Origin of the sequence: Anabaena azotica FACHB-119, from assembly GCF_014697625.1 — a bacterium.
GTDB classification, from domain to species: Bacteria; Cyanobacteriota; Cyanobacteriia; order Cyanobacteriales; family Nostocaceae; genus Trichormus; species Trichormus azoticus_A.
In genome coordinates this window covers 57,672-115,342 of record NZ_JACJSG010000012.1, presented here as the reverse complement: position 1 = coordinate 115,342, position 57,671 = coordinate 57,672, and the positions used below count along the sequence as shown (strand labels likewise).

The following is a 57,671-nucleotide window of genomic DNA, read 5'->3' as shown; positions in this document are numbered from 1 at the left end:
TTACCATCGGGTTATAAGGTCGCTTCGATTGCTCATCCAAAATAATCGCATTAAAAGCGTCCCCTGTTGGTTCTACACCAACCCTGGTTAACACATAATCTCGTCCGTGGTCTTCCAAAGCCAGTCCGTAAGCAAAAACTTTAGAAATTGACTGAATAGTAAAAAGTTGTTGATAATCTCCTACCTGATAAACCTGACCGTCTACCGTAACGATGGAAATACTAAATAGATCCGGGTCAACTTTGGCTAGTTCTGGTATGTAGTTTGCTACTATCCCTTCCTTTAATGACTTGTATTTAGAATGCAAATCATTAATCACCGTTAACAGGGGGGAGGGTAGTATTTCCAAATCTCCTTGATTTACTTTATTGGTCATCAGCTAATAGCTTGCTCTCGAAAATTGAATTTTATTAAGTAATTTGGGGTTTTTCAACAACTGTTATTTTTTATACATTTGTTGGTCGGGTTACTCAAACTAACCCCTTATTCCCCATTATCTCACTATGCAATTCTGTTTTTAAATTAAAACAAAATAGCTACAAAACTAGGAAGTTTTTTTTACTTAGCTTTACTGCCTTTGGTTGTCACCCATATCACGTTTTTTTACAAATTTAAAAGTAGGAATACATATCCATGTATCATAAAAAATCAATGGTAGTAAATACTCACTTGTATATTTTTCCAAAATTTTCGCCTCTGTAACCATTGACATATCTTGGTTATAGGCTAATATGAAGTAAGTATAAAATAAATTAATGACATCAAGTTAGATAGAAAATAATGTAGTATAAGAAATTACTATTTTTTTATTAAAAATATTAATAAGCATTAAAAAATACATCAAATATTAGAAGTATTACTTAAAATTTAGATGAATTAAAAGGTGATTTCCTATCAGGAAATTATGAAGTTTTATAAAAAAAATCCTAGTAGATCGAAAAAAACGCTACATAGGCAAAATCCGCGTTTGAACAAGGTTTCACCCTTGTTCACAGAAACAAAATTTGTTTAAAGGGTCGATCTCTACGCTAAAACCCTGATCCCCAACTCCAGAAGTTCGTGTTAGTCTGTTGCAGTTACAAACCAAGAAAGTGAAAGCGGAACGAGTTTGCATTTTTAGGAGTTGCCACTAAAAAGTGAACCAAACTCTTAGGAGTCGCCACTACAAAGTGAATCAAACTCTGATGAGTTAAAAAACTGCTGTTCTACAGTCGCTTTAAAATCGGACGCATGAATCAAAGACATTTGTGGACTATTGTCGCCCTCTCTGTAACTGTTCTGGGTACGCCCGCAGTCGGTCGGACTCAAACTACTAAAACCACAGCACCAGATGCACAAATTTTAGCTAGTGATGTAGTCAAGGTAGGAGAGTTTCAATCAAGAGAAGGCAAAACAACCTCGGATGCTGTGATCACAAGCATTCATCCTCACAACATTGGAGGTCGTAGGGCGGCAACCCTATTTATCCGCCAAATTCCAGTTCTCACATTTTTGAGTTCTAAGCCAGTTGCCAGTGCAGAAACTAAAATCGGTGCAATTGGAAGTGCTGAGGGTACGGAGTTGTACAAATCGAATACAGAAAACTCAGTTCAAGTGGCGAGTATCGGGAATTTAGCGGATGCCAGAAACCAGAACCGTTCATTGAATGATGATCCAGTTAAGAAAGCTAGTTTAGTAGCAGCAAGAATCAACCAGCTAATTAGGGATAACGTTAAAGCTGACAAAATTACCGTCAGTTGGAAAGGACAAGACCCCTCCGCAGTTGCCTCCCAATCTCAAAAGAGAAATTCTTCCAGTCAACAACAATCAGACCGCTACACCATCAAAGTCAACAATCAAGAATTGGTGGAAATCAATCAAAATACCAGACTAGCAGACTCCACCAATAATCTGGCTAACGATGCGTTGCAAGCTACCAACCGTCTACGCAGACTTATAGGCAATGCTTCGCCTCTGACAGAAGTTGCTAATTTACCGAGGCGATCGCCAAAGTCATCAAACCCCATAGCAAATATACCACAGCAAATTGCTAGCACTATCAAACTTACCTTCCAAGGCATAGCTTCCTTCTACGGTCATGGAGATGGCTTCGCTGGTAAACCCACAGCCACAGGTGAGAGATATAATCCCAATGGGCTGACAGCTGCCCACCGTAGTCTACCTTTTGGTACAAGAGTTCGTGTTACCAACACCCGCAATGGTCGTTCGGTGGTAGTGCGAATCAACGACCGAGGGCCATTTATTCGGGGTAGGGTGATTGATTTATCCACAGGTGCAGCCAGGATGCTAGGCATGATTGGCAGTGGTATTGCACCAGTAAGGATTGAAGTTTTGGGAAGATAGGGACTAGGGACTGAGGACTGGGGACTAGGGAATAAAATCAGAACTCAGACAAAAGTAATAAGAATAAGAAAAGAATATATCCAATCCCCAATCCCCAATCCCCAATCCCCAATCCATATTCCACAGAAAGAGCAAAGGTTTCTCCTTTTCCCCTTTGCCCAACCCCCAATTCCTCTAGTTCATTCATCTCTTGCCCCTAATTCAGATATAAACTAACGGGGAAGAGGCTCAATAAAGAACTAGGGGTATTTTTTTGTGCGCCTGTTGACAACAGTTGCGGCTTTACGCTGCTATTTAATTAAACGTCGCTGGGAAAGTCAGGTAACAGTATTAGAAGAACAGATACTTGATGGCATGACCAGTTGGTATCAAACGGCTATTGGTCTGGTTCCCACAATGGGTAATTTGCATCAAGGGCATTTAAGCTTGATTGAACGGGCGCGGCAAGAAAACTCGACTGTGATTGTGAGTATTTTTATCAATCCTCTGCAATTTGGCCCTAATGAGGATTATGGACGTTATCCCCGCACTTTAGAACAAGACCGACAATTGTGCGAACAAGCTGGAGTTGATGCAATTTTTGCACCTTCTCCGGACGAATTGGGAATACCGCAGAAAAATATACAAGAGTCTCAGGTTACACAAGTGATCCCTCCATCTGCTATGATATCTGGCTTGTGTGGTCGTTCTCGGTTAGGTCACTTTCAGGGTGTAGCGACGATTGTGACCAAGCTTTTAAACTTGGTACAACCTGATCGAGCCTATTTCGGTCAGAAAGATGGTCAGCAGTTGGCGGTGATTAAACGGCTGGTTGCTGATTTAAATTTGCCTGTAGAAATTGTTGCTTGTGCGACTGTGCGAGAAGCTTCTGGTTTGGCCTGTAGTTCTCGTAACCAGTATTTAACTGCCCAGGAAAAACAGCAAGCAGCTGTATTGTATCGCGGTTTGTTGCAAGCTGAGGCTGCTTTTAAGGCTGGTGTTCGCGATCGCAGTAGGTTGCTAGAAGTGGTACAGCAGGAATTAGCACAGGTTAGTAGTGTTTTAGTTGAATATATTGAATTAGTTGATCCGACTACGTTAATGCCATTAAATAAAATTCAGGAGGAAGGAATGCTCGCGATCGCAGCTCGTCTTGGTGCTACCCGTTTGATTGATAATACCATCATGAGCGATCGCCAACCTATCATCGCTATTGATGGGCCTGCCGGTGCGGGAAAATCCACCGTCGCCCGTCAAGTGGCAACTCAGCTAGGTCTAGTTTATTTAGATACGGGAGCTATGTACCGTGCTGTCACTTGGTTAGTGCTACAACAGGGTATTGCCATTGACGATGATTGTGCGATCGCTGAATTAGCCAACAAGTGCAAAATAGAATTGACTCCTAGCCAAGATATCAAATTCCCGGTGCGGGTGTGGATTAATGATACTGATGTTACCCAGGCTATTCGCTCAATTGAGGTGACTTCTCAAGTATCGGCGATCGCGGCTCAAGCTGCTGTACGTCAAGCACTAGTCAAACAACAGCAAAACTGGGGTAAACGCGGTGGACTAGTAGCCGAAGGTAGAGATATTGGTACTCATGTATTTCCTGACGCTGAAGTGAAAATCTTTTTAACTGCTTCAGTAGGTGAACGCGCTCGTCGCCGCCAGCAGGACTTTAAAACCCAAGGTCAACCAGAGGTAAGCCTAGAACAACTGGAAAAAGACATCGCTGAACGTGATTGGAAAGATAGCACTCGTAAAGTTTCCCCCCTGAAGAAAGCCGTAGATGCTATTGAACTGCAAACAGATGGACTCAGCATCTCAGAAGTTACCTCAAAAATTGTTGACTACTATCAACAACGCTTGTCTCAATGGTAATTACCGCACATGGTCGTTAATAGGGGCGGGTTTATAGATATTCTCATCTATGATTGGTATCTTCATAAACCCGCCCCTACTAATCAATGGCTGTCTCTCCTGAAATGTCATGCAAAAAACTTTACAATCAGCTATATTTAGAACATAAGAAACGTATTGAATATTTTAGATTCTTTGATATAAAATTCATCTACCTTTAGATATATTTTTGTTTATGAAATCCTACTATTAAAGGCATAAGTTAAGAAAATTAGGAGATAGCTGAATAAGTTCAATGCGTAAGTCCGATGAATAAAACGATGAACTTAAATATTTAAAAACTCGGATACCAAATATACTTTCCCCCTTTATTGATATAGCCCATCTTGTCACCAATCGATACACTCGCAATGCCTTGAGAAAAACCTCCAACACGATCAAACTGTGGAGTGATGACAAGCTTTCCAGCTTTATTAATATAGCCCCACTTCTTACCAATTCTTACCGCCGCAAGTTCATCTATAAAAATTCCTGCTTCATCAAATTGAGGTTTAATTACAATTTGTCCTAATGTGTTAATATACTCCCACTTGTTGCCAATACGTACAACTGCCCATTCATCAAAAAAATTCTCAACACTATCAAATTGTGCTGGAATTACTAGCTTTCCATTTTTGTTAATAAAGCCAAACTTATAGCTAATTGCTAAACCATCCTTGTAGGCAGAAGGGACTCCAACAGATGTCAAACCATTGAGGAAAAATGGGCTAGTAAAAATAAATTCTTTATCTGAGATAATTAGCTTCCCTGTTTTGTCGATAAATCCATACTGACTGTTAATTCTTACAAGCGCCAGTTCCTCGGAAAAATCAAAAGCTTCTTCAAACTGAGGATTTATTACCATTTTTCCGGTCTTGTCTATATAGCCCCAAAAACCAATAGTAGTTTGAACCCGTGCTAGCCCTTTTGAGAAACTGTTAGCATAATCAAATTGCGGAGGAATAACTATCTTACCACTTGCGTTAATATAGCCCCACTTTCCACCAATTGATACAGCAGCTAGTCCTTCAAAGAAGTTTTTAAGTTCATCAAATTGTGGTCTGATAACAAGCTTTCCATTATGGTCTATAGCTCCCCACTTACTTTGAACTTTTACCCGTGAAATCCCTTCAAAAAAAGGATTGGCATCATCAAATTGTGGGCTAAAAATTAGCTTTCCCTCAGTATTAATAAAACCCCACTTGCCTTTAATTCTAACAGCAGCTAGTTCTTGTTCATCAAAGTCTTCAGCAAAACTAAATTGGGGTTGAATTACAACCTTACCAGCCTCATTAATATATCCCATCTTGCCATTTTGAGAGACAAGAAGTAACCTTTGTGCTTGTTGTTTTGGTTTTAGCGATGCACTGGATGACATAACTGCCTCTTGGGAACTGCTTGAGCCAATGGTGGGTGTTTGGCAGCTACTGGTTATCAAACTCAAAATAGTAAAAATTATACAGAAGCTACTAGCTTGCTTCATCAGACTCATCCGCAAATAAAAAATGCTTACTGTAACAGGGTTTGAAAAAGTTGAATACAACAGGCGATCGCAGCACGGTCTAAGGCTAGACCCTGGCGGATGGAGAAATTGAAGATGGCGGGGTTACTCAAGGAAAACCCAGGCTTAGATTTTCTCATGGAGTGCTGGAACGATGACCCCGCCTTGCAGATTGTAATTACGAGGTTGGTCAGGAAGTGTCCGCAGTGGGGTTATGTCGTTGTGGATGGGGAGTTGGTGAAGTGGGAGAGAGGGTAATGCAGTGCGGCAATACGAAAGCGTTCGTCGCAGACGTTGGCGCAGCCATCGCTGCCTGAGTCTGTAGATAAATCAGTACAACCGAGTCATCAAGAGATTCAGGAGGTATTGCAGCAGTTACTCGAAATTCCCTGTACTCCTCAGTTCCGGTTAAACGGGGAGATTCAACGCACTGTTCGGCGGTACTGGGTGGAATGGCACTAAGAAAAGCTCTAAGCTATGTATAATAAGGGCTACAGCTTTAATGCCTACTTCCGCAGTTATGGCATCGGTAGCGGCGATGGCGTAACCGCCCGCCTAGAGGGCGATCGCAGATGGGGAAACGATGTAGGTTGCCCAAAAATTCCTGTTGGTAGAAAAAGCTTATTCGTCCGTGAAATACTTTGATGAGAACGAGCAAGCACACACGATAACTACTATGACATTATGAGTACAAATCCTCAAGGATAAATGAGCGTCAGGGTTTGGGGCTAACTTTTAAAGAATTACTGCCAGAATCAGCAATTAACCAAGCAATATCTAAGTTAAAAATCAAATACAAAAAGCGATTATTTGACCCAGTAGTAACCTTATGGGCATTTTTTTATCTTTACAAGGTACTCGCCATCATTTACTAAATTTTATTCCCAAATTAGAGCCTGCTAACTCTAAAAAATGTTACAGTTTTTTTTAGTTGCTTTGCCTACACCTTGGACTAAGCAATTGTGAAAATATAAAAAAAGTAAATTCATAAAATAATTTAATGAGAGTTGTAAATGTTACCTTCTGGGCTTACTTATCTTCCTAACTATATTTCACAACAAGAACATGATTATTTAATATCTGTTATTGATCAGCAACCTTGGTTAAGTGATTTAAAACGAAGAGTGCAACACTATGGCTATCGCTATAACTACACAAAACGGTCAGTAGATTTAAGTATGTATATAGGAGAATTACCTGATTGGGGTCAAAAACTAGGACAACGACTTCTCAATGATAAATGGTTCACAAACATACCTGATCAACTCATTGTCAATGAATACCAACCAGGACAAGGCATTTCAGCACATATTGATTGTGTACCTTGCTTTGGTTCTACAATTACCTCTTTAAGCCTTGGCTCAAGTTGTGTGATGGATTTTATTAATTCTCAAACTGGTGAAGTCGTTTCTCTTCTACTGGAACCCTGTAGCTTATTAATAATGTCTAATGAGTCTCGTTATAAATGGCAACATGGCATTAAGCCCCGTAAAAGCGATATTTATAAGGGAGAAAAGCGAGTGCGAAAACGTAGAGTTTCACTAACTTTTCGGATAATGATATTGAACTAATATAGCATTCACGTATCTTGTTAAGTAGATTTTTCTATAAGCCGTCCATTAGTATTAACAAAGTGTTCTAATAATTCCAAAAAGTTATTGCAATAGTAATGATAGGGTTCAGAGTCAAAGCAACGGTAAACTCCCCATATACGTTTTCCTGTGGCTTCAAAACCAAAGCCAAGACCTTGCATTTTATCAGGACGAGGATTATTCAAGTCTCGAACAAGAGCAATTGAACAAAAGGTAAGAACTCCGTCTGAAGAAATAGCTTCCCCAGGATCATACAAAAGATGTGTTGAAATTTCGTTAGAGATACCAAAAACATCTAGGGATAGAAGATCTGTCTGTTGCGAATAACTCAATCCTCCATAACATTCCAAAAATTCGGTGTAATAAGTATCTTTTTGAATAAAAGGATAAAGCTTATACACTTCTTCAAGAATAGGTTGCAATGTAATGTTAGCTGCAATAGGATGTTTTGGCCCATAGTCTGTGTAAAGCTCCCCCATTGTCCTTAAGCAATCAATCAAAGAATGAATATTATGTTGTTTCATGATTAAATGCTCCTAACTTGACTTCGTGAAAGTCAGCGTGACACCTTTTTGTGTTCCCTTTGCAGATTTATCCTCATGAGTTTCTCTATGCTCATAACCAGGAAACTTATCTGCATCGAAATCCATAGCGTTTTCCCATTTTAATCCAGCTTCTTTAGCAGAAGCCTCTAAATGAAATCTAGAAAGCCAATATTGTTTAGATGTAACAAAAATTTTTCCCCCTTTGCTGAGGGCCTTAGATGCGCTTTGCATGAACTTCGCAAGCATTTCTCGATTTCGTGCAGATGCTGTAGGTCTGTCTCCTTCAACAAAGGGATAATTGAAAACAATAAATTGAAATTCAGGAGGAGGGCCTCCTATATTTGGATCGATATTCTGAGCATCTACCCCGTGGAAAATTTGAGCACCTTGAGACTCTACAGTTTGCATATTTCCTTTAGCTGCTTGATATTTCTTTTTTATTTCATCTCCAGATTCATATGAAGTCGCTACAATTCCTTGACCACCAATGTTTTGAGCTAAAGATTTAGCGAAGCTGAAGTTAGCTTCACCTAATAGCAGAATTTTTTGCCCTGTACCACGAGTAAGGTTTTCAAGAGAGAATGTTCCGACTGTCTCATAGGGATTAATTTGAACTCCGATCTCAATTAGTTTTTCCTTTTTACTTAGAAGAACCTTTTGAACGCCTGTCTGGCTTGCTATAACTTTTCCAAGTTGGTCAAGGCTTGTGGTATTCTCCACAACACTTTGTTGAATTCCCGGTAGAGTAAGCTGTCCAACAGATTTATTATATTTTGCGTCCTTATGCTCGGTAAGAATTTTTTTTGTTTCCTGTTTAGGATTTCCCTTACCATCATGAAGCTCAACATTATTTGGAGTACTGGCAAGCTGTTGGGCTAAATTGGATGATACTTTCTGTAAAGAAAAAGGTTTTGGTATGACAAGAGATTTGGGAACATCGACCTCAGCAAACTGGGATTCCTTATCCTTATCCTTCCCAAACCCAAACTTATCCCTAACCTTATTATCAAATTTGTCAAATTTATCCTTAACAGATTGTTTCTTGCCTTCAACCCAATTCTTACCAGCCTCCTTCTTATCCTCAACCCATTGCTTACCAGCTTTATATTTTTCCTTCGCTGAGTCTTTAACGGTGTGGAATTTCTTACCAGCCTTACTATTGTTAAACTTGTTACCAATTTTCTTAAAAGCCTTCGCACCCTTGTCAATGATCCAATCAACAGCCTTTTCGACTGGACGGCGCAGTTTTTGGAAAATAGCCTGAACTCTGCCTGCAATACCACCCAAGCCCAAAAGACTTGCTAGGAAACTAATGACAACAGGCAGTGACTTCGCTAACGCACTCTCAATTGCCTTGGCAGCAGCACCGATAGAACCAGAAGCGATCGCCACAATTGCATCAAGTATTGTACTAATTAAATCAGCAATCTGCTGGGCGCGTTCCATGAAAAAGCTGATAATTTGATAAATTGCTTTGGCAGCTTTGACAAATGCGGAAGCGGGAGTCAACAGACTCAGCACCCACTCTATACCTGCAAAAACCACTCTTTCAATGACAAAATTCTTAAGCGGTTCGATTACCAAAGTATTAAGGTCGCCCATTTGGTCTTTAAGATACTGCCAAATACCACCTACTCCTTGGCTGACTAAGATTTTGAATATATCAAAACTTTGTTCAAGATGACTGACCTTTTTCTCGCCTAATCGCTTGACAGCCTGCGCCCGGATTATCTCATAAGTAAATCCTAAAACCTGAGTTACCAAGCTAAAAATACCTTTGGAGTCAAAATTCTCAGGCATTTGAATCCCAGCCCCAGCCAAAGTACCAGTCAGCCAGCCGATTAAACCTTGCTGGAGGTACTTAGCAATGTTCTTCATAAAGCCCTGGAAGCCTTGCTTGAGTGCCTGAATCAAATTCCCCAAGAAACCAATCGGGTCTTGAAGGATTTTGTCAACTGCACCAGCGACTCGTCCCAGAACCTCCATCAGCATTTTTGCTAGGTCAGTGATAGTCTTAACCACTCCGGCAACAGCATCCGCAGCCTTTTGAATTAATCCGCCATTTGCTGCTTTCAACTCATCAATACGGGCATCAACGGCTTGGAGATTTTCTTGATATTTCTGGGTTAGGGTTTCAATTAGTTCATCTTGTTTATTGTTGACACTTTGTTCTAAGTCATCAAATTTCCCTTGTATATCTGTTGCTGCTTCTTGACCTACTGCTTTTAAGTTTTGTGGCAGTTGATTAACATAGGTTTGAATTTCCTGTTTACCAGTGGCAATTTCGGCTTTAGCTTGCGTGAGTCCTTTACCAATAATGCTCACAACTTGGTCTATTACGCCATCCATCTTTTGGATGTAAAACTGACGACCTTCTTGATAAAAAGCGTTGACTTCCGAGGGCAGACCGAGAAATTGGTCGGCTACCCATTGACCTTTTCCGGTAATCCCACCATAACGCTGATCTTTATAAGCTTTCATGCGTTGGTCAACGTAATCCTCGAAAGCTTTCTTCGCCTCGACTGCACCAGCATCAAATGTTTGCATGACTTGAGCATCCAAGTCAGAAAGCGCTTTATCTACCTGAATTTTAGTTTTTTCATAAATCTTGTTAATATCACCAGCGATTTTCGCTCGTGTCTGCTCATCCTTCCCCTTAGCTCCTACCTGTTTATCTGTTACTTGATTGAATGTCTGAGTGCGGATACTGTGCATCCCTTGTAGATGGTTTTGGGCTGTAGCTTCCGCAGTAGCTTGAGCATTAGTTAGTATGCCTTGTTCTTGCTGACGATATTTTTGGGGTGATTCTACAGCATTTGTTTGCGCTTCTTGTTTGGCTGCTAGTGCTTGTTGGAACTGAGGTTCGTTAGATTTTGTTAACTGTTCCTCAGTAATTTTGGCTTTAGCCAATTGCTGGTCGAGCTTTTTACTGTCATTTTGCAGTGGTGTTTCCACTTCACCTCGACCTTTCGATTTAGGTGTGGCTTTATTTGCACCAATTTTTGAAGGTGCTACCCCTGGTTGAGATGCGGAGAGTGGGGTTACTTGTTTTGGTTCAATACCACTGGTATCTGGTGCTTGTTTTGTTTTCTGCTCTAGTTGACCTTGAGAATTTTGTTTTTCTTGTTTGACCTGAGCGCTCAAATCGTTCTTAACTGAGCCTAGTTGATTATTATTTTTAAACTCGTCTGCTTCTTTGAGATTTTTAGGAGCCGTGTCAGCGATGCGCTGCATCAGTTTGGCTTTAAAGGCTGACGTATCAAATGTTGGAGTTGGGGTTTGTCCCATTTCTTCTACTTGATTGGCTTGTGCCTTGCTTGGGACTTCATTGGCTGGAGATTCGGCTGCCGCTTGCGCTTGGACAGCTTTAGTATGCGCTGGTGCGTGTTGTTTGTGTTCAAGGGCAACTTGTTTAGCTGTGTTGACTACTGCCACAAATTCTGGGTCAGCTTTAGCAGAAGCTGGAGATTTTTCACTATCGCCTGTTTCGGTTTGTGATAATTCACCTGTAGCGCCATCTGCGTTTATTGGCAACCCTGCACTTTTCTGAGGGGAAGCGATCGCTTGTGTAGAAGAATTAGCATTAACTGATTGTACCTGCTTTAGTTGATTATCCTGAGCCTGTTTGTTTTTCCCTGACTGATTTTGAAAAGTGTTTGCGACTACATCATCTTTTTTGGTCGGGGGTGGATCTGTTGTCCCATTACCTATATCTGTTGGTGGTGCAGACGGAGTTTGATGCTTTTGTGTTGTAGTCTGCTTCTGTTTTTCTCTATCTTCTGTATCTGTTTTTACTTCTGCTGTGTCTGTATTATTTGTTGTGTCTGCCTGCTCTGCGTTTTGTGAACTTTCCCGCGTTTGAAGGGCTTGCCCAGACTCGGCAGTTTCTTTTGTGTGGATTTTGTTTTCTTTCGGTGCTGAGTGTAGAACTTTAGGTTGTACTACACCCCCACTCTGCTGAACAACGTGCGTCAACTCATGGGCTAACAATTCCTTGCCTACATTACTCCCAGGCGAGTATTCACCCTGACGGAAGAAAATATCCTGCTCCGTGGTAAACGCACGAGCTTGTATTGATTTATTTAATTTATCTGAAGTAGCATCAGTATGTATACGGACACCCCCGAAATCAGCCCCAAACGCCTGTTCCATCGGTTCTCTGATGCTGTCTGCCAAAGGCTGTCCACCACCCCTTGCCCTTTGTATCCCCGCTTCCACATCGACTGATGCCGCCATACCACCGTCAGCTACTCTCTGCACCATCGGCTTCATCTGTAATTCTTCATCAACGGACAATTCCTGACGCTGAATATTGTCTACTGACTTGGTTTGCAATTGTTCTTCTTCAGTTTCAACCTCTCGTTGAACTTGCTGATTTGATTGCTGATGAATCCGTTGCACTACCTGACGTGCAGTATCGTCTGCTTCTTGCTCATACTTGTCCCCTGGTTGCCCGATGGTCAGCTTGGCTTGTACTGGGGATGATGAATCGGGTCTTCTAATGGCAATGCGCTCAATGTTATTCCCATACTTAGCTGCATTATTGCATCTTGCCAGCAATAATTCGTGCATCTTGGCTTGCAGCAGTGTTAGGCGTTCTTGTCCTTCGGGTGTAATAGTGCCATGCTTGGCCTGTATCTCCAGCCTTGTCGCTTCCATCTTTTGTTCGGCAAAGGCGGCATCTTCCATTTGCCTCTGTATGCTGATGTTTTGCACTTGGATACCAAACGGTCTAGACGCAAATTGTGATGGTGCTTGAGGTGTTTGGGAATTACTGAAGGTGGAGCTTGGTTGAGAATGAGCTTTTTGCAAAGGCATATTTCACCCTGTCTTTGTCACTGTTCGATTCTACTTAACAGCACAATTGTTAAACCCCGTATAAATACTTAGTTTCCCCTGCTCAAGAGTTGCGGGAAGCAAATGTTCGATGTACAGTCTTTTAACACAGTACCAAAGAACAATCCACCTCACTGATAATTGATCAAAGCTTACTCAATTGCAGCAATGTCAACCTTCTCAATCTCCAACCCAGGCGGAAATCAATTAAAATTTTGTGACCGATTGGAAGATACTATCGGTACAAAATGCTGTCAAATCAATCACAAGAATAGTATCAACTACTTGGCGTAAAAGATAGCCTTTTAGTCAAGTGGTTAATAATCTGTAAACTGCTGCTTACTCTGCTATTTGCTTGTACTTAGTTGCTCAAGTTGATACGAGTATTCTTTGTAGCCGGAAAGACACTGCTGCAATGTGCGGTGGACTATGGCTTGTATTTTTGCGATCGCTCCAGGGTTGGCAACATCTGCTAACGATCGCCTACTTCTGACTTGACCACTTTTTAGCCAGTAGAGCATTTGCAATCTTTCCTTGCTGCTTCCTTGTGTCGCATATTTAACTGCTTTTCCAATTCTTCTTCGCTTTCTTGAATCTCGACTTACAATCTCCGACCCATCACGTTTCTACCAAATGCTCCCTTGCTGATAATTTAGCGTAGCTTCATACAGAAATGGTATGAATTTAAGAAACTAAACATTGGTTAATCCATCACTGGAAAAACAAATACCTATACTGTTCATCAATAAGCTTCATCTCAACAGTTTCTTGTTAACCCTTACATAAAAAGTATTAGCTGTTTTTATTTATAATCTTTAATTAGCTAGATTTTGACTTATGAAAAAAAACTATTTTGTCTGAATCTTCACTTTGGTAGTAGAATGACGATGTTAAGTTTTATATCCCAGCAAGACAGATATAAAACTACCTAGCACAAACCTGTAATTCCCAGGCTGCTCAATAGCCTTTGCATGGAAACTGGTAAAGAGAGGACTTCACAAAATGGCATTTGTACAGGAACCACTACCCTACGATTTTAATGCTCTAGAGCCATATGGCATGAAAGGTGAGACTTTCGAGTATCACTATGGCAAACATCACAAAGCCTACGTAGATAACTTGAACAAGCTAGTCGATGGTACAGAACTGGCTGATAAATCCTTAGAAGAAGTCATCAAAACCTCCTTTAGAGATTCCTCCAAAGCGGGGATTTTCAACAACGCTGCTCAAGTGTGGAACCACACCTTCTTCTGGAACTCTCTCAAACCATCAGGCGGTGGCGCACCTACAGGTGAACTCGCAGACAAGATTAACCAAGACTTTGGTAGCTTTGACAAATTCAAAGAAGAATTTTCCAACGCTGCTGCTACTCAATTTGGTAGCGGCTGGGCTTGGCTAATTGATGATGGTGGTACACTCAAAGTCATTAAAACCCCAAACGCCGAAAATCCTTTGGCTTACGGACAAAAAGCACTTCTAACTCTGGATGTGTGGGAACACGCCTATTACATCGACTTCAAAAACGCTCGTCCAGCCTTTATCAAGAATTACCTAGATCAATTGGTTAACTGGGATTTTGCTGCTGGAAATTACGCTAAAGCTTAATTATCGGTGAGATGATGGCTTTTGCTGAATCTCTAAAGCAAAATAATTGATTGATTTTCCAACAAAACAAGCAGCCACGATTAAGTCGTGGCTGTTTTGCTCTTTATTTAGGTGCGTGGGGGGATGAGGGGGATGAGCGAGCATAACTATGGACTGTTGACTATGGACTAATGACTAATAAAAAATTACCTCACCTATCATCAGAAAAATAGGTAGAAACCCCGTCCTAAAAGGACGGCTTTACAGGGAATGTGGTAAAATGTGAAGCATGGAAAAAGTCTACCGCTACCGTTTTTACCCTTCCTCCGAGCAAGAACAAATATTGCGCCGGACAATTGGTTGCGTGCGGTTGGTTTTTAACCGAGCGTTGGCAGCGAGAACGGAAGCTTGGTACGAGAGGCAGGAGCGAGTAGATTACGCCCAAACCTCGACTATGTTGACGCAGTGGAAAAAACTTGAAGACCTCAAGTTTTTGAATGAGGTAAGCTGTGTGCCACTGCAGCAAGGATTGAGGCATCTGCAAACCGCGTTTACCAACTTCTTTGCGGGTAGGAGTAGATACCCCAACTTTAAAAAGAAACGTAGTGGAGGTAGCGCAGAGTTTACCAAGTCTGCTTTTCGGTGGAAGGATGGACAGGTCTACTTGGCGAAGTCTTCCGAACAATTGGCTATTAAATGGTCTAGACAACTTCCAACCGGATGTGAACCTAACACTATCACAGTTAGGCTTGAGCCTTCTGGACGCTGGTTTGTCAGTTTGAGAATTAATGATCCAACTGACGAAACTTTGCCGCCCATTGATAGTGCTGTTGGACTGGATGTTGGGGTGAGTAGCCTTGTTACCCTAAGTACGAGTGAAAAGATTGCTAACCCCAAAGCGTTTGATAAACACTATCAAAAGTTGAGAAAAGCGCAAAAGTCTTTGAGTTGTAAACAGAAAGCCTCTCGAAATCGAGATAAAGCGAGACTCAAAGTAGCTCAAATTCAAGCTAAAATTTCCGATTCCCGACTAGACCATTTGCACAAACTGACCACTCGACTGATTCGTGAAAACCAAACGATAGTAGTTGAGGACTTGGCAGTTAAGAACATGGTCAAAAATCCCAAACTTGCCCGTGCCATAAGTGATGCTGCATGGGGCGAATTAGTGAGGCAACTGGAGTATAAAGCCAAGTGGTACGGTCGAACCTTGGTCAAGATTGACCGTTGGTTTCCCAGTTCTAAACGCTGTAGTAACTGCGGTCACATTGTTGAAAAATTGCCGTTGAATGTCAGGGAGTGGGATTGTCCCAACTGCGGGACGCACCACGACAGGGATATCAACGCAGCTAAGAATATTTTGGCGGTGGGACACACCGTTACCGTCTGTGGAGCGAACATAAGACCTGATAGACATTTTGCTAAAGGGCAGTTGCGAAAAACCAGCAATGGAAAGAAACAGAAACCTAAATCGTGAGGTTTAGGTTTCACTGCACTTTTAGGGCGGTGAGGATGTCAAAAGAAGTAGTTGAACAATCATCATAAAAAATACATGGATAGCAAAGAATTAGCACAATACATGGAATCAACCAATAGCATCGCCAAGCCGTGGCTACTGGTGCAACTACGCTTGAAAAAATTACAGGAAAATCGAGATATCATTCCAGAGGATGTCTATGCTAGGGAATTAGCTGATATTCACGAAGATTTGATGAATTTAGGCGAATGGTGGCGTGGTATTGAAGATGAGGTTTTTTAATTTTGAAGTCTTAGAAACAGCATTTTGATTTTTGCCGTTTTGTAATAGTAATCTGTCGTGTCACAGTTGCAATATTCATGTGTTTGTAGTGAGCGCCCCACAAGGGGGAAGTCAAAAGTCAAAAGTCAAAAGTCAAAAGTATTAAACCCCCTCGCCACGAATAAAACAAACACATTTTTCTTGTTTAGCTAAAAGCCTTGCTATATAAAGGTTATAAAATGTGTTAGTTAGGAGTGCTTTAGTTCCTCTATATTTGAAGCTCTAAAGCACTCACTACAAACCAAATAAATTGTGAAGATTATAAAATTTATGTTTTTTTTGCTACAAATATAAATGTTGCTTTATGGCTTAATAATTGGCTATTTCCTGATAAAAGTTATTATTTACCTAAATATTTGCTTAAGTAATAAAACAGAAATATAGCAATATTTGTTACTACTCCTTATGAATGTGATTGAAAATACTCATGACCAGAACCATTGAGATTTGCTAACGTAGTCTTAACATATTGCAAAATTTCAATTGATTTACTAGAGGAATTAACTATTAGCACTAATCGTAAGTGCTAGTTATGTCTCTTTTATAGGTATGGTGTGCTGGTCTGTCAGAATTCGAGTATTTTTATTTAGAGGGGGTTATGGTTATCAATTTTGCCCGGACATCTGCTTCCACCGAACTATTAAAGCAAGTATTTCAGACAATTGATGCTCAAAGTTGTCCGAAGTTATTTAATTTTCATATGCACACAGTTTATTCGGATGGCAAATTACAGCCTAATGTGTTGTTAGAGCAGGCGATCGCTATCGGACTACAGGGCTTTGCTATCACTGACCATCATACGATAGGGGGGTATGAAGCAGGACTTGCTTGGTTAGAAAATTGGAGATGGAATAATCCTGGTGTAGCAACTCCTCATCTATGGAGTGGTGTAGAAATTAACGCCAACCTGTTAGATATAGAAGTGCATATTTTGGCTTATGCGTTCCAAACAGAACATTCTCGGATCAAACCCTATCTGCAAAGAAAGCCGGCTACAGATAGAGAATATCAAGCGGGTAATGTAATTGATGCTATTCATGCAGCTGGAGGAATAGCAGTATTAGCACACCCTGCACGTTATCGGCGATCGCACTTTGATTTAATTCCGGCTGCTGTAGAATACGGGATTGATGGTGTAGAGACATTCTACGCCTACAACAACCCCAACCCTTGGAAGCCAAGCGTAATTGAATCAGAACAAGTACAAAACCTAGCCCAAGAGTACGGACTTTACAATACTTGCGGTACTGATACCCACGGCTTAAACCTACTCCAACGCTTGTAAAATTGCTTTTAACCTGTGCATAACTCCTGGTTTACCAACCAGGGGATATTCTTGTGAGGAAGTAGTGAGGATGTGCTTTGACTGCGCGGTAATCGAGCGTTCGCGGAGCGTCTCGTAGAGAAGTCGAGATTCACCAACTGGGTGATATAACTTGCTTCTCGTAGGGTGGGAGCAGGGAAGCAGGGGAGAAAAACTAATGACTAATGACTAATGACTAATAACTGATATTAAAGATTTAGTTAAATGTGTATAGATGATAACTTTTGAGAATATTCGTCATCCGTCTTAGGGCAGAATAGATGTGGCAATTCTGCTTTTCATTGCTGAACTTGAGTAATTGGCAATGAAAAACAGTAAGAATACCTGAAAGGCAAGCAAAAAATGATATTCTGTAGCCACAGCCTGGAAGATACTAGGGACTTGAGCCTGCAATTAGACTCTAAGTTAGAAGAATTACCTGGGTGGGATGTTGAGGTGGAAATAGATGTTCCGGGTAATAAATTAATTAGTCTTTTTGAAAGTGAACCTTTATTACCTGGAATTATTTTGACTGATAAACGGCAGTTTGTCGGGATGATTTCCAGACAGAAATTTTTTGAATTTATGAGTCGCCCCTACAGTTTTGGGTTGTTTTCGATGCGACCTATTCAAAGCCTTTATAGTTTTCTTCAGCCAGAAGTGTTTATATATGCTGCAAATATGCTGATTACAGAAGCAACTCAGGCAGCATTGCAGCGATCGCCTCAATATGTCTATGAACCTATTTTATTCAAAAGCGCATCAGGAAAATATAAAATAGTTGATTTTCATCAGTTACTTCTAGCTAACTCCCAAATTCATGCTCTAACTTTAACAAGACTACAGCAGGTAGAAAAAAAATCTCGCATAGCTGAAGCTGGATTTCGTGATCTGCAAAATAACTATACCCAACTATTGCAAAATGAAAAAATGGCGGCGTTAGGTCAGCTAGTTGCAGGTATTGCACATGAAGTTAACAATCCCATCAACTTTATTGCTGGTAATCTCTTCCATGCTATCGACTACAGCCAGCAATTGCTACAGCTGATTAATTTATATCAGCATCACTATCCCCATCCAGTAGCAGAGATTAAAACTGCGATCGCCGAAAGTGAACTAGACTTTATTAGCAGCGATTTACCTACATTACTCAATTCTATGCAGAGTGGTTGCGATCGCATTACCCAAATTGTTCGCTCCTTGCGGAATTTCTCTCGTTTAGATGAGTCTGAGAGAAAACCCGTTGATATTCATGAAGGGATTGATAGTACTTTGGTAATTTTACAAAGTCGGCTCAAGAACCAAAAAACTCAGCACAATATTAGTGTTATTAAAGAATATGGCAACCTGCCTCTAGTTAATTGCTACGCTGGGTTGCTTAATCAAGTATTTATGAATCTCCTCAGTAATGCTATTGATGCTTTGGAAGATTCAACATTCCATAATGAAACAAATAGAAATCCGCAAATTACCATTCGGACGAAAGTTACAGATGATCAGCAAGTAATCATTGGTATTGCTGATAATGGAATGGGGATTCCAGAAGATGTAAAAAGGCGAATGTTTGACCCATTCTTTACCACTAAACCTGTAGGTAAAGGTACTGGATTAGGGTTGTCTATCTGCTATCAGATTATTACAGAAAAACACCGTGGGCAAATTAATTGTATCTCTACTTTAGGGCAAGGATCTGAGTTTATTATTAACATCCCCCTTTGAAGCTAAAACAGAACTTACGCAACTGGCATTTGGGGTAGGGTGCGTCAGTAAATATTAAGTAGGGTGTGTTACGGCTATGTAAGGATTTGAGCGTTGGCGAAACGAGGAATTAGCCGTAACGCACCAGCAAATACGGTGCGTTAAGCGCTGCTTTAACGCACTACTGGCGTGTCTAGGCTAAAATGTGGCAATAGATTGGGAAAAAATCGAACGCAGATAAACGCAGATGAACGCAGATGAACAAGATGATAGATTTTTAGCTATTGCACTAAATTAGCTGAAACAGTCCACTACTGGACTGTCTAGACTAAATTTGTGCATTAGCAAACTCTTGTGGGATGGGCATCTTGCCCGTCCAGTGCAGGCAAGATGCCTACACCACAAGAAAATTTTTTGCAACCTTTTAGCCTAGACAGTCCACTACAGTTAGTTTGACTATAACTGGCGATCGCTTTGTCGATTCACTATAGTAAAGGAATGTTAAATATTTACTGTGGCATCTTGACAATCTCCAGCTTATATTTATTTAACAGCGTAAATCCTCGTAAATAGCCGTAGGATAGGGAAATACCGATAAAACAAAGGTAAATTTGTTGTTAAAAAACAAAACAGGGATTGCAACATAGAAGGATTCTGTCTTAATCTGGAAAAGCAACGAGCTAGTTTCTTGAACTGGCTTCACAGCCTTGGCGCTGTAACGATAACATCTCTAGCACAACACCTGTAGCCTAAAACGATGAAAGCATCTGCTAAGTTCGACTTTGAGGACGAGAAATTTAATGCACCCCCTTCTCAAGTCATCCCTTGGTGTCAGATGATTAATCCTCGGTATGGCACAGATGGGATTCAACACCACGGTTTAGCAATTAAGTTAGATAACGCTCAAGCTGTTGGTTTCCAGCCTGATGACAATTGGCAACAGGTGGAACATGAGTTTAGCTCTGGTATAGAAACAGTATTTATTACCTCTACTCCCCGAATAGTGATAGTGCGGCGGGGGCCTTTGTCTGTTAAAGATAGGGAAACGGGTATTAAATTAGGAACGCTGAAAGAAAATTATGATGCGTTTCTGGCAGACAAACTCAAATTTAAAACCTTTACACGTTACTTGGTTTTCTTAGTAGGTGAAAACAAAAAGTTTTTACATGAATCACCCCTACAATTAACCCTCAATGGTGCAGCCGGGGCGAGTTTTAGTAAAACATACTGTGAATATCAACAAGGCAGGGTGACAAGTGGATTTGTGGCGGAACTGGAAAGAGCTTACGCTTTATACCGCAAGCAACCAATAACGCCAAAAGGCCCATTATTTCATGCTCATGGCATTTTCTGCCCAATGATTGAATGCGAAGAAAGAGGAATCGAACCAAATACAGTTTTAGTAGCTTCAACTGTAGATTTTGAACATCCCAATGTGGGTAATTTGACAAGCTATTTAATCGCTTCTGATGCACCAGAATCAGCAATTATTTGTAAAGCTTTTGAAGATTACAAAGAGTTTGGCAAGGAACCAGTAAGAACAGAAACACCGAAAATGGCAATGGCTGGGGTTTCTAGTTCTTACATTTATCCTGATGAGGATGATTTTAGTTATCCGCCTTATTAAATCAGTTATCAGTTATCAGTTAACAACATAATCTGATAACTGTTCACTAATTCAGTTTGCCTTCTGTCTGTTTAATATTCTCTAATTTGCAAACCTGCTTTGACTAAATCAAAATTTTCGGGAAAATGAGTGTTGCGATCGCAATCAGCTTTTTCTAATTTCGTCCCTTGTAGGTTAGCTTGGCGGAGATTTGCGGACATTAATAAAGCGCCTCGCAAATCGGCATCTTGCAAGTCAGCCTGACTAAGATCGGCAAAGCTTAAGTCAGTTCCTCGAAGATTTGCACCTTTGAGGTTAGCTGTACTTAAATCAGCATAGCTGAGATCAGCGCCCTTGAGGTTCGCATCTTGTAAATTAGCATCACCCAATTCGGCACGGCTAAAATCACGCCTTCCCGCATTGTACATCTCGATGAGTTTAGCTACTGTGCTAACTGGCTGTTGATAATTGACTTCAGACATAAAACAGCCTCACAGATTTTCTTTTTGGTATACGGTTTTGTTAAAACACATAAGTTCATCATAGAACAGATGTAAAATACTGGCAGATACAACATCCGTCTTGATTGTCTTTCGTATTGGTAATTATTTGCAAGTATTGTTACTTATATAATAAGATTTTTATAAAAAATTAATACATAATATGTATATAAGGAGATGGCGTATTAAATCAGACTAAAACAACTGACCAACGCAGCTAATCAAATGATTCCTAACTATCAGCCTCGATTAAATAACAAATATAAACTATTGTTGATAGGTTTGATAATCATTGCCCTAATAATTTTGACGCGACAATTTAATATTCAGGCACTCTTACAAACATTAATTTTGTGGGTGCAAGGTCTTGGCGCTTTAGGGCCTATTGTTTACATAATTATTTACAACCTAGCAACCTTGTTATTTATTCCAGGTTCTCTACTCACCCTGAAAGGTGGTTGCTTATTTGGTGTATTCTGGGGTTCAGCTTATGTGTTGATAGCGGCTATCGTAGGCGCTACATTAGCTTTTTTGATTGGGCGCTATCTATCCCGAAATTGGGTGTTGCAGCAAATAGAAAAATATCCAAAATTTAAAGCTATTGATCAAGCTGTAGCTAAGGAAGGATGGAAAATTGTGCTGTTGACTCGGCTTTCTCCTGTATTTCCTTTCAACTTGTTAAATTATGCTTTTGGTGTGACGCAAATATCTTTAAAAGATTATATGTTAGGTTCTTTGGGAATTGTGCCGGGAACTATCATGTATGTTTATATCGGTTCTCTGGCGGGAAATTTAGCTCTGACTAACACCAATCATCAACCAGTCACGCCAGAAACGCAAATGTGGCAATGGATAATGCAGGGATTGGGATTAATAGCAACTGTGGGTGTGACTGTGTATATCACCAAAATTGCTCAAAAGGCTTTAAATCAAAGTGTGGAAAATAGAAGGTGATGAAAAATAAGTTTTTTGGATTATTTAGTTTAACATTCGTGCTAGCGATTGCCTTCCTCATCAACCCCGCACCAGCATCAGCCAATTCCCTTGCTGTTAACCCCCAAGATGTTTTACGTGATGCGCTGCAATGGATTGATGGATTGGGCAGCGTGGGAGCGATCGCTTTTATGGCACTATATATTATTGCGACAGTTGCCTTTTTACCAGGGTCAATCCTCACTTTAGGGGCTGGTGTTGTCTTTGGTGTAGTTTGGGGTTCTGTTTACGTTTTTGTCGGTGCAACTGTTGGCGCTACATCTGCATTTTTGGTAGGACGGTATTTAGCTAGAAGTTGGGTAGCTGAAAAAATTGCTGACAACAAAAAATTTGCAGCTATAGATCAAGCCGTTAGTAGAGAAGGCTTAAAAATTGTTTTATTAACAAGACTGTCGCCGATATTTCCTTTCAATCTATTAAATTACGCCTTGGGAATTACCGGAGTTTCCCTAAGAGATTATATTCTTGGTTCTGTGGGCATGATTCCCGGAACCATCATGTACGTTTATATCGGTTCTTTAGCTGGAAATCTAGCAATGGTTGGTACAGCACAACCAAGCAACCCCACCCTACAATGGGCAATTCGCATTCTTGGTTTTATCGCTACTGTGGCTGTAACAGTGTATGTTACTCGTATTGCTCAGAAAGCTTTAGAAGAAGTATTGTAAGTATAATTAACCGCCGATAAACGCCGATAAAAAGAATTTTTTATCGAAACATTTTAGTAGGCCGATGCACTGCCCACCAAAGCCATGATATGGTGGGCAGTGCATCGGCCTACAGATACTACACCCCTACACCCATTCAAATACTTAACACTCGATTTCTACCAGCAGCCTTGGCTTGGTTGAGAACCGCATCAGCAGCTTGGTAAAGTGCTTCTAATGTTTTGCCATTTTGAGGATATGCGACAACTGCGGCACTGAAGGTAGCGTGAAAAGTCTGATTATTAGTATCGATAAATTCGATTTCTCGGAATTTTTTCAGTACTTCTACTAACCGCCTGACTGCTTCCGGTTTGGTCATACCCGCCATACCTATGACAAACTCTGTACCTCCCCAGCGCCCGACTACATCCTGGCTATGAAAGGTCTGTCTTAACAGTTCTCCCAATCTGGATAAGACGCGATCGCCTTCTAAATGACCATAGGTATAATTAATTTGCTTCAAATCATCCAGTTCTACAATAGCAAAGCTCAGAGGCTGTTTGTGAGCATCACTCCACTCAATAGACTTATTTAATTCCTGGGTAGATTTGCGGCGATTTGCTACAAATGTTAATGTATCAATTTCTGCTAGACTTCTTAACCAACCTGTGCGTTCTAGGCGGTTGAGAATCCGCGCTAATAGTTCTGGTTCGATAATTGGCTTATTGATATAATCATCAGCACCTGCGGCAAATATTTGATGTCTAGTGGCGGTATCGTTGTGAGTAGTGAGAAATAAGATTGGTATACTAGTCCACTGGGGTTCTTTTCGAGTAATTTGGCATAATTCTATACCACTAGTTTCTGGCATTTCCATATCTATAATTAACAGTTCTGGTTCTGCTAGTTGCATGACCTCTAAAAACCGTCGGGGATTATCCAGGGTATAAACCTTAATTCCCCAAGGACTAAGTAAAGCTTGGAGTGCAGTTAATATTTGCGGGTCATCGTCTACAATCATCACCCTTGCTTCTGTGGCACGAGATTGTTGTAGTATTTGGTTGACCGTTTCTAGGACTTGAGATGGAGTTACAGGTTTTTGTAAAATACCTCTGCCACCTAAATGAGCAACTTTCACTCGGTCGAGTAAACTGTCTTGGGCAGTAAAGACAACAACAGGTACAGGAGGAGTACAGTTACTTAATTCTGCTAATAAATTTAGGGAATTATCAGGATTATTAGCGGTGGAAAGGTCGATTAGGACAAAATTTGGCCGATTTTTTGCTATCAATTGTTGAGATGCGATCGCATCTGGCGCAGTTTCCACCCTCAACCCCTGATTTTGGCTTTCCTTGACTAATTCTTGAACAAATTTCTGGTCTTGATCAATAATTAACAATAGTGGGCGATCGTCTGCTTGTGGTTCAACTGGTAATAATTCTGATTTAGACCCAGATTTCAAATTTTGTAGTTCTTGGCGTAATGCTCCCACCACTTGCCCTAAATGCTTCTTAGCAGCAGGTTTTAGCGTCTTACCATTATCTAACAACGATTCAATTTCTTGAGCTAGGCGCGAACCCTCATCAGAACCAAACATTCCCAAAGAGCCAGCTAACTTGTGAGCTTCTAGCTTGGCTTTTGACCGTAATTCCTCATTAGCTTTATTTTGTAGCAGCTTAGTAGAAGCTTGCTCAATTACCGCTACTCGTTCCTCTATTTTCTCTACCACTTCCCCCCAAACTCTTGTCACCCCAGTTTCCACTCGATTAGCTACAGAACCATCAGGGGCAACTTTTTCTGTAATTGATTCCTCTTTCTCGACTACCTGCGCTGGCTTGAGGCGATACCCAATCCCATAAACCGTATCAATTGGGTCTTCTTTCACTCCTGATGCTTTCAGCTTTTGCCGCAATCCTTTAATGTGGGATCTAACGGTATCTTCCGTAGGCGGTTCTTCAAATGACCACAAATGGTCTATTAAAGCACTACAGCTAAAAATCCGGTGACTGTTACGCAAAAACAGTTCTAGCAAGCCGTATTCTTTAGGCGTTAAATGCAAGAGTTTTCCGTCACAAGTGACTTCGCAAGTGCTGGGGTCAAGTTGTAGGTTATTCCACTCCAACAGAGGCGGTAAAGCTGAACCACCCCGACGCAATAAAGCGCGAATTCTTGCTAATAACTCTTGAAAATCAAAAGGTTTAGCTACATAATCATCTGCCCCTGCATCCAAACCTGTTACTTTGGTAGTGCTGGTGTCTTGGGAAGTTAACAGGAGAATGGGTGTTTGATCACCACCAGCGCGTAACCGACGACAGAAGCTAATTCCATCCAGCTTAGGCAGGATTAAATCTAGCAAAATCAAGTCGTATGTATATAACTCCGCTAAATCCCAGCCTTCTTGTCCATCCTTGGCGAAATCAACAGTATAATGCTGACTTGTTAATGATTTAACAAGCAATTCGCCCATCAGTTCGTCATCTTCTACCAATAAGATTCTCATGGCGGCAGATAACCGCAATCAATATTTATTAATTGCGAAAAATAAACTAATGAATATTTAAGCTTTTGTAAATTTACAGTCTAAGACTAGCGTATCTTAAAGCAGTCAATCTGCGTAACTTGTAAATATAAACATTTAACCGATTCTGATAACCAGTGCTAATATTTCACCATTTGTAATATTTGTTACAAATTAAATTTATTATCCAAATCATTCAAGGTGGACATTAAACTATCACTAAACGTAATTTAATAGTCAGATTCTTAAACTGAAAGGGGAAGGGGGAAAGGGGAAGGGGGAAAGGGGAAGGGGGAAAGGGGAAGGGGGAAAGGGTAAAAGGGAAAGACTGTCACCTCTGCACCTCTGCTCCCCTGCTCCCCTGCTCCCCTACTCCTCTGCACCCCTACTCCTCTGCTCCCCTGCACCTCTGCTCCCCTGCTCCCCCCAGTGCCTAACTATGCAAGCCAACTCTTCTAGCTCACCTCAGACTACTTCTGCTAATCGCAATTCCCAATCAAGTAGATTATTAATACCACGTTCCCAACGTCGGGGGTTTTTTGTGCAATTTACCTTGATGACTATCATGGGTTGGGTTGTGGGTGGTGTTGCGAGCATTGCTTTAGAAAAAATTATCTGGGACAACTGGACATATGCCATTGCCTCTGCGCCACAAACATGGGCTTTTTGGGTGAAATTTGGGAGTAATGTTTTGTTTGCTGTAGTTTTTGCTGCCGATCAAGCTCTAATTATCCGTCGCTATGTTTCGGGACGCTTATGGCTGCTTGCTACCAGCATCGGTTGGTTAATTGCTTACTATGTGGCTGCTGCTTGGAACAGTTATCTTTCATCTATTGCCACATCTCTTAATGAAAATTTAACTGTAGAGTTGACCTACATTTTGAGTTTTTTGTCAACGTTTGCCTACATTTTTTCGGGAATTTGGTTGGGATTATTTCAATGGCTAGTTCTACGGCGCTATATAACTAAATGCTGGTGGTGGTGTTTTTTCCCTTCGGTGTCTTTCCTCTGTATCAGCTTGTTAGTTTGGCTGCTTTCTTTAGGACAAAATTTATTCCCCGAAGCTTACCGAACTCCTGTATTGTATTGGAGCCAACAGGGATTTACGGCTATTATTCTAGGAATTATCCCGGCAATTGGCTTATGTAGTTTAAAAAGAAACTTACAGCGCAAAGCTGGAATTAGCTCCCCCTAAGTGGCTATTGGCTTAATCTAGGATTCAGGTTGCATAGACAATGAACAAGGATAAAATCTCACAAAACCAAATCACACCGCCCGTTGCAGAACAACAGCCTCAAGTTTTAGAATTGCATGGCGATCGCCGCGTGGATAATTACTTTTGGATGCGTGATCTAGATAACCCAAAAGTAGTTGAATATTTGGAGGCAGAAAATTTATATACAAAAGCGATGATGCAGCATACGGAAGAGTTGCAAAGCAAGCTCTACGATGAAATGCTATCGCGCATTAAAGAAACTGATTTATCAGTACCTTACCGTAAAGATAATTATTATTATTATTCTCGCACAGAAGCCGGAAAAGCCTATCGCATTTATTGCCGCAAACAAGGTGATTTAGATGCAAGCGAAGAAATACTTTTAGATGAAAATGAATTAGCCGCAGGACATGATTTTTTTGAATTAGGTACATTGGCTATTAGTCCTAATCATCAAATCCTAGCTTATTCTTATGATACTAGTGGTTCTGAGCAATATACACTTTTATTTCTGGACTTAAATACTTATGAGTTATATCCAGAAAGCATTGCTGAAACTTCTTATTCCTTTTGTTGGTGTAATGATAATAAAACTTGTTTCTATACCAAAATTGATGAAGCAAATCGTCCTTATCAACTGTATAAACACAGTTTAGGAACATCACCAGAAAAAGATGAATTAGTTTACCATGAAGCTGATAATGCTTATGCTTTAGCTGTAGGGAAAACTCGCAGTCAAGCATATATATTGATGAGTCTGCAAAGCAGTATCACTACAGAATTTCACTATTTAGATGCTAACAATCCTCATAGTGATTTTCAGATAATTTATCCACGGGAATCAGGAATAGAATATGATGTTGAGCATCATAGTGATGACTTTTATATAGTCACTAATCAAGAGGCTACTAACTTTAAGTTGGTGAAAACTCCCATAGCTGCACCATCTAAGGAAAACTGGCAAACTGTCATACCCCACCGTGAAGATGTGCTGTTATCAGGAGTCAGTTTGTTTACTAATCACTTAGTCATCTATGAAAGAAAGGATGGCTTAGAAACTGCCAGAGTGCGAGACTTATCTACAGGTAGTGAAAGTAATATTATCTTCCCGGAACCGACTTATCAATTTTCTGAAGGGAGTAACCCAGAATTTAATACTAATATCCTGCGGTTTAACTACAATTCTTTAATTACACCGCCCTCAGTTTTTGATTATGATATGGATACCCATGAGCGGGAGTTGAAAAAACAGACTGAGGTTTTGGGAAACTACGATCAAAATCAATATCAAAGTGAGTGGTTACTAGCTACTGCTGAAGATGGGACACAAATTCCCATATCAATTGTTTACAAAAGGGGGATTGAGAAAGATGGAAGAAATCCTTTACTTTTGACAGGGTATGGAGCCTATGGAGTATCTTATCCAGCATCATTTTCATCAGCTAGATTAGCATTATTAGATAGGGGAATAGTCTGTGCGATCGCCCATATTCGCGGCGGGGAAGAAATGGGGCGTAAATGGTATGAAGATGGCAAATTTTTACAGAAAAAAAATACCTTTACAGATTTTATCGCCAGTGCCGAGTATTTAATTAAAGAAGGTTGGACAGCAAGCGATCGCCTAGCTATTACTGGCGGTAGTGCTGGCGGTTTATTGATGGGTGCGGTGATCAACCTGCGTCCTGAATTATTTAAGGTGGTAGTTGCAGATGTCCCATTTGTGGATGTGGTGACAACAATTTTGGATACATCTTTACCCCTATCAGCAATGGAATGGGAAGAATGGGGCAATCCTAATGATAAAGTATATTATGACTATATGAAATCCTACTCACCCTATGATAACGTCGAGGCGAAAGATTATCCCCACTTGTTAATTACTGCTGGCTTAAATGATTCTCGTGTTAAATATTGGGAACCCGCTAAATGGACAGCAAAATTGCGACAACTGAAAACAGATAATAATATTTTGTTGCTAAAAACCAATATGGACGCAGGACACAGTGGCGCATCTGGACGTTATGAAAGCCTACGCGAACTCGCTTTTGAGTATGCTTTTATTTTGGATCGTTTGGGTTTAGTCTAGTTGACAGTTATCAGTTATCAGTTGTCAGTTATCAGTTATCAGTTGACAGTTGACAGTTGTCAGTTGTCAGTTGATAGTTGACTATTGACTATTGACTATTGACTAATGACCAAAAGAATGGGATACAAGCCTCGTCCTTTGAGGACGGCTTTTCTTGATTCCTAATGTACTCCTTCAAGATATCTAAAGGCGCACCCCCTATGGACACAGCAAAATAACTGGGACTCCATAAAGCTTATTTGTGGGGTTTTTTGTATCCAGCCTGTCCATAGCGACGACTGGAAACGCCTTTCAATGCGTTAACGATTTGAGAGATAGACAATTTAGGCGGATATTCAATAAGTGCATGAACATGGTTATCCTCACCGTTAAATTCAATTATTTCAAAATCCATCTTTTTAGCTACCTCCCTAAAAGTTTTTTCAACGAGTTCAATGCTCTCCTTTGTAAATACAGACCTGCGGTATTTGGTAACGCAGACCAAATGAATTTTTAAATCTGTAACGCTATGTATTTCTCTACGAAACTGGCTTGTCACTTCTTGTAGAGCAATGTACAATACTCCTACAGACCAAATATACATTGTCCATGAAAGCTAGATATCAATTCCGTTTTTACCCAACAGACCAACAGCAACAGCTTTTAGCTCAGTTGTTTGGCTGTGTGCGCGTAGTTTGGAATGATGCACTGGCTATTTGCAAACAGTCTCTTGAACTGCCAAGTAACAACGACTTACAAAAGTTGGTGATTACGCAAGCTAAAAAGACTGAGGAGCGTTCATGGTTGTCTAATGTCTCCAATATCCCTTTGCAGCAGTCTGTAGCTGATTTAGGGGTTGCTTACAAAAATTTTTTTGATTCACTCAAGGGTAAAAGAAAAGGTACGGCAGTCGCTACAACGGGGGGAACCCCCGCAACGCGCTGCCTCAAAAAAGTAGGTACACCTAAGTTTAAAAAGAAGATAGGGAGGCAATCAGCGCGATTCAGAATTGGTGGATTCTCAATCAAAGGAGATGAGGTATATTTAGCCAAAATTGGTAATGTTAAGCCTATTTGGTCAAGGTATCTGTCATCTGCACCAAGTAGCGTAACCGTTATTAAAGACTGTGCAAATCGCTATTTTCTCAGTTTTGTTGTAGAGATAGAACCTATTCAATCCGATGCCAAAAACCAAAGCATTGGTATTGATTTAGGTATTAAAACTTTCGCGGTGATGAGCAACGGCGACAAAGCATTTAGCGCTGATTATTCAAAGAAAGACCGCAAAATTCGCCAACTACAACGCAAGTTAGCGAGACAGCAAAAAGGTTCAAAACGTCGTGAACGTACCCGGATAAGAATCGCCAAGCAACACAATCAAATCGCAGATACCCGTAAAGATTTCCTGCACAAACTATCTACCAAAATAGTTAGCGAGAACCAAACTATTGTTTTGGAAGATTTGAATGTGTCAGGGATGGTTAAAAATCGCAAGTTAGCAAGAGTGATTAGCCTGCAAGGTTGGCGAGAATTTCGGGTATTTTGTGAGGCTAAATCTGAGAAACTTAACCGAGATTTCAGAGTAGTTAACAGATGGGAACCCACAAGCCAAACTTGTTCTTGCTGTGGGTATCGATGGGGCAAGATTGATCTGTCTGTTCGCTCAGTTCTTTGCCTGAATTGTGGTGCGGAACACGATAGAGACGAGAACGCATCCCGAAATATAGAAATGGTCGGCATGGGGCATCGGCACGACCTTAAACGGACGGAGAGCGACCGTAAGACTACTTCGGTAGCAAGTTGCTGTGAACTGTCAAGAATCACCGACGTTCTACGTCGGTGAGTATGTCAAGTGCAGAAATAACTGCTTGCTCTAACGTTATCAAAACTAAACGCGCTTGTTCTAAAAATACTTTTCCCGCCGCAGTTAAGCGCAATGGTCGCTTATTACGCTCAAACAGTTGCAGTCTTAATTCTGCTTCTAATGCTTGAATTTGTTGGCTTAGAGGTGGTTGAGCAATATTTAGGCGTTCTGCTGCACGACTAAAATTGAGTTCTTCTGCTACAGCAATAAAGTATCGTAAATGTCGAATTTCAATCATCCTAGTCTAACTATACTTTTTACATATAATTCTATTAACTAAATCTGTATTGCACATAGCAACAATATTAGCTATTGTGCTAATACGCTATTAATTTAATAGCATAAATTCTGATTTTTTACGGGATATGGAAAACACATTTACAAACCTCTACCTGACACCGAGAGAGGCTTTAACACCAATTCTCTATGAAGTTGCAACGAGTAAATAATGTAGAGACGTTGCAGGCAACGTCTCTACATTGCTTGAAAATTCAGCATAAATAATCTAGTCAAAAGAATATATGCTACAAAAAAATCTCAACTCAGGAGTCATCTATGAAGAAAGTTAATCGTGTTGCTATTGTTGGCGGAACTCATGGAAATGAATTTACAGGCGCATTCATTGTCAAAAAGTTTGAGCAGTTTCCTAATTTAATTAAAAGAAGCAGCTATGAAACTTTAACTATATTAGGTAATCCTAAAGCTTTTTATGTAGGTAGACGCTACATTGAGAAAGATTTAAACCGATGCTTTTTACAAGAAAACTTGCAAAATGTTACTCTTGCTAGTTATGAAGATATCCGAGCGAAAGAGATAACTAAAATTTTAAAAGAAGATAGCCAAACAAAAGTAGATGTAATTATCGATTTGCACAGTACAACTGCCAATATGGGCTTGAGTATTATTTTAGGTAATCAGCATCCATTTTTATTAAAATTAGCTGCCTATTTAAGTGCAGTTAATCCTTTAGTAAATGTCTGTTATACTACACCAGAAAAAGGCAGTAACTTTCTTCGCTCTCTGAATGAATTGGGTTTTGTCATTGAGGTAGGTGCTGTAGCTCAAGGCGTGTTGAATGCCGACTTATTTCAAAAAACTGAGCAACTAATTCACACAATTTTAGATTATTTAGAAAAACATAATCAAGGTGATATACCCGAAACTAATTACCCATTAACTCTATATAAATCGATAGGTACTGTAGATTATCCCAGAAACGAAAACGGTGAGATTCAGGCAATGATTCACCCTGATATTCAATTTCGAGATTATCAGCCACTAAATCCTGGTGATCCGTTATTTCTAACATTAGATGGTAAAGCGATCGCCTACAAAGGCGCATCCACAGTTTACCCAATTTTCATTAACGAAGCCGCCTATTACGAAAAAGGAATTGCCATGCTATTCACCGAAAAGCAAATCATCACAGATGTAGGGGTGTAGGGGTTTAAGGGTGTAGGGGTGTAGGGGTGTAGGGGTTTAGGGGTTTAGGGATAATTGAAAGAATCATTCTTTCACTTCTGCCTTCTGCCTTCTGCCTCCTGCCTTCTGCCTTCTGCCTCCTGCCTTCTGCCTTCTGCCTTCTGCCTCCTGCCTTCTGCCTTCTGCCTCCTGCCTCCTGCCTCCTGCCTCCTGCCTCCTGCCTCCTGCCTCCTGCCTCCTGCCTCTTGCCTTTATGGAAGCGCCTTCCGCAATAACTGAGGAATCAAAGAAGGACGTTCAGCTACAGGAACTTCTGCGGCTTCAAAAGCGGTAATTTTGCTTTGGGCTGTGCCAAAATTAGGGGGACGACCAACAACAGTGGCTAAAGTCCCCGTTTGTCGCCAAGTTTTTCCAGGTGGCGCTTCCCTCCCAGCGATATAGGCTATCACGGGTTTATCAATTGCTTCCGCAATGTACCGCGCGGCTGCTTCTTCACTACCTCCTCCTGGTTGTCCCACCAAAACGATCGCCTCAGTGGTATCATCCTCATCAAGAATTTGCAGCCATTGCAAAAATGATGAACCAACGATCGCATCACTGCCAATACTTACACTAATCGATTGTCCCAAACCAGCTTGAGTTAATTCTCTCGCCACTTCATAAGTCAGGGTACTGCTACGGCTGACAATTCCTACTACACCAGGTGTATAAAATTCACTGGGCTGAGTACCCAAGAGAATTTTACCAGGGACGATAATCCCCGGACTGTTGGGGCCGACTACCAGAGTTTCGCAGGCTTCCGCCTTGCGGAGTAATTCCACCATATCTAAAGGCGGCACACCAGCAGAAATAATGATAATCTGACTGATGTGAGAGGCGATCGCTTCTAAGGCTGCATCCAGTACTTGGTAGGGGTGTACACAAATAATCGTCGTGTCAATATTGCCAAATTGCCCTACCACTTCCTCCACCAAATCAAACACTGGCAAATCGTAAAGTTCCTGTCCCCCGCATCCAGGCTGAACACCAGCAACTAAATTTGTACCATAAGCTTTCATCTGGGCAATATGACTTGCGGAAATAAATTCACCGAAGCCTTGAATTATCACTTTACTATCTGGGGTTAAGTTCATAGGGGGGACTGGGGACTGGGGACTGGGGAAGCGGAGGAGCAGAGGAGCAGAGGAGAAAATGATTACTCAAGACTCCCACTTTCTTTTCCCCTCTTGGGAGGGGTTAGGGGTGGGTTACTCCCCATTTAGCTTTAAGAAACTTTTTTCTGAACTGGTGATTTAGTTAAACGGACTGCGGCGGCTACGGCTTCGTCTAAGTCTTCTAGTAATATCAAGCCATCTTCATGAGTTTTTAGGGCAGTTAAAATATCCCTAGCTGCATTCAGTTCGGAACCGGCTAGACGGACGACTAAGTGCGGTGAGTGATGATGGCTGCGTTTGCTACCGTTGGACTTGGTGAGTAAGGGCTGATCACCTTTATTTTGGATGATAAATTGGGCGATCGCTTGTGCTGCTTCTTCTGGTTGGGGAACACTACCTAGTAAATTAATTAATATTACCTGAGTATTATTTTCAACTAAAGTATTGAGTCCTTTGATTAGGCGATCGTAAAATTTGGTTGGTGCAGCATCGGTAATTGTGGCGTGGCGTAAGTTGAGAGAAATTCCCGGTTTACCGCCGCTACTCACCACTAAATCATAGGTTGCCATGATGGAACCAGTACCATTACCTAAAATGCCGATTTTACCTTGCTTATCTAAACTATTCAATTCACCCAAACGCCCATTAGTTTTGTTTCTGTAGTCATGACGGTTGACTGTTTTTGTTGCCATTGCGGCTATTTCTGGATGTCTACCAATAGAACGTTCGTTGACTCTGACTTTACCATTGAGCGCCATCACTTCACCCGCCTGGTTGACACCCAAGGGATTAATTTCTACTAAGTCCAGGTCTTTCTGTACAAATAACTGGTACATTTTTTCTAATACCGTGCTGACAGACTGCATCAGTGTACCTTGCAGACCCATTTTTAAAGCTAGTCTGCGGGCATAGAAAGGGGAAAATTCTTGTTCAACAACCACATACTGCATTTTTTGATCAGCTAATTCTAAATCAATATTTGCTTCTGTGGAACCTAACAGCACCGGACGACATACAGCAGTATCTAAAACTACAGCTAAATAAAATTCTTGCTGGGCATCATACTTAGATTCTGCTAGTAAAACTTCTGGTAACTGACCCCAGATTGAGAGATTAAAGATATTTTGAGCAGCTGCGATCGCATCAATAGTAGTTTCTACCATTCTCACCCCGCCAGCCTTCTCCCGTTCCCCCGCATGGACTTGAGATTTCAGCACAATCGGATAGTGAATTTTCAGGCGTTTTAAATCTGTAGGATGGTCAATTCTTTGCGATGGCAATACAGGAATGCCTATTTCTCCAAACCATTCTTTAACTTGATACTCTAATAAATCCATTGTTAATGCACCTTTTATTTACACTTCCTAATAATTTTTATGGTGCTATTTCCCATTTTTTAAACGCACCCTGATTACATAATTAACCTTTAACTCGCTAACAAAATCGATTTTTTACCTATCAATTTTATCGAATTTCCTCTATAGAGCAAATTAATTTCTCCAAATCTCATCTGAAGTTTCTGTTTTTTGGAAATAATTCATCCTATCAGTAAATATACAGTAGAGGCTAGAGGTAGGAACGTGTTTTTCAACTCTAAAAGTAGATTGCTTTAAGCCTAGCGCTACCCAACAAAGCCTCGCCAACCTTGGTTTGAGGAACGAAACCCAACCTACATCAAGGTCTAATTTGGGCTAGGAAAACCAGCCCAGCCTGCCATCTCTCACCTCTAGCCCCTTTTCTCCACAGCCAAAAAATCTATTATTCCCATTTATTAAATTGTAATTTCTACTACAAACGAAATTATAAAATTTAATTACAAGATTCTGAACCACCAATACTAATAATCATTTTGGATTATTTTTCTTTTGGTGAAAACTCAGAAGTTGTGTTAAAAAGTTGGTCTATCAGATTTTACGGTTATGGTTGGTTACACTGTGCATCTGTATTCAACGAACGAACAACTTCCTTTTTCTCCCACGGTTACAAAACATCATATAGAAGACCAGCAGGAACGGTCTATGACAGTAGCAGTCCAGCAGGAAGACTTACAGCTATTAAGCCGAACTTTGCAAGAACAATTTCTCGCCGAAGTTCCCTCTGGCGAGTTTTTCCAGATTAAGTGCGCTGTCAATAAGGATGAGCTAATGATATTGGCTCAACATCCAGTTGGTGTCAAAGCTGATACACAACAGATTTTTGCAGTCCTTGAGGAAGCACTGCAATCATTACCACCTTATCGTGACCAGACAGTCCAATGTTTTCTGCGAATGGCGGGTGAAAAACTGCCTTATGCTAAACGTTCCCTGATGATGAAGGGACATGGACTGTGGGAAAACCCGGTCATTAATGATGAAAAACAGGAAGATGTGCCACATAAAGCAACATCTTCTTCCGCATTGGTATTTCCGCCAAATGATTTACCTCCAACTGATGCGGTTGCAGATGAAGAGGAAGTATTTGATCCCTTGGCGGGGACACCAGATTTATTAACAACTCCGCCTCAGCGTCCAGTGAAACCAATTCTCTTAGGCGCTTTGATAGGAATTACTCTATTGGGTGGTGCTGGTGGTTACTTAATCACTCGTCCTTGTGTGATGTCTATGTGTCAGGAGTTGGAAGCGGCGCAACAACTCAACAGTCAGTTTCCACAATTAATTAGTCGTGCTGGATCAGAAAATGAACTGACAACAGTACAACAACAGCTAGAAACAACCAGTGCAGCATTAGCCGCAATTCCTGGTTGGTCATCCTATCACCAAGAAGCGGAAGAACTCAAAACTAACCTGTCTGGACAGTCAGTCAGAATTAACCAAGTCATTAAAGCTTTACAGGCGGCTTCTGCTGCTGAGGCAAAAATGCAAACACCCGCTTCTAGCCAAGGCGAATTACAAGCTAGACAACAAATGTGGCGACAAGCGATCATGCCGTTGGAAGCTATCAGCCCTAATAATGATTTATATAGACTGGTACAGCCCAGATTGGTGAGATATCGGATTCAGCTACAAAATATTAATCAGCAAATACTGGCTCAAGAAAAATGGGTGAGAAAATTAGCAGATGCTAAGGGTGTAGCGAGTGTAGCTAATAAGTGGGAAGCAACAGCCAAAACTTTACAGGATTGGCAGAAGGTACAGTCTACTTGGCAAGTAGTAGTCAATGCTTTGATTTTGATTCCGCCATCGAGTCCAGCATCTGGTGAAGCACAACAACTTTTACTAGAATATAAACCCAAACTGGCAAGAGCGCGCGATCGCGTCACCATCGAAGAATTAGCAGCCAAAAGCTATCAACAACTTCTCAGTATAGCCAACCAAGCTAAAGCCTACGAACAAAAACAAGAATGGCAAGCAGCCGTTATCTATTGGCAGCAAGCTGTACAGACCGCTAAACAAATTTCTAACAATAGCTTGTATTACAATCAAGCTCAGAGTTTAATTGCCCCATACTCAGCCTCTCTCCAGCAAGCACAAGAAAAACTCCAATTAAATAACAGTTGGCAACAAACCCGTGTTGATTTAAACAAAACTTGTAATAGTGAAATCAGGATTTGTACCTTTACCGTAGACGATAAAGGAATCATAGTCAAAATTACGCCTGAATATGAACAAGTACTACAAAATGGTACTTCCCAAACCAATAATCAGGGTTCAGATTCTACGGTTGATGTGGCTAATCATTGGCAAAGTTTACAACAAGCTTTAACAATCATTAGCCAAAATGCTAACTTACCTTTGTTTATTTACAATGCTCAAGACCAAGTAATTTATACACAAACGCCTGAAGGTTAGGGATTGGGTGTGTCAGTTAACAGTTATCAGTTATCAGTGAACAGTTAACATTTCTACCGAGGGTTTTATTTATAGCAGGGGACAAGTGATAGGGGACTCTTGACAGGTTTAAAACCTGCTTACTATGAAGATTCTGTGATTCTTCAATGTTCTAATCTATGTGGCTACTGCTATATATTCCAATAAATGTTAAGGAGGTGGGGGTGGTTCGTCGTCACCCGGAGTTTCGGGTTTTGGAGTTTCGGGTTTTGGAGTTTCGGGTTGGGGAGTCTCTGGTTTTGGAGTTTCGGGTTGGGGAGTTGGATTAACGCCTTGATTACCATTACCACGATCTTCACCTGGATTACCAATTCCTAAGTTATTATTGGGATTGTTACTGACACTACCTACATTATTTGTTGATATTGGTCTTTGTGCATTATTAAATAGAATTTCGCCTGTTTCTATTAAAGAATTAACCAGTGAGTCGTCTGGTGTTGAATCTACTTGGTCAAAGTTCCCATCTGTGACGCTGGAGGAATTGGTCGTTAAGTCAAGAAAAGCTGGGTTTTCTGTGACTCCTTGACCTGTAACTGGTGACTGTGTGGCTAAAGCGGCGATAATTTCTGCTTGTACACTGGCGATCGCCGGATCAACTATTGCTGACGTATTTTGTTTAGTTAAATCTAATCCCTCAGTCAGCTCACTTGTTTCATAAAAATTGCGTAGGTCAAAATCGTATAAACCTTGGAATTGACCTTTAACTATAACTAACAGTTGACCTGCTTGTAATGGTTGAGTTTGTGATGCGTCTTTATTAGCAACTGCAATACCACTATTTGTCAATGCGCCAACAATTGTTGTATCTGTTTTTTGGTCATAACGGACGAATAATGCAGAGCCACGAATGGCGGCTGTTGCGCTTGGTGTTTGGATGCGTGTTTGTCCTCTTCCAGGTGGAATTAGCAGTAATACTGTTCCATTAGACAATTTGAAATTTCGCGTCTTCGGCATAAATCGGAATACTGCTTGTTCACCAACCCGCGCCAAAGAACCATCGTTAAAACGCAAATCTGCCAAAGAAGCTCGACCAGTTGCTAGCCCATCCCCAGGAATGATTGCATCTGCTGGCCTTGCTGGACGCTTATTATTAGAAGCTCTTTGAATCAACTGCACGAAATTACGAAGACTCTGAATTTCCGCACGAGTTAAAGGCACATTAGCATTTACTTGCGGTGACGATAATATCATCAACCCATACAATCCAATAGATAATAATGGCAGTAGATGGAGACGCATAGAAGATATATAAAAATTGGGCTGTAATTAAGGCAAAAAAATCTCAATATTACAATTGTAATTTTGTCAAAGTTATGCTTTATTTTACGTTGACTGGAAGTAAAAATTGTTTGAAATTTTATCTATTTAATATTTCATAAAAATGTCCACTTTAAGTATAATATGAAAATTCGTATTTAATCCACCTATCAGGATGTATCTTCAAGGCTGGAAAAAATTTTTATTGACGGTTTTAGTATCCTCCAGTAGTGCCAGCATTTATTGCATCGCTGTAAATGCGGCATTGGTTCAACAGTCAGATAGATTGAAATGTCGCTATGAGTTGGGTCAGAAAGAAATAATTTTTGTTAACTCAGAGAATAATTATCAAATCTGCCAATCTAATCAGATAAAAGTTGATATTTCTCAAGTGTCACAAGACCCTGTTTTTAACATGGTATCTACACAACAGATGCCGTTAAATATCGCCAAAGCAAAACTATTAACTGGTCAAGCTATTGATGAAAGTAACTTCACATCCATTGACAATCCCAGAATTAGCCAAGTAAATAACGAACCTCCACAGTTAGAAGGACAACCAAGCGACCTGTCTCCCCCTGACCAAAAACCGATAGAGCAGTTGTTAGAACCTCCAATAAATTACAACCAAAGACTAGAGAGACTCAGGCGCAGATTACAGAAAACAACACAGCCAGATTCACAAGCCCAAAGCCGCCCCGAACTGGGATTGCGGATACGAGCAAGAGTATTACCACCACCAATTGAACAACCACCGCTACCACCTGTAGAGCAACCTGTACCTGAGTTTAAACCTATAGGTTCTCTGCAAGCTTACGTAGGATATTTTCAGAGTGATAACATTTTTTCATCTGATATTTCACCTACAAATGATGGTTTGTTTTTTTATGGGCTGAGGCTAGCTTCAGCATATTTCCCTATAGGAGCGAAAACTTATATAAATGCTTCGATTGATGGTAATTTGATTCGCTATGTAGATCAATCAAAATTTAATTACAATCAACTACTATTTAATGTAGGGATTTATCAACAGTTATCTAAACGGATGTATGGTGAAATTGGCTGGACTAATCAACAGTTATTTTATGCAAGAAATAGTGAATTTTTTCAAGCAGGCGATCGCTTCCTCAATGAGAACTCTTTATATTTGTCGCTAGGAAGAAGAGACACCCTCACCGACAAACTAATGTTTGATAGTTTCTACGAATTTAATTGGAAGCTATCCGACCCAGAAAATCGTAGCCGGATAGTGAATTCTTTATGGCTATCTTTAAGTTACTACCTACAAAAACCCCTACAGGTTGGGTTAAACTACCAGTTATACCTATCCGACTTTTCCGCACGCGATCGCCAAGACCAATATCATCGTTTATATGGAAGCATAATTTACCGCTTATCCAATTCTACTAGTCTAAATTTCCAGACTGGCTACAGTTTCGGCGACTCCACAGCGAGAAACATTGACTTTGAAAGCTGGTTTTTAAACATCAGCTACAACTTAAAAATAGGAGAGTTTTAAAATTAGTCAATAGTCAATAGTCAGTAGACCTCTTGCACGAATAGTGGAACAATCAGAATATATAAACTTCACGAGTTAATCTTTAGTTAATCTTTTGCGTTCTTCTTTGCGCCTCTGCGTCTTTGCGTGAGCTTTTCAATAGTATTGTCAGCAACACCAAAGTATTTATGCAAGAGGTCTAATAGTCAACAGTCGCAACCTCAAGATTTAGGTTTGAAACTAAGGACTAAGGACTAAGGACTAAGGACTAAGGACTAATAACTAATCCAATCACTCCAACTACCTGCATAAAGTTTACCTGTATGAATACCTGCTAATTCTAAGGAGAGTAAATTCACACAGGCTGTGACACCAGAGCCACAATAAACTAAAATTTCTTCAGATGTAACGATATTTTGCCATCTTTGACTATGTTCGGTTGGGGGAATTAAGTAACCAGTGGTATCGGTCACTTCCAGCCAAGGATAATTAACTGCGCCGGGAATATGACCAGCGATTTTATCAATTGGCTCTCGTTCACCTCGGTAGCGATCGCTCTCTCTCGAATCTACCAAAACCACTGTCGGTAAATCTTTACGATTTTTTACATCTGCAATATCTACTAACATTTGTGGCTGTAGTTGCGGGACAAAGTTAGCTGTTTTAAATTCAGGAATAATATCAGTAATAGGATAACCTGCTTGTTGCCACCCTCTAAAGCCTCCATCTAGCACAGCTACTTGTTCGTGTCCCAAATAACGTAGTAACCACCAAAGACGAGATGCAAAAGCAAAGCGAGAGTCGTCATAAGCCACAACCAAAGTTTTCTGGAACTCTACCCCCATAGCTGTTAACTTTTTAGCTAGGTCATCAGGGTTAGGTAAAGGATGTCTCCCACCATGTTCACCCACAGGACTAGAAAGATCCAAGTTTAAATCTAAATAATAAGCACCTTGTATATGACTTGCTTTGTACTGTTGTTGTCCTAGTTGTGGATCAGCTAGAGAAAAGCGACAATCGACAATGACGACTTGCGAATCTTGAAGGTGTTGTAAAAGCCAATTTGGCGAAACTACAAATTGCATATCAGTTATAAAAATTAAAAATTATTTATCTGCATATAACTTATGTCTAACTCTGAATTTGTCCCACAAGCCACTGCTGATGGTTCCTTTACCTTTTTCTCCCAACAATTTAACGAGGCTTTTCACAGCCATTTTGGAGCCAAGCAGGAAAGTTTCTTTAAGTTTGTTGTTCCTACTCAACTAGAAATAGCTGCTCACAAACCGATTTTGCGGTTATTAGATATTTGTTATGGTCTAGGATACAATACAGCCGCCGCTTTAGAAACAATTTGGCGAATAAATCCTCATTGTTATATCGAATTAATTGGTTTAGAATTGAATCCATCTGTACCGCAAGCAGCTATTGAACATAAATTATTTGACAATTGGAATTATGAAGACATAGATATTTTGACCAAATTGGCTTTTGAGCAACAGGTGCAAACAGAACGCCTCAAAGCAAAACTTTTAATTGGTGATGCGAGGAACTCTATTATTAAAGTACATCAGTCAGGTTTTCAAGCTGATGCTATTTTTTTAGACCCCTTTTCACCGCCTCATTGTCCCCAGTTGTGGACTGTTGAATTTATTCAACAGGTAGTGCTGTGTTTACACATAGATGGTTTGTTAGCAACTTATTCTTGTGCGGCGGCTGTGCGTACAGCAATTTTAACAGCCGGACTACAAATAGGTTCAACTCCACCAGTGGGTAGGCGATCGCCTGGTACTGTCGCCGCACATCCTCAAAGTTCTTTCCATACCCACTCAGCACTTCCGCCTCTATCTCTAGCTGAGATGGAACATTTACTAACTCGTGCAGCCATTCCTTACCGCGATCCGCTACTGAATGACGAGGCTCCGGCGATCGTGCAGCGCCGACAACAAGAACAGCAAGCGAGTTCATTAGAGCCTACATCTCGTTGGCGCAAACGCTGTATAGATAGTTTAACTCAGTAATATTACTTACAATGAATGCTGTTATAAATATTTACTTACGTCTAACTGGATAATTTTATAGTAACTATATATTTTCTTAAGCGATTTCAAGTATATATAATTAAATTTCTCAAGCAAATGTACTTTTCTATACAAAAAATCTTAAATATTGCAGTTGGATGATGATGTACTGAAATTATAGAAAAAGCTGAAAACTTATTAGATGTAGACTAAATAAAAGGCTAAAAAGTTAAACTTGCCAAACTAGATGATAGATTAAATGCTTATGATTTTATTAAAGCATTATCATGTGAGAAAATCTCAGTGAAAAGCCTGATTGAACATTGGCAATAATTTAGCATACTGAAGTAATCATCAATAAATGATATGGGGACATTATTTTATATGAAATTACTACATTCTCATCGCACAGAAAATTTTTACGTATAAACTGAAATAGTCAGCTTGAGAAAGCACATAAAGCTTGTGAACAATCAGTTGAATATGAACAACTACTCAGATTGGTTTAAAGTCAGACAATATATTTTTAAATTATTGGGGTACTTCTGTGATTAAAAGGAGTGGCGAGAATACAGGCTCTACTGAACATAACGTTAGTGGGTCAGACCACCCAAACAAAATAGATGCTATTGGTTCAAATCAGGTTCTGCAATTAAACAACAATAAAGATATTACCTTGTTGGGTTTATCTAAAGACGAGTTGTTGGTAACAGAAAGCAAAAAAGCGATCGCTTGGCTGAAACCTGGGATGAATTATATTTACGACTCTTTAATTTCTGGAACTATACAAGCCCAAATCTCTCAAGTGAACGGCTTTGATGCAGAATCACCGAAAATTTTAGTAGTAGATGATCATAGCGTTAGCCGGATGACTGCCGTTACCCTTTTGGGTATGGAAGGCTATACAGTAATTGAAGCTGACGGTGGGACTGCGGCTATAGAAATGGTGAGACAACAACAGCCCGATCTCATATTATTAGATGTGATGATGCCAGAAATGGATGGGTTTGAAGTATGTCGATTACTTAAGCAAGACGAACACACTCGACTAATTCCTATAATTTTTATTACAGCCTTAAATGATAGGCGATCGCGCATCCGTGGTATTGAAGTAGGAGCAGACGATTTCTTAACTAAACCATTTGACCGAGTGGAATTAGTAGCGCGTGTCAAATCTTTAGTCAAACAGAAGCTTCTCAATGAAGATTTAGACCACGCAGCACAAGTACTATTTTCCATAGCTAGTGCTATTGAAAGTCGCGATCCCAATACTGGTGATCATTGCGATCGCTTAGTTAGGGTAGGAAAAGCCTTTGGTGAGTATCTCAATCTCTCACGTTACCAAATTCGGAATTTGATGTGGGGTGGATATCTTCACGATATCGGTAAAATAGGGATTCCTGATGCTGTGCTACTGAAAAAAGGCAAACTTACCCCTGATGAGTGGGAAATTATGAAGCAACACGTTTTAATTGGGGAAAAAATCTGCCAACCTCTACGGAGTATGCAGGGTGTAATACCCATTATTCGCCATCATCACGAACGTTGGGATGGTTCAGGTTATCCTGATGGACTCAAAGGAGAGGAAATTCCCTACCTCGCCCAAGTATTCCAAATTATTGATATCTATGACGCATTAAGTAGCGAACGTCCTTACAAAAAATCTTTTTCCGCAGAAGAAGCATTGTCCATCATGTTTGAGGAAACAAAATCAGGCTGGCGTAACCCCCAATTGATGAAACAGTTTGCCGAGTTTCAACTTTTGCGTCAACAACAGATGGAAAGTGATGGTGTCAGTTAACAGTTAACAGTTACAGCATATTTTGGGTAAATGAGGTACAAGCGTAAAACCCAAAACCATGTAGAGACGTTACATGTCAATCTCTACAGTATTTCACGAATAGCGAAACTGCTGTAACATCACCTGACAACTGATAACTGTTGACTGTTAACTGATTAAGTCTCCCTACTCCTCCTCAATAGCTGCTATGATTTGAGCCTACAAAGGTAACAAGCGCAACAGCGCTATTCACTGAAAGCTAATAGCTAATTATGGTAGTCGTAGCAATACTAGCAGCAGGACGCGGCACAAGAATGAAATCGGACTTACCCAAAGTTTTACACTCTTTGGGTGGGCGCTCAATAGTCGAAAGAGTTATTAACAGTGTAGAACCGCTTTCACCTTCACGACGGGTTGTCATTGTCGGGTATCAGGCTGAACAAGTTAAAGCAGGTCTCCAGTTTCCTAATTTGGAGTTTGTGGAACAGACTGTGCAGTTAGGAACAGGTCACGCTATCCAACAATTACTCCCACACCTTGAAGGCTACACTGGAGATTTGCTAGTACTTAATGGGGATGTGCCACTGTTACGCACTCAAACCTTAGAAAAGCTATTACAAACGCACCAAACAAATGAAAATGCTGCCACTATCTTGACAGCCCACTTACCTGATCCTAAAGGTTATGGTCGGGTTTTTTGTAACGGTAACAATATTGTGCAGCAAATTGTTGAGGACAAAGATTGTTCTCCCGCCCAAAAGCAAAATCACCGTATTAACGCTGGCATTTATTGCTTTCGTTGGCAAAATTTGGCACAAGTCCTACCTCATTTGCAGGCGAACAACGCGCAAAAGGAATATTACCTAACAGATGCTGTGACCCAAGTTGGTCAGGTGATGGCGGTAGATGTGGAAGATGATCAAGAGATATTAGGTATTAACGATCGCCTACAATTAGCTACAGCCTACGATATCTTGCAAAGGCGAGTCAAAGAACAATGGATGATCGCCGGGGTGACGCTTATAGACCCTAATAGTATCACAATTGATGACACCGTAGAATTGCAACCGGATGTAATTATTGAACCGCAAACTCACCTCCGGGGCAATACAGTAATTAAAACCGGCAGTCGCATCGGGCCGGGCAGTCTAATAGAAAATAGTCAGTTGGGCGCAAATGTTACAGTCCAGTATTCAGTAGTGACTGATAGTATTATCCAAGATGGCACGAGAATCGGCCCCTATGCCCATTTACGCGGTCATGCCCAAGTAGGTAATAATTGCCGCATCGGTAATTTTGTAGAGTTGAAAAATACCGAATTAGGCGATCGCACCAACGTTGCTCATCTATCCTATTTAGGTGACACCACTGCGGGAACCCAGGTAAATGTGGGCGCAGGAACAATTACCGCCAATTACGACGGCGTGAAAAAACATCGGACTAAAATCGGCGATCGCACTAAAACCGGTTCCAACAGCGTCTTAGTTGCCCCAGTTACTTTAGGCGATGATGTCTATGTAGCAGCCGGTTCCACTGTTACAGAAGATGTTCCCAATGATTCCCTAGTCATTGCCCGGACTCGTCAGGTAGTGAAACCAGGATGGCGGAGAAAGAGTGCGGAATCTTGAGGGAGATGGGGGAGTGGGGGGAGATGGGGGAGAGGGGGGAGATGAGGGAGATGGGGGAAACCCACCCCTAACCCCTCCCAGGAGGGGAACAGGGAGATGAGGGAGATGAGTAGACAAGAAGAAGCCTTCCCATTCCCCCTTTCCCATTCCCCATTCCCCCTTCCCCATTCCCCATTCCCCATTCCCCCTTCCCCAATCCCTAACTCACACAACCCACCTGCGTACCCACAGGCAGTTCTAATGTATCGCCAATCTTCTCGCCGTCATGGAAGGCGGCGAGGATGACATCGCAGGTTTTACCCCAGGCGATCGCACCGCTTGCATCTAAGGCGATCGCACCAAAATCTCTTTTGTTTTCGTGTGCTTCCGCAAATGAGCGCTTCATGGACTCTTGCAGGGATAATCCATCTGTGACACGAATCACAATCCTTGGTGCTAGGCTCTCATCAATAATATCTTCACCGATACCAGTGCAACTGACGGCGGCATGATTAGTAGCATAATTACCCGCAGGCATAGCAGAATCACTGACTCGCCCAATGCGTTCAAAGCCCTTACCGCCTGTAGAAGTACCAGCAGCTAACTTACCATAAGTATCTAAAGCTACTACGCCGATTGTACCGCGTCCAGCATTACTTGTTTCTAGTAATTCTGGTTCTGCTATCACCCCAGCCATCGTGCTTTTAAAATTATCTTGCCGTTCTTGTATCCATTCTTGTAACCGCAACTCAGTCAAGGCATTGTAGCTAGGAATCTGCATTTCCCTGGCTAATTCCGCCGCGCCATAATCTGACAGTACTCGGTCTGGGGAAGTTTGTAAAAATTGTGCTAAATCAATCGGATTTTTTACCCGTGAAATATTAATTACACCACTAAAGCGCCCTAATGCACCATCCATGATAGAAGCACTCATGCGGATTTGACCATCAGATTGCAGCACCGAACCAGTACCAGCATTGAAGCGGGGTTCATCTTCCAACAGTTGACAACCCCTCACCACTGCAACGGAAGCATTCACACCTGACAATAATAGAGCGTAGACTTCTTCTACCACAGCGTGAAGCGTTTGGCGCACTGCCTCCAATCCGCCTTTACCGTGGAGAGAACTACCTGCTCCCCCATGAATAATTAATTTTGGTTGCACCTGTGACCTCATTTATACCCTGCATTATTTTTGAATATTGGCTGTGTCAGTCAACTGTTAACTGTTAACTGTCAACTGTCAACTGATTTAGTCCCCGGTTTTAGCCTCAGAACGACGACGGCGACAACGTTCTGAACAATATTTAACTTCGTCCCAACAATCTTCCCATTTTTTCCGCCATGTAAAGGGACGTTGACATACCGGACAGATTTTTGTAGGCAGGTCAGATTTAGAACGAGCGCGTCCCATAGAGATACCGTACTGAATAAAGTTAGATTTCTAAGAACGATTGAAGATAATATAACCAGATTGCTAAAAAGGAAAGATACGCTCATTGAACAATTATATTTTGTATTCTCCTGTGGATTGGTATTGGGGTTCTAGTTCACATGAATATTAGCATGGGTGATTAATTCCAGATTTGATTTATGGCAGTAGCCACATAGGTTAGGACAAGGATGAATCATAGAATCTTTATGACAAGCGGCTTTTCAGCCTATCACCCTCCGGGTATGCCTTCGGCACGCCAAGGGCGAACGCCAGTTCCCAGGTCGCGGGAAACCCGCCTTCCCTACGGGACGCTACGCGAACAGGACTGGACTCACCTGTCCCCTGTCACCTGTCCCCTGCTATAAGTTTTGCATTTCACCGCTTCATCTCTCTTGACACTCCCCGAATTAGAAATTCGGGGATTCTTGCTTCACGGGGATTCCAACGAATTTACCCGCGCTAACGCGCCGCTACGCGAACAGCAAGCATCTTGACCGTATGCCCTACGGCTGCAAGCCCCCTTTGGAGAACTACTTGCGCGGCTGCCACATCTCTATCAGTGGTATATCCGCAATTTGAGCAAACATGAGTACGTTCTGATAACTCTTTCTTACCTGTCTCAACACCGCAACTAGGGCAAATTTGGCTAGTTTTACGGCTATCTACTTTTTGGAAATAAACACCACGCTTAAAGCAGGTCTGTTCTAAGATATTAAAGAATTGACCAAACCCTGCATCTAAGCAATGCTTCCCTAACATCCCACGAGATAGCCCGACTAAGTTCAAATCTTCAACAAATACCATTCCGGCATCATTACAGATTTGGTGAGACAGTTTAGAGTGCCAGTCCTTACGACAGTTGACAACGTACTCATGCAGTTTCGCCACCTTCTTTTGGGCTTTGTGCCAATTTTTTGAACCTAGTCGCTTTCTGGAAACACGCTGTTGCAGCAATTTAAGCTTGCGTTCGGCATCTACAAAAAACCTTGGGCGCTTGACAGTTAGCCCGTTAGAAGTAGCAATAAAGCTTGTTAACCCTACATCAATTCCCACGCCTTCCCCATGTGGTGTTGATGATGGTACAGACACATCCCATTGAACTGTTAGCATCACGTACCATCCAGAAACACGCTTGACCACACGGGCTTGCTTGACTACGCCACCATTAGGTATCTCCCTTGATTGTCGGAATTTAACCCATCCAATCACGGGCAAATTAACCATTCCTGGCTTCAGCCTTTCACCTTGCATCTGTGGGAAAACACTCATACCGCATCCGTCCCGATTTTTTGAATCGGGGGAAACCGTGATTTCTCTCCCACATAGCCACAAATGCAACTTCTAGACGCTTTAATGTTTGCTGCAAAACTTGAGACTGTACTTTTTTAAGCTCAGGAAACTCTTTTTTGGCAGCAGTTAACGCTTTGCACTGGCTGGCGTAGGTTGGGCGAGGTGTGTCGGCAGGGATAATATATTCGTGCTTAAGTGAGCAAGCGTTGATCTGACAACTACGTGATAAGTACCAGTCCTTGCGTTCAGCCAGTGCATAGTTATAAACACGGCGATTAATTTCTAGCCAGTCTTCAAATATCTGGCTTTGTGCATGGGTTGGCTTTAACTTAAATTCGTATGTCAGGTTAAACACTTGTTCATCACCTCCTTTAATATTATAAATCGTATTTATGCTTTGTAAGCATTACGGACAAATAAATTTGTCCTGTTCGCTTATATCCCCCGATTAAAAATACGGGGGCTTTACGCATCACGACTCGTAAAATGGCTGACGCAAACACCTAAGCTTGTACTTAGGTTTAAATAATTGTGTCAGATAAATTAACTAGTGTTTTCCTCGATTACATCAGTAATCAAACGCAAATTTTCTGTATTAAAAAATAATTATGATAAAAATCTCTAAAATCTCTTATTTTCACCAAACTTTTGATTGACAAAGCTTATAAATCTATGTTACTCAAGATTAGTTAGTAAAGTTACTGAAATATAAAATTTAATTGTAATAAATATTGCAATACAAAATTATTACTTGAGCAATGGGATCACAGAAAATCAACCACTGCCACCTATACCGATGTATTTTCCAAAACGAAGTAATAAAAGTATTAAGTAAAATTCAAATTTTCTTCCATAACAAACTAGTCAAGGCGTGCTAAGTTTTAAATTCATCTTAATTCCGTTCGCGGTTTGCCCCATGCCTCTGCTAGATTTACAGCCACAACACTTGGAAGAATTAGTCAAGAGTAGTGGTATAGGATTACACTTAGTAAAGCTTAACTTTAGTTCTCTGCAAGGCATAAGCGCCTATGAGCATCTATTGATTTCCGAACAGTTACCCCGTACCAATACAGGTATGGTGAGAAGTGGTTGGCTAGAGCGATATAGTCATGTGACTGCGGGGGGTTGGTGGTGTTCTGGGTTAGATCCTCTCAACAATTGGCAACCTATGGAATGGGGATGCTTTAAGCCAAACCAACCGCGAACAAATCAAAATGGTAAGTCTATCAAATATGAACATCCCCCCAGCACAGCAACGCGGATATTTTGTCTGCGGGTAACGTGGGAGATATGGCAGCAAGTCTGCCAGCGTTACAATTACCCTATGCCTGAAGATGTGACTATAAATGCTCAAGGTGAGGCGGAAGGCTTTTGGCAATGGGTGATGGAACGTAATATACCCGTGATTATTTGCGAAGGAGCCAAGAAAGCGGCCACATTATTATCTCAAGGATATGTGGCGATCGCAATTCCTGGGATTACCAGTGGCTACAGAGTTGTCAAAGATAAATTTGGTAAAGTCGTCAGTCGTCAGCTAATTCCTGACTTAGCCGCCTTTGCAATGACAAAGCGCCCATTTTATATCTGTTTTGATTATGAAACTCAACCGAGAAAAATAGCTGCTGTTAGTAATGCGATCGCCCAACTTGGTTGTTTATTTCAAGCTAAAAAATGCCCTGTAAAAGTTATCGAACTGCCAGGTTCCGAGAAAGGTGTAGATGAGTTAATAGTTGCTAAAGGCGTAAATAGTTTTGATAAAGTTTATCGCCAAAGCGTAGATTTAGAAATTTATCTAGCACAAATCAAACCCCACACCGAATTAACCATTCCACCTGCAATTACAGTTAATCGTCCATATTTAGGAGAAATAGCTTTTCCCACCTCTGGATTAATTGGGGTCAAATCAGCAAAAGGTACAGGAAAAACCACGGCATTACAAGCAGTTGTACATCAAGCAAAAACAATCAATAGACCAGTATTATTAATTACTCATAGAATCCAATTAGGACGTTTCTTGTGTGAAAAGATTGGCATTCAATGGGGATTAAATAATCCAGAGTCCCTCAGAAAAAATAGTGATTTGATAGATAACATCAACAATCAATCTTTAGGTTTATGCGTTGATTCTATTTGGAAACTACACCCAGAACAATGGCGAGGTGCAATCATCATCTTAGATGAAGTTGAGCAGTCATTGTGGCATCTCCTCAACAGTAATACCTGTAAACACAAGCGCGTCAAAATTCTCAGATTATTTCAGCAATTAATTTCTCTAGTTTTATCCACAGGTGGTTTAGTAATTGCCCAAGATGCCGATTTATCAGATGTATCATTAGAATACTTGCAGAGTTTATCAGGTTGTAAAATCACACCTTGGGTGGTAGTAAATCAATGGAAACCACAGCGAGGTTGGGAAGTAACCTTTTATGATTCTCCTAATCCAATTCCCTTAATTCAGCAATTAGAATTGGATTTACTAGCAGGACGTAAATGTTATGTAACAACTGATAGCCGCTCTGGACGTTACAGTTGCGAAACAATCGAACGTTATCTTAAAGAACGTTTAGAAAAATTGCGGTATGAGTTCCCTAAAACCTTAGTAGTTAATAGTCATACAACCAGCACTCCCGGTCATGCAGCCGTTGATTTTGTTGCAGCCATTAACCAGAAAATCACTGGATATAATACCGTCTTTGTCACTCCTAGTTTAGGCACAGGTATTAGTATTGATGTACAACATTTTGATCGAGTGTATGGTATCTTTCAAGGAGTTATTCCTGATTCAGAAGCAAGACAAGCACTAGCTAGAGTTAGAGATAGTGTACCTCGAATTGTCTGGTGTGCCAAGCGAGGAATCGGCTTAATTGGTAGTGGTAGTACAAATTATCGTTTACTATCTGATTGGTATCAAGAAAATCAAAAAGAAAACCTAGCTTTGCTGAGTCCCTTACATAAAATAGATGTAGATTTACCCTTAGTTTATGACCCTATTCACTTGCGAACATGGGCTAAATTATCTGCAAGAGTAAATGCTTCTATTCGTCTTTATCGCCAATCTATGGAAGAGGGACTAACTAATGACGGGCATCAAATTCGCTTGCGGAGTAAAGCAGTTCATAATAACATTATTAGAGATTTACGCTTGGCATTCCTAGCGACTGAACCAAGTGATTTAAAAGAACGGCAAAGGTTAGTTCTAGAAATTGTCAAAGTCCAAAAAGATTGGTTAGAAAAACGCCAAAAAGGTAAAGAAATTAAGCGGCAAATCAAGAAGATTAAGCAGCAAAATCAACTAACATTAGCAACTAACGTAGCTAATGCTAAGGAGATTGATTATTTAGAATATGAGCATCTGTCAGCCAAACATTCTCTAACAGATGACGAACGCAATCAAATTCAAAAATACAATCTTCGACAAAGATATGGTGTGTTAGTAACTCCCCAGCTAAAATTGCGGGATGACCAAGGATATTACACTCAATTATTAATCCATTACTATCTGACTCATGAAAGTGAATACTTTCAAATTAGAGACCAACAGGAATGGCATCAACAATTATCTTGGGGAAATGGTAAAGTTTTCTTGCCGGATTTAAAGACCTATACTTTAAAAGTTGAGGCAATGAGAGCTTTAGGAATGCAACAGTTCCTAGAAACAGAGCGAGAATTTAATGAAAATGATTCTGATTTAATCTGGCTAAAAGATGTTGTCTTCCAACATAGTAAACAAATTAAAAGAGTGCTAGGTATTGATTTTATTCGCTTTCAGGAAAAAATTACAGCTATCAAAGTTTTGAGCCGTCTGTTAAGTTTGTTGGGATTGAAATTAAAAAAAGTCAATGATGTTTATCAAATCGATTCAGCAATACTTGCTGATGGTAGACAAGAAATATTTCATGTTTGGCAGCAAAGAGATGAATTGATATTAAGTAATCTGCAAAAGATGGGATATGAAATAAATAACTTAGTTGTCAACCAAAAGCCACAAAAGACAGCATTAGATTCTGGAATCTCTGCTTTAGTTTCTCTTTTTTAGGTTTAAATTAGTTTCCCCAGGACTTACGCAAGTGTCACAATTGGTGTTTGGTGCGTGACGCTACAAGTCTCATGACTACGTTCAAATATTATCGCCAGTCACACACCCTACAGACTTACGCATACTGGTAATAAGTTTGTCCTTAATGTTCTTAAAGAAGGCAATCATTTGGGGTTGATGAAACACTTCCTCAAACCCTTCGTCCCAGGACAAGATAGATTTGCTGATGTAGCCACAGAACAAGCCGAAAACGGCAGTCCTGTACTGAAAGATGCCCTTGCTTATTTGGAATGTTCAGTTAAAAATCGGATGGAGTCAGGCGACCACTGGTTAGTTTACGCCACTGTAGAGAACGGTAAAGTCTTAAATCAGGATGGTGTAACAGCAGTCCATCATCGCAAATCAGGCAATCATTATTAATGATAGGGGACAGGTTACAGGTGACAGAGGCTTTTATTTGCGAGTCAAAAATTGTTGAAATCTTGTAACATCCAGTTTGATAGACCTCTCCCCAACCCCTCTCCGACGCGGAGAGGGGCTTCAATATAGGACTCACACTTGATTTTTGAAATCGTAGGGTGGGCATTGCCCACCAAAACCATGAACCGGTGGGCAATGCCCACCCTACAGACTAGATGATTACCAAAATAATTGTTAGGCTCACGCAAAGGCGCAAAGACGCAAACAAGGAAATTTATAGGTATTTTCCGAGTGGAAAGCGAATAGAGTGGCTCTAGAATTTGTGACTACTTTACGATCTCAATTTAATGGTGTTATACTAATTCTAGATTTGAGATAAGGTACAAAAATTTAGTTACTAAATTTTTAGTGACTAAAAAACCTAAAGAAGATTATCACTCCTCTTTAGGTAGATTTATAATTGATTGAGATTTCTATCTCAGCATAGTGATTAATGTGATCACTGACTTTAAAATAGAATCGACGTTACTAGTCATAGTGGAAAGGCAATAGCAAATAACTGCCACCATGACTAGCATAGCGAAAGCAAAAAGTAAGTGCTTAAGCACTTTTTCCTCCCTTTTATTTAATTATGGATATTAGCCTATTTGAAAAAATCAAATAGGCTATCTGCGTATATATTTTAGCATAAGCATAGTAGATTTTTAATTACTGTTTTTACTTAAAAGCTGACTTGGCTCAATCCAGAGCCATTATTTTTTTATTTGAATAACGATCGCTTTACCCAATACGCTGCACTAATTCGCCAATAAGAAAAGATACAACCCTGATCAAAAAATAACATCAACACTGAACAATTATACAGGCGTTAGGCTAACCGCAGGAGCTTAGTAACCTAATTACAACCAATAGCCGCAGCGCCGCTCATGGTGATCAAATCACCTGTGAAAACAGCCACATATTTAAAAGGTGATGAACCAGTACAACTCATAGAAGTTTTGTTAGGACGGCGAGGAAACGCCCAAGAATCTGCTAGCACCGTTAAAGTTGTGTTTGTACTATTCCATGACAAACCAAGAACTGACAAAGAGTTACTTGTGCCATCACTAGTCTTTCTACCAGATAAAAAAGTCGCGTAGCTAACATTACCATTTGTAGGATCAATCCTGGCGATTATCGCTACTTTTGCACCGCCACCGCTACCATAGGTAGGCATCCAACGACCATTGCTATAACGCCGGAAATCGTTTCCAGTCTGGGTTCCTGTAGAAGTGAAAACACCATAGAGAACATTTCCCCCATCCCACAGCAAGCCATAACCTGTACCATCATCGTTTGTTGTTTCGTAATCACTACGACACCAAGTTCTGACACCGTTATCAAAACGAATGATACGCGGGTCTTTATTTATGGATGATACTTGCTGATAACCGATGTAGATACTTGTCGTTCCCCTCACTACTCTTGGGCCATTCTTAGCCCTGATAGTTGCCTCACTGTCATTACAGGTGAATGTGACAGAGGAACCAAAAGATGACTGAGTGGTAACTTGAGCAGTAGCCGAAGACATCGCTAAATTAGATGCGAATACTGCTGCTAAAGACAGACAAGCGAGATGTTTTGGCAATTGGCGAGATTTAATCATTGAACCTATCCGAGTTATTTTCAAGAAACTATTTAAAAGTCAGAAGCCACAGATAGGTAGATGCACAGTATGTCACCCCAAGCTATTGTGAATCTTGCTTTACTGGGTGTCAAAAATAACTTAACACATATTTTATAAAAAGCAAGTTTTTTTGATGATTATCTTTATTGCTTCTATATTTAAGCTTTTTAAAATGCTTATACATTAAGATTATACGTATTTATACTATGAGTATTTTTGCTATTAAAAGTATATTTACGAATGTAATTGGGATTTTATTTTCTAGTGCTTCTACCTTTTCAGGATCATCTCGATTGACATAACTAGAGAGTATGCGGTAGGATTGTATGCTGTTCCAAGATTTATCCAGCTAAACTAGGCTAGAGTTTTATCAATAACATTCGTCGCTGATATTCTCTAAAAAACGCTTAGTGGCAATTTTTTGTTGTTTATAAACGAGGTGAACATGGCAAAGCGCCGTAACCCGAAAAAAGAAAAGGCGCTACGGAACCAGGCATACGCCAGAAAGTTTCGTAAACGGACTACAACAGGAAGAATGCAAAGAAGGTTCCAACAAAGAACTCCCAAGAATGAGGAAGATGAAGGAGCAGCAGCAATTGATGCTGAATAATTTGTCTGTTTAAAATTTGATTCTTGGATTGTTTTAGTTTTTAGGGTGTACATCTGTACACCCTAATTTTTTAGTCATTGGTCATTGGTCATTGGTCATTGGTCATTGGTCATTGGTCATTGGTCATTGGTCATCGGTCATTAGTCATTTGTCATTAGTCATTAGTTATTCTCCTCTGCTGGGTTCCCCTCCAGGGAGGGGCTAGGGGTGGGTTACTCCTCTACTCCCTAATTTCCTCACGCGCAGCAATTAATGCTTTACTGACTTGCTCAAAACCAGTCCCACCGTAACTATTACGGGCGGCTACAACTTGACGGGGGGAGATGGCTTTATATATGTCGGCGGCAAATGCTGGATGTATTTGTTGCCATTCTTCTAATGTCAAATCTTTTAAAAGTTTGCCAGCAGCAATACTGGTTTTTACGACTTTCCCCACGATATTATAAGCTTCCCGGAAAGGAACGCCTCTAGCTGCGAGATAATCTGCGACATCGGTGGCGTTAGAAAAGTCTTCTGTAACTGCTTCATTTAGGCGCTGAGTCCGAAATTCTAGTCCTTCCCGTAGCAAAATTGTCATTGCTTCCAGACAAGCTTTAACTGTATTAACGCTGTCGAATATACCTTCTTTATCTTCTTGTAGGTCTTTGTTATATGCTAGGGGTAAGCCTTTCATAATTACCAGCATTGCTTGCAGATGACCAAACACACGCCCAGTTTTTCCCCTGACTAATTCCGGTACATCGGGGTTTTTCTTTTGGGGCATGATGCTGGAACCTGTGGCACAGCTATCTTTGAGGGTGACAAAACGAAATTCTTCTGATGCCCAAAGAATAATTTCCTCACTCAGACGACTGAGGTGAACCATAATCAAGCTAGCAGCACACAAAAATTCGATCGCAAAATCGCGATCGCTCACTCCATCCAAGCTATTATCATAAATTCGCTCAAATTGCAATAGTTCTGCTGTGTAATGGCGGTCAATGGGAAAAGTTGTCCCCGCCAAAGCACCACAACCCAAGGGCGAAATATTCACACGGCGACACACATCACCTAACCGTTCCCAATCTCGTTGTGCCATGTGGAAATAAGCTAACAGATGATGGGCTAAACTCAGGGGTTGGGCGCGTTGTAGGTGTGTGTAACCAGGGATGAGGGTTTCTAGGTTTTGTTCGGCTATGTCTAATAAGACACCTTGAAATTGCCGTAACTGGCTTTTAATTTGTTGGATTTGGTCGCGTAGGTAAAGCCGAGTATCTGTACCAACTTGGTCATTACGCGATCGCGCCGTATGGAGTTTTTTCCCAACATCACCGACAATTTCTGTCAACCGTCGTTCCACTGCAAAGTGAACATCTTCAGCATCAATACCCGGTTGAAAATTGCCTTGGCGGTATTCTTGGCGAATTTGTTCTAAACCTGCAACTAGCTGCTTTCCTTCTGTCGGTGAAATAATCCCCGTATGCGCCAACATTTGAGCATGGGCTTGAGAACCTGTAATGTCGTATTCGATTAATTCTATGTCAAAACCTATACTAGCATTAAAACTGGCGATCGCTGGATGTAGTGCAGATTCAAATCGCTGACTCCAAGTTTGTTTTTCGGTCATAAGTACGAGGGGATTGGGAAAAGGTTAAAGGGGAAAGGGGAAAAGGAGTAATGTTCTATCCTTTTCCCTTTTCCCTCTACTCCCTACCATTGTCAACCGTACTTGGTAAGGTTACGGAACATATAACCAACAAATAAACCAATCAGAAGCGCCCAAATTTGACCTGTTTGCACGAAATGGTTCCAAGTCTTCTGCATCTGACCGATAAAGTTAGGATTGGTGATGTTTTGTGCCAGTAAAGGAAAATCACCAAAAATCTTAAATGTTAAATCGTTAAAGTAGTGCATCTTCAGTAATTAAGGTAAAGTTTAGAGATTAGAGATTGAAGGCTAGGGAAATTACCCAGTCCCCAATCCCTCATTACCTTGATGTCATAACTCAAGATTCTCCCGATGACATCCGCAATTTCTCGGCAGTACGTAAAATTTGCCCAGCTAACACGGCTGCACCAAAACCGTTATCTATATTGACTACTCCCACACCCGCAGCACAAGAGTTCAGCATTGTCAATAGAGGTGCTAAACCGCCAAAACTAGCGCCATAACCCACACTGGTAGGTACAGCAATTACCGGACAATTAGCCAAGCCAGCAACGACGCTGGGTAAAGCGCCTTCCATCCCAGCGACAACAATCAATACTGATGCTGATTCAATCAGATGACGGTTACTCAGCAAGCGGTGAATCCCCGCAACCCCCACATCCCAAAGACGCAGCACACGAAAACCTGACAGTTCGGCGGTGACTGCGGCTTCTTCCGCCACGGGTAAGTCAGCAGTACCAGCAGAAAGAATGCCGATAACTCCCTCAAACTGTGGTGCGATGGTAGGGGGAGTAATAGCACAAATTCGCGCCATTTCGTAGTAGCGTAAATCTCTAATTTTTGGCTGTAAGATGTTGTAAACGCTTGGTTCAATGCGGGTAGCCATGACTACCGGGTTGCGTTGGCGCATTACCTCCATAATTCGCGCAATTTGTTCTGATGTTTTACCCAGTCCCCAAATCACTTCGGGGAAACCGGTTCGCAGATGACGGTGATGGTCAATTTTGGCAAACTCATCCACAGATTCATAGGCTAAATCTTTGAGAGAATCTAACGCCTTATCTGGGGTAACTTTACCATTGGCGACAGCTTCGAGGAGCGATCGCAAAGCTTCAGGTTGAGTCACAGTAATTTAGGATAATGGGTAATGGGTAATGGGTAATGGGTAATGGGTAACAGTTTTTGCTACTTACCTATTACCTATTACCAATTACCTATTTAACTATTTTGATTTCATACAGGTTCCAGAATGCGCCGCCTAGTGCGGAGAAGCGAATGTTCTCAAAGCGATCGCGCACTGCTGATAAAGCATATTGATTCACCAAGTAAATAAAGGGTAAATTCTCCTGGGTAATTTTTTGGGTTTCCGCGTAAATTGCTTTCCGTTTGCTTTCGTCTAACTCTCTAGCGGCTTGAATATACAATTCACCAATTCTGGCTTCCCAAGGTGCTACTTCCCAGCCTTCAATCGGCTTTTGTCCTGCTTGGGGTTTCTGGTTAAACATATGTAACCCG

General features: G+C 40.8%; 46 protein-coding genes and 3 pseudogenes (2 of these 49 cut by a window edge). 26 read left to right on the top strand and 23 right to left on the bottom strand.

The window, feature by feature from the left end; genetic code table 11:
* Positions 1 to 376 carry the beginning of a glutaminase A gene (glsA, locus tag H6G83_RS10955; protein ID WP_190471243.1) on the bottom strand. Its footprint begins 605 nt before the window's first position, so only the first 376 of its 981 coding nucleotides appear in the window; it begins with the start codon at positions 374 to 376; the stop codon falls past the left edge of the window.
* A gap of 854 nt (positions 377 to 1,230) precedes the next feature.
* Between glsA and H6G83_RS10950 the strand changes: the two genes are divergently transcribed.
* Positions 1,231 to 2,343 carry a septal ring lytic transglycosylase RlpA family protein gene (locus H6G83_RS10950; protein WP_190471239.1) on the top strand — a complete coding sequence of 371 codons (1,113 nt, stop codon included), beginning with the start codon at positions 1,231 to 1,233 and terminating at the stop codon, positions 2,341 to 2,343.
* 255 nt (positions 2,344 to 2,598) lie between these two features.
* Positions 2,599 to 4,203 carry a bifunctional pantoate--beta-alanine ligase/(d)CMP kinase gene (locus H6G83_RS10945; RefSeq protein ID WP_190471236.1) on the top strand — a complete coding sequence of 535 codons (1,605 nt, stop codon included), beginning with the start codon at positions 2,599 to 2,601 and terminating at the stop codon, positions 4,201 to 4,203.
* A gap of 313 nt (positions 4,204 to 4,516) precedes the next feature.
* Here H6G83_RS10945 and H6G83_RS10940 read toward each other — a convergent pair whose 3' ends face one another.
* On the bottom strand, positions 4,517 to 5,599 hold the full coding sequence (locus H6G83_RS10940) for a WG repeat-containing protein (protein WP_190471233.1): 1,083 nt from the start codon (positions 5,597 to 5,599) through the stop codon (positions 4,517 to 4,519).
* 131 nt (positions 5,600 to 5,730) lie between these two features.
* Positions 5,731 to 5,862, bottom strand: coding sequence for a hypothetical protein (locus tag H6G83_RS35900; protein WP_277876317.1), 132 nt, complete (start codon positions 5,860 to 5,862; stop codon positions 5,731 to 5,733).
* A gap of 154 nt (positions 5,863 to 6,016) precedes the next feature.
* Between H6G83_RS35900 and H6G83_RS10935 the strand changes: the two genes are divergently transcribed.
* From H6G83_RS10935 to H6G83_RS10925, 3 genes are all read left to right on the top strand, one after another.
* Positions 6,017 to 6,184: a hypothetical protein gene (locus H6G83_RS10935; RefSeq protein WP_190471404.1), complete on the top strand. Its 168-nt coding sequence runs from the start codon at positions 6,017 to 6,019 to the stop codon at positions 6,182 to 6,184.
* A 15-nt stretch (positions 6,185 to 6,199) separates the two neighbouring features.
* Positions 6,200 to 6,367, top strand: a complete 168-nt coding sequence (locus tag H6G83_RS10930) for a hypothetical protein (protein ID WP_190471230.1) — start codon at positions 6,200 to 6,202, stop codon at positions 6,365 to 6,367.
* 368 nt (positions 6,368 to 6,735) lie between these two features.
* Entirely contained in the window at positions 6,736 to 7,293 is a 558-nt protein-coding gene (locus tag H6G83_RS10925; protein ID WP_190471227.1) for an alpha-ketoglutarate-dependent dioxygenase AlkB, read from the top strand.
* Between the two features lie 20 nt (positions 7,294 to 7,313).
* Here H6G83_RS10925 and H6G83_RS10920 read toward each other — a convergent pair whose 3' ends face one another.
* The 3 genes from H6G83_RS10920 to H6G83_RS10910 form a co-directional block, all read right to left on the bottom strand.
* Complete coding sequence (locus tag H6G83_RS10920; protein ID WP_190471224.1) at positions 7,314 to 7,838, bottom strand: hypothetical protein; 525 nt, start codon at positions 7,836 to 7,838, stop codon at positions 7,314 to 7,316.
* Between the two features lie 12 nt (positions 7,839 to 7,850).
* Positions 7,851 to 12,677: a Rossmann-like fold-containing protein gene (locus H6G83_RS10915; RefSeq protein WP_190471221.1), complete on the bottom strand. Its 4,827-nt coding sequence runs from the start codon at positions 12,675 to 12,677 to the stop codon at positions 7,851 to 7,853.
* Between the two features lie 365 nt (positions 12,678 to 13,042).
* The gene (locus H6G83_RS10910; protein ID WP_190471217.1) at positions 13,043 to 13,216 is read right to left on the bottom strand and encodes a hypothetical protein; all 174 of its coding nucleotides are present in this window, start codon (positions 13,214 to 13,216) and stop codon (positions 13,043 to 13,045) included.
* A gap of 481 nt (positions 13,217 to 13,697) precedes the next feature.
* Here H6G83_RS10910 and H6G83_RS10905 point away from each other — a divergent pair, with 481 nt between their 5' ends.
* From H6G83_RS10905 to H6G83_RS10880, 6 genes are all read left to right on the top strand, one after another.
* Positions 13,698 to 14,300, top strand: a complete 603-nt coding sequence (locus H6G83_RS10905; RefSeq protein ID WP_190471214.1) for a superoxide dismutase [Fe] — start codon at positions 13,698 to 13,700, stop codon at positions 14,298 to 14,300.
* A 268-nt stretch (positions 14,301 to 14,568) separates the two neighbouring features.
* The gene (locus tag H6G83_RS10900) at positions 14,569 to 15,756 is read left to right on the top strand and encodes an RNA-guided endonuclease InsQ/TnpB family protein (protein WP_190471212.1); all 1,188 of its coding nucleotides are present in this window, start codon (positions 14,569 to 14,571) and stop codon (positions 15,754 to 15,756) included.
* A gap of 75 nt (positions 15,757 to 15,831) precedes the next feature.
* A complete protein-coding gene (locus H6G83_RS10895) occupies positions 15,832 to 16,038 on the top strand; it encodes a hypothetical protein (RefSeq protein ID WP_190471208.1) in 207 nt (68 codons plus the stop codon).
* Between the two features lie 637 nt (positions 16,039 to 16,675).
* A complete protein-coding gene (locus H6G83_RS10890; protein ID WP_190471204.1) occupies positions 16,676 to 17,362 on the top strand; it encodes a PHP domain-containing protein in 687 nt (228 codons plus the stop codon).
* A gap of 381 nt (positions 17,363 to 17,743) precedes the next feature.
* On the top strand, positions 17,744 to 19,099 hold the full coding sequence (locus H6G83_RS10885) for an ATP-binding protein (protein WP_190471201.1): 1,356 nt from the start codon (positions 17,744 to 17,746) through the stop codon (positions 19,097 to 19,099).
* 736 nt (positions 19,100 to 19,835) lie between these two features.
* Positions 19,836 to 20,705, top strand: a complete 870-nt coding sequence (locus H6G83_RS10880) for a DUF5895 domain-containing protein (protein WP_190471198.1) — start codon at positions 19,836 to 19,838, stop codon at positions 20,703 to 20,705.
* Positions 20,706 to 20,776: 71 nt separating this feature from the next.
* On the opposite strand, the gene H6G83_RS10875 is transcribed toward H6G83_RS10880, so the two are convergent.
* A complete protein-coding gene (locus H6G83_RS10875) occupies positions 20,777 to 21,166 on the bottom strand; it encodes a pentapeptide repeat-containing protein (protein WP_190471195.1) in 390 nt (129 codons plus the stop codon).
* Between the two features lie 243 nt (positions 21,167 to 21,409).
* On the opposite strand from H6G83_RS10875, the gene H6G83_RS10870 reads away from it, so the two are divergent.
* The gene (locus H6G83_RS10870) at positions 21,410 to 22,138 is read left to right on the top strand and encodes a TVP38/TMEM64 family protein (RefSeq protein WP_190471193.1); all 729 of its coding nucleotides are present in this window, start codon (positions 21,410 to 21,412) and stop codon (positions 22,136 to 22,138) included.
* A complete protein-coding gene (locus H6G83_RS10865; protein ID WP_190471188.1) occupies positions 22,138 to 22,845 on the top strand; it encodes a TVP38/TMEM64 family protein in 708 nt (235 codons plus the stop codon). The genes H6G83_RS10870 and H6G83_RS10865 overlap by 1 nt, the downstream gene beginning before the upstream one ends.
* Positions 22,846 to 22,981: 136 nt before the next feature.
* Here the strand turns inward: H6G83_RS10865 and H6G83_RS10860 are convergent, their stop codons facing one another.
* A complete protein-coding gene (locus tag H6G83_RS10860) occupies positions 22,982 to 25,324 on the bottom strand; it encodes a response regulator (RefSeq protein WP_190471184.1) in 2,343 nt (780 codons plus the stop codon).
* Between the two features lie 457 nt (positions 25,325 to 25,781).
* On the opposite strand from H6G83_RS10860, the gene H6G83_RS10855 reads away from it, so the two are divergent.
* Complete coding sequence (locus tag H6G83_RS10855) at positions 25,782 to 26,537, top strand: hypothetical protein (RefSeq protein ID WP_190471181.1); 756 nt, start codon at positions 25,782 to 25,784, stop codon at positions 26,535 to 26,537.
* A 40-nt stretch (positions 26,538 to 26,577) separates the two neighbouring features.
* Positions 26,578 to 28,644, top strand: coding sequence for a S9 family peptidase (locus tag H6G83_RS10850; RefSeq protein WP_190471178.1), 2,067 nt, complete (start codon positions 26,578 to 26,580; stop codon positions 28,642 to 28,644).
* Positions 28,645 to 28,732: 88 nt separating this feature from the next.
* Here the strand turns inward: H6G83_RS10850 and tnpA are convergent.
* Positions 28,733 to 29,227, bottom strand: a pseudogene (tnpA, locus tag H6G83_RS10845) (IS200/IS605 family transposase).
* Between the two features lie 5 nt (positions 29,228 to 29,232).
* Between tnpA and H6G83_RS10840 the strand changes: the two are divergent.
* A complete protein-coding gene (locus H6G83_RS10840) occupies positions 29,233 to 30,465 on the top strand; it encodes an RNA-guided endonuclease InsQ/TnpB family protein (RefSeq protein ID WP_190471174.1) in 1,233 nt (410 codons plus the stop codon).
* A 19-nt stretch (positions 30,466 to 30,484) separates the two neighbouring features.
* On the opposite strand, the pseudogene H6G83_RS10835 reads toward H6G83_RS10840, so the two are convergent.
* Positions 30,485 to 30,721: pseudogene (locus H6G83_RS10835) on the bottom strand (LysR family transcriptional regulator); the annotation flags it as partial.
* A gap of 320 nt (positions 30,722 to 31,041) precedes the next feature.
* Here H6G83_RS10835 and H6G83_RS10830 point away from each other — a divergent pair.
* A complete protein-coding gene (locus H6G83_RS10830; RefSeq protein ID WP_190471172.1) occupies positions 31,042 to 31,929 on the top strand; it encodes an aspartoacylase in 888 nt (295 codons plus the stop codon).
* Between the two features lie 230 nt (positions 31,930 to 32,159).
* Here the strand turns inward: H6G83_RS10830 and H6G83_RS10825 are convergent, their stop codons facing one another.
* On the bottom strand, positions 32,160 to 33,041 hold the full coding sequence (locus H6G83_RS10825; RefSeq protein ID WP_190471169.1) for a succinate--CoA ligase subunit alpha: 882 nt from the start codon (positions 33,039 to 33,041) through the stop codon (positions 32,160 to 32,162).
* A 131-nt stretch (positions 33,042 to 33,172) separates the two neighbouring features.
* Complete coding sequence (locus tag H6G83_RS10820; RefSeq protein WP_190471167.1) at positions 33,173 to 34,399, bottom strand: succinate--CoA ligase subunit beta; 1,227 nt, start codon at positions 34,397 to 34,399, stop codon at positions 33,173 to 33,175.
* 582 nt (positions 34,400 to 34,981) lie between these two features.
* Here H6G83_RS10820 and H6G83_RS10815 point away from each other — a divergent pair.
* On the top strand, positions 34,982 to 36,850 hold the full coding sequence (locus H6G83_RS10815; protein WP_242044532.1) for a hypothetical protein: 1,869 nt from the start codon (positions 34,982 to 34,984) through the stop codon (positions 36,848 to 36,850).
* Positions 36,851 to 37,039: 189 nt separating this feature from the next.
* Here the strand turns inward: H6G83_RS10815 and H6G83_RS10810 are convergent, their stop codons facing one another.
* A complete protein-coding gene (locus H6G83_RS10810; RefSeq protein ID WP_190471165.1) occupies positions 37,040 to 38,128 on the bottom strand; it encodes a FecR family protein in 1,089 nt (362 codons plus the stop codon).
* A 223-nt stretch (positions 38,129 to 38,351) separates the two neighbouring features.
* Here H6G83_RS10810 and H6G83_RS10805 point away from each other — a divergent pair, with 223 nt between their 5' ends.
* Complete coding sequence (locus H6G83_RS10805; protein WP_313935743.1) at positions 38,352 to 39,665, top strand: transporter family protein; 1,314 nt, start codon at positions 38,352 to 38,354, stop codon at positions 39,663 to 39,665.
* 254 nt (positions 39,666 to 39,919) lie between these two features.
* Here the strand turns inward: H6G83_RS10805 and H6G83_RS10800 are convergent, their stop codons facing one another.
* A complete protein-coding gene (locus H6G83_RS10800) occupies positions 39,920 to 40,738 on the bottom strand; it encodes a sulfurtransferase (RefSeq protein WP_190471392.1) in 819 nt (272 codons plus the stop codon).
* A gap of 33 nt (positions 40,739 to 40,771) precedes the next feature.
* Here H6G83_RS10800 and H6G83_RS10795 point away from each other — a divergent pair, with 33 nt between their 5' ends.
* From H6G83_RS10795 to glmU, 3 genes are all read left to right on the top strand, one after another.
* A complete protein-coding gene (locus H6G83_RS10795) occupies positions 40,772 to 41,665 on the top strand; it encodes a tRNA (5-methylaminomethyl-2-thiouridine)(34)-methyltransferase MnmD (RefSeq protein WP_190471158.1) in 894 nt (297 codons plus the stop codon).
* A gap of 547 nt (positions 41,666 to 42,212) precedes the next feature.
* Positions 42,213 to 43,466, top strand: coding sequence for an HD domain-containing phosphohydrolase (locus H6G83_RS10790; protein ID WP_190471155.1), 1,254 nt, complete (start codon positions 42,213 to 42,215; stop codon positions 43,464 to 43,466).
* 251 nt (positions 43,467 to 43,717) lie between these two features.
* Complete coding sequence (gene glmU, locus H6G83_RS10785) at positions 43,718 to 45,073, top strand: bifunctional UDP-N-acetylglucosamine diphosphorylase/glucosamine-1-phosphate N-acetyltransferase GlmU (RefSeq protein ID WP_190471151.1); 1,356 nt, start codon at positions 43,718 to 43,720, stop codon at positions 45,071 to 45,073.
* Positions 45,074 to 45,272: 199 nt separating this feature from the next.
* Here the strand turns inward: glmU and H6G83_RS10780 are convergent, their stop codons facing one another.
* Together H6G83_RS10780 and H6G83_RS10775 are read right to left on the bottom strand one after the other, a co-directional pair.
* Positions 45,273 to 46,229 carry an isoaspartyl peptidase/L-asparaginase gene (locus H6G83_RS10780; protein ID WP_190471148.1) on the bottom strand — a complete coding sequence of 319 codons (957 nt, stop codon included), beginning with the start codon at positions 46,227 to 46,229 and terminating at the stop codon, positions 45,273 to 45,275.
* A 75-nt stretch (positions 46,230 to 46,304) separates the two neighbouring features.
* The gene (locus H6G83_RS10775) at positions 46,305 to 46,466 is read right to left on the bottom strand and encodes a DUF2256 domain-containing protein (RefSeq protein WP_190471145.1); all 162 of its coding nucleotides are present in this window, start codon (positions 46,464 to 46,466) and stop codon (positions 46,305 to 46,307) included.
* Between the two features lie 209 nt (positions 46,467 to 46,675).
* Between H6G83_RS10775 and H6G83_RS10770 the strand changes: the two genes are divergently transcribed.
* The gene (locus H6G83_RS10770) at positions 46,676 to 46,852 is read left to right on the top strand and encodes a hypothetical protein (protein WP_190471142.1); all 177 of its coding nucleotides are present in this window, start codon (positions 46,676 to 46,678) and stop codon (positions 46,850 to 46,852) included.
* Between the two features lie 94 nt (positions 46,853 to 46,946).
* Here H6G83_RS10770 and H6G83_RS36525 read toward each other — a convergent pair whose 3' ends face one another.
* Together H6G83_RS36525 and H6G83_RS36520 are read right to left on the bottom strand one after the other, a co-directional pair.
* Complete coding sequence (locus tag H6G83_RS36525) at positions 46,947 to 47,756, bottom strand: transposase (protein ID WP_242044528.1); 810 nt, start codon at positions 47,754 to 47,756, stop codon at positions 46,947 to 46,949.
* Complete coding sequence (locus H6G83_RS36520; protein WP_313935735.1) at positions 47,728 to 48,132, bottom strand: transposase; 405 nt, start codon at positions 48,130 to 48,132, stop codon at positions 47,728 to 47,730. Before H6G83_RS36520 ends, H6G83_RS36525 begins: the two co-directional genes overlap by 29 nt.
* A gap of 561 nt (positions 48,133 to 48,693) precedes the next feature.
* Between H6G83_RS36520 and H6G83_RS10760 the strand changes: the two genes are divergently transcribed.
* The gene (locus H6G83_RS10760) at positions 48,694 to 51,813 is read left to right on the top strand and encodes a plasmid replication protein, CyRepA1 family (RefSeq protein ID WP_190471139.1); all 3,120 of its coding nucleotides are present in this window, start codon (positions 48,694 to 48,696) and stop codon (positions 51,811 to 51,813) included.
* Positions 51,814 to 51,927: 114 nt separating this feature from the next.
* Positions 51,928 to 52,233: pseudogene (locus H6G83_RS10755) on the top strand (flavin reductase family protein); the annotation flags it as partial.
* An 895-nt stretch (positions 52,234 to 53,128) separates the two neighbouring features.
* Here the strand turns inward: H6G83_RS10755 and H6G83_RS10750 are convergent.
* Positions 53,129 to 53,878, bottom strand: a complete 750-nt coding sequence (locus H6G83_RS10750) for a hypothetical protein (RefSeq protein ID WP_190471136.1) — start codon at positions 53,876 to 53,878, stop codon at positions 53,129 to 53,131.
* A 466-nt stretch (positions 53,879 to 54,344) separates the two neighbouring features.
* Between H6G83_RS10750 and H6G83_RS10745 the strand changes: the two genes are divergently transcribed.
* Entirely contained in the window at positions 54,345 to 54,509 is a 165-nt protein-coding gene (locus tag H6G83_RS10745; protein WP_190471133.1) for a hypothetical protein, read from the top strand.
* Between the two features lie 220 nt (positions 54,510 to 54,729).
* Here H6G83_RS10745 and argH read toward each other — a convergent pair whose 3' ends face one another.
* The 4 genes from argH to H6G83_RS10725 all read right to left on the bottom strand — a co-directional run.
* Positions 54,730 to 56,115 (bottom strand): argininosuccinate lyase, encoded by a 1,386-nt coding sequence (gene argH / locus H6G83_RS10740; protein WP_190471129.1) that lies wholly within the window; start codon positions 56,113 to 56,115, stop codon positions 54,730 to 54,732.
* Between the two features lie 92 nt (positions 56,116 to 56,207).
* Positions 56,208 to 56,402, bottom strand: a complete 195-nt coding sequence (locus tag H6G83_RS10735; protein WP_190471127.1) for a hypothetical protein — start codon at positions 56,400 to 56,402, stop codon at positions 56,208 to 56,210.
* Between the two features lie 91 nt (positions 56,403 to 56,493).
* Complete coding sequence (larB, locus tag H6G83_RS10730; protein ID WP_190471124.1) at positions 56,494 to 57,282, bottom strand: nickel pincer cofactor biosynthesis protein LarB; 789 nt, start codon at positions 57,280 to 57,282, stop codon at positions 56,494 to 56,496.
* Between the two features lie 88 nt (positions 57,283 to 57,370).
* Positions 57,371 to 57,671 carry the 3' end of an ABC transporter substrate-binding protein gene (locus H6G83_RS10725; protein WP_190471119.1) on the bottom strand. 1,487 nt of this gene lie beyond the right edge of the window, so only the last 301 of its 1,788 coding nucleotides appear in the window; its start codon lies off the right edge, out of view; it ends in the stop codon at positions 57,371 to 57,373.

Bases quoted from the DNA above. Each gene is read 5' to 3' on its own strand.
- H6G83_RS10750 (WP_190471136.1), bottom strand. From the start codon at position 53,878: ATGATTAAATCTCGCCAATTGCCAAAACATCTCGCTTGTCTGTCTTTA.
- H6G83_RS36525 (WP_242044528.1), bottom strand. From the start codon at position 47,756: ATGAGTGTTTTCCCACAGATGCAAGGTGAAAGGCTGAAGCCAGGAATG.
- H6G83_RS10900 (WP_190471212.1), top strand. From the start codon at position 14,569: ATGGAAAAAGTCTACCGCTACCGTTTTTACCCTTCCTCCGAGCAAGAA.
- H6G83_RS10770 (WP_190471142.1), top strand. From the start codon at position 46,676: ATGAATCATAGAATCTTTATGACAAGCGGCTTTTCAGCCTATCACCCT.
- H6G83_RS10920 (WP_190471224.1), bottom strand. From the start codon at position 7,838: ATGAAACAACATAATATTCATTCTTTGATTGATTGCTTAAGGACAATG.
- argH (WP_190471129.1), bottom strand. From the start codon at position 56,115: ATGACCGAAAAACAAACTTGGAGTCAGCGATTTGAATCTGCACTACAT.
- H6G83_RS10820 (WP_190471167.1), bottom strand. From the start codon at position 34,399: ATGGATTTATTAGAGTATCAAGTTAAAGAATGGTTTGGAGAAATAGGC.
- H6G83_RS35900 (WP_277876317.1), bottom strand. From the start codon at position 5,862: ATGAGAAAATCTAAGCCTGGGTTTTCCTTGAGTAACCCCGCCATCTTC.
- H6G83_RS10910 (WP_190471217.1), bottom strand. From the start codon at position 13,216: ATGCTCTACTGGCTAAAAAGTGGTCAAGTCAGAAGTAGGCGATCGTTA.
- H6G83_RS10870 (WP_190471193.1), top strand. From the start codon at position 21,410: ATGATTCCTAACTATCAGCCTCGATTAAATAACAAATATAAACTATTG.
- H6G83_RS10735 (WP_190471127.1), bottom strand. From the start codon at position 56,402: ATGCACTACTTTAACGATTTAACATTTAAGATTTTTGGTGATTTTCCT.
- H6G83_RS10780 (WP_190471148.1), bottom strand. From the start codon at position 46,229: ATGAGGTCACAGGTGCAACCAAAATTAATTATTCATGGGGGAGCAGGT.
- H6G83_RS10895 (WP_190471208.1), top strand. From the start codon at position 15,832: ATGGATAGCAAAGAATTAGCACAATACATGGAATCAACCAATAGCATC.
- H6G83_RS10745 (WP_190471133.1), top strand. From the start codon at position 54,345: ATGGCAAAGCGCCGTAACCCGAAAAAAGAAAAGGCGCTACGGAACCAG.
- glmU (WP_190471151.1), top strand. From the start codon at position 43,718: ATGGTAGTCGTAGCAATACTAGCAGCAGGACGCGGCACAAGAATGAAA.
- H6G83_RS10925 (WP_190471227.1), top strand. From the start codon at position 6,736: ATGTTACCTTCTGGGCTTACTTATCTTCCTAACTATATTTCACAACAA.
- H6G83_RS10930 (WP_190471230.1), top strand. From the start codon at position 6,200: ATGTATAATAAGGGCTACAGCTTTAATGCCTACTTCCGCAGTTATGGC.
- H6G83_RS10860 (WP_190471184.1), bottom strand. From the start codon at position 25,324: ATGAGAATCTTATTGGTAGAAGATGACGAACTGATGGGCGAATTGCTT.
- H6G83_RS10830 (WP_190471172.1), top strand. From the start codon at position 31,042: ATGAAGAAAGTTAATCGTGTTGCTATTGTTGGCGGAACTCATGGAAAT.
- H6G83_RS10825 (WP_190471169.1), bottom strand. From the start codon at position 33,041: ATGAACTTAACCCCAGATAGTAAAGTGATAATTCAAGGCTTCGGTGAA.
- H6G83_RS10950 (WP_190471239.1), top strand. From the start codon at position 1,231: ATGAATCAAAGACATTTGTGGACTATTGTCGCCCTCTCTGTAACTGTT.
- H6G83_RS10865 (WP_190471188.1), top strand. From the start codon at position 22,138: ATGAAAAATAAGTTTTTTGGATTATTTAGTTTAACATTCGTGCTAGCG.
- H6G83_RS10940 (WP_190471233.1), bottom strand. From the start codon at position 5,599: ATGTCATCCAGTGCATCGCTAAAACCAAAACAACAAGCACAAAGGTTA.
- H6G83_RS10890 (WP_190471204.1), top strand. From the start codon at position 16,676: ATGGTTATCAATTTTGCCCGGACATCTGCTTCCACCGAACTATTAAAG.
- H6G83_RS10905 (WP_190471214.1), top strand. From the start codon at position 13,698: ATGGCATTTGTACAGGAACCACTACCCTACGATTTTAATGCTCTAGAG.
- H6G83_RS10915 (WP_190471221.1), bottom strand. From the start codon at position 12,677: ATGCCTTTGCAAAAAGCTCATTCTCAACCAAGCTCCACCTTCAGTAAT.
- H6G83_RS10815 (WP_242044532.1), top strand. From the start codon at position 34,982: ATGGTTGGTTACACTGTGCATCTGTATTCAACGAACGAACAACTTCCT.
- H6G83_RS10775 (WP_190471145.1), bottom strand. From the start codon at position 46,466: ATGGGACGCGCTCGTTCTAAATCTGACCTGCCTACAAAAATCTGTCCG.
- H6G83_RS10880 (WP_190471198.1), top strand. From the start codon at position 19,836: ATGAAAGCATCTGCTAAGTTCGACTTTGAGGACGAGAAATTTAATGCA.
- H6G83_RS10885 (WP_190471201.1), top strand. From the start codon at position 17,744: ATGATATTCTGTAGCCACAGCCTGGAAGATACTAGGGACTTGAGCCTG.
- H6G83_RS10850 (WP_190471178.1), top strand. From the start codon at position 26,578: ATGAACAAGGATAAAATCTCACAAAACCAAATCACACCGCCCGTTGCA.
- H6G83_RS10810 (WP_190471165.1), bottom strand. From the start codon at position 38,128: ATGCGTCTCCATCTACTGCCATTATTATCTATTGGATTGTATGGGTTG.
- H6G83_RS10840 (WP_190471174.1), top strand. From the start codon at position 29,233: ATGAAAGCTAGATATCAATTCCGTTTTTACCCAACAGACCAACAGCAA.
- H6G83_RS10875 (WP_190471195.1), bottom strand. From the start codon at position 21,166: ATGTCTGAAGTCAATTATCAACAGCCAGTTAGCACAGTAGCTAAACTC.
- H6G83_RS10760 (WP_190471139.1), top strand. From the start codon at position 48,694: ATGCCTCTGCTAGATTTACAGCCACAACACTTGGAAGAATTAGTCAAG.
- H6G83_RS10795 (WP_190471158.1), top strand. From the start codon at position 40,772: ATGTCTAACTCTGAATTTGTCCCACAAGCCACTGCTGATGGTTCCTTT.
- H6G83_RS10855 (WP_190471181.1), top strand. From the start codon at position 25,782: ATGCAAGCCAACTCTTCTAGCTCACCTCAGACTACTTCTGCTAATCGC.